The organism is Pseudonocardia aurantiaca (assembly GCF_039526725.1).
GTDB classification, from domain to species: domain Bacteria; phylum Actinomycetota; class Actinomycetes; order Mycobacteriales; family Pseudonocardiaceae; genus Pseudonocardia; species Pseudonocardia aurantiaca.
Genome location: NZ_BAAAJG010000023.1, coordinates 1 through 57671, shown reverse-complemented (window position 1 = coordinate 57671; position 57671 = coordinate 1). Strand labels below are relative to the sequence as shown.

The following is a 57671-nucleotide window of genomic DNA, read 5'->3' as shown; positions in this document are numbered from 1 at the left end:
ATGGATCTCGCGCTCGCGCACCTCGCGTCCAGTGAGCACGTCGCGGCTCGCAACCAACATGCAGCCGCGCGGGTGATCGCTGAGTCAGTCGGCTCGGCACGGCACCGGCGACGGCTGCGTAGCATCCAGAAAGGTGAAGCCGCTTGATCGACTTCATGGAGCCATTCGTGGAGCCAAACAGCGTCACGCGATGTCCACGGAGTGCCCCATCGAGCACCCCGAGCGACGCGAATACGCTGGTGAGGAGCCTGTAATAGCGCTGCAAGCCCCTTCTAATCTCTGGTTCGCAGTGTCGACAGGAGGGCAACAGGTACGCCCGTAGGAGTAGGTCGATGTGCAACCAGCACGGAGCTAGGTGCGTTTGGCACCGGTCACATCCGGCACCCCACGCGGCAAGGCGACATCCGGTCGCACCGGTCTCCATTGAATTGCTCAGCAAGGGCGACCTGCTCAGCCAGTAACCTCGGGCCTCCATCTCGGGCTGCTATTCCTGGTCGTGACCACCAGGCGCGGCGATGACGGGCTCGGCCCGCCCCGGTCCAGCGGGCACGTCACGCTGTTCGTCGACTCGCGACGAACGTCACCATCGGCTCAGTCTCGTCCGCGCGATGCACGTCCATCTCGTACTCGTTCAGGGCGCCGATGTCACCCCCGCGCCGCAGGACCGCGTCCGTGAGGACCTGCTGCAGCTCGCCTGCATTGCGTGGGTCGACGACAGAGGAGAACCGCGCAACCACGCCCCCGCAGTGCCGGATCGTGAGGTCAAGCAGGATGTCGCCTTCGGAATCGGACAACCGGGCGGTGACCGAACCGGCCGCTGGCGCCTCCGCGTCCTGCTGTACGTCGGCCAGATCGGCGACGCGCAGCCGGTACCGCCCGTCACGCTCCAGCAGCCCCCAGTCGCGCACGAGCGCGAGCGACCGGTTCGCGGTGGCCAGTGACACATCGTGCTTGTCGGCGAGATCTGCGGCTGACGGAACGTCCGAGCCGACTGGGAGTGCCCCTTCGGCGATCTGGCGGGCGAGTGCGGAGGCGACGATCTCGTAGGGGTATCGAGGCTTCGAACGGATCCGCTCTGCCGGGTCCATCTCGGCCGGCCGCCGCGGCATACCCGCGCCGAGACCCTTCGCAGCGCGCTGGTCCGCCTCCGCCACCCATGCTGTGTACGTCTTGAGGGTCGTCGTCCCGCCGCCGCCGTGGCCGAGTCGCCCTGCGACCGTCCGCGGGTCGACCCCGCCGGCGATCAGCTCGGTTGCCGAGTAGTGCCGGAGCTTGTGAAGGGTGGTACCGATGCCCAGGCGGGTCACCATCCGGTCGTACCGCTGGGTGACGCTGTCGGGTGTGAGGAAGGAGCCGGGCGAGCCGGAGAACAGGAAGGCGTCGGGGGGAAGCGTCAACCCGAGCGCGGCGGCGCGCGCCTGGACACGCTGGAGCTCTACCGCGGCCACGTAACGCAACCACATCTCGCCGTGCCTCGGTCACCTGAAAGTCGGCCAGCTCGACGCCGAGATTCTGGACTCGTTCTACGGCGAGCTGCGCCGGTGTCGGAGCCGCTGCCCGGGTCGCCGGAGCATCGATCATCGAGTCCAGGGCCCACACGACTGCGATGGCCGCTGCGGTCTGCACCAGTGCCGGCCGCTGGCCGCGACGACGATCCGGCACATTCACTTCATTGTGTCCGGTGCCTACAAACGGGCCATCCGCTGGCGGTGGGTGAGTACGAACCCGGCCACGCAGGCCGAGCCCCCGGCCGCGCCGAAACCGAACCCGCAGCCGCCGACGGCCGAGCAGGCGGCCCGGATCGTGAACGAGTCGTGGCGCGATCCCGACTGGGGCACGCTCGTCTGGACGGCTATGACGACCGGTGTCCGACGCGGCGAGCTGTGCGCGATCCGCCTCTCCCTGGTTGATTTGGCCGAGGGCCGCGAGACGCTGTGGTTGCGACGCGCGATAAGTCGGATACCAGGTGGCTGGGCCGAGGGCGATCTGAAGACCCACCAGCAACGGCGGATAGCGCTCGACCCCGCGAGCGTCGCCGTGCTGCGCGAGCACATCGAACGGTGCCAGGACGACCCGCCATACGGCGACGATAGCGCGGTTCGTGCCACATGTAGTGCCACACGAACGCCTAAAGCGATCTTGTCGACTACGTTTGTGCTGGTAGAGCGTGGAGCGGGCGACGGGAATCGAACCCGCGTAGCCAGTTTGGAAGACTGGGGCTCTACCATTGAGCTACGCCCGCGTGGTCCCGCCTACCGCCGGGACCGAGTGCCAGCGTAGCGGACAACCCCCGCCCCCATGTCGAGCCGGTGCCCGTGCCGCCTGCCGCGCACCTGCCGCGTCCGGGCGCACGTCTGGGGCTCGACGTCCGGCTCGCCCGGATCAGCACCTACAATCCCCTCCGTACGGGGTGTGGCGCAGCTTGGTAGCGCACTCGCTTTGGGAGCGAGGGGCCGTGGGTTCAAATCCCGCCACCCCGACCAGGTAGAGCTGGTCCGGTCGATCTTCCGGGCCGCTCGGACCGGCGACATGTAGCAGCCGCGTCGCAACGGGCGCTCACTCCTGTGGCGCGGCGAGGTGCGCGTCGGACGGTCTGACACAGAGACTCGATGCGCCGGAGCCGACCGCCGCCCGAAGCAGCTGAGAACGTACAAGACCGGCACCTGCCGGCAGGGTGACGATCGGGGGATGACCGCCGATCCCGTCAACCTGACACGAGCCCTCGCCTCCTTCGACGACGTCTACAGCCCGCGCATCGTCGCGCGCATGAACAACTACGACGTCCGCATCGCCCACACCGACGGCGAGCACGTGTGGCACGTCCACGAGGACACCGACGAGTTCTTCCTCGTCCTCGAAGGGCGGTTCGACATCGCCCTGCGCGAGGTCGACGGCGAGCGGACCGTGGTGCTGCGGCAGGGTGACACCTTCGTCGTGCCGAAGGGCACGAAGCACAAGCCGTCGTCGCCGGGCGGATCCATCCTCATGTTCGAGCCGAGCGGCACGTCGACCACGGGCGACCGGCACGAGGGCGAACTCCCCGCCCACGTCCACAGCACCACCGGCCACGCACTCTGAGCCCGGAAAGGCAGGAACCCGCCTCCCCGGAAGGGGAAGCGGGCTCCTGGTGGTACTGGGGTGGCTCAGACGACGCGGACGCCGGTGGCCTGGGGACCCTTGGCGCCCTGGCCGATCTCGAACTCGACGCGCTGCCCCTCGTCGAGGCTGCGGAAGCCCCCGGCGTCGATCTCGGAGTAGTGCACGAAGACGTCAGCGCCGCCCCCGTCGACCGAGATGAAGCCGAAGCCCTTCTCGCCGTTGAACCACTTCACAGTTCCCTGTGCCATGCGATGTGCTCCTAGCAGACGGTGGGACGCACACCGTGCGCGTCCCGGCCGGCCCTGGCGAGAGAGAGACTGCGCCTGTGTGACGCCGCATCTCACCCACCAACCTGTTCCCGCGGGCGTGCATCACACGTACACCGAAACTGAACGACCGAGCACATCTAACCACGCCGGCCGACCGGGAGGCGCGTCAGGACTCCGACAAGAAGAGCCGGTCCAGGTAGTCGTCCGCGGTGGCGTCGGCGGCGCTGCGCTCGCCCAGCACGACGAGCCGGCCCCCGGCCTGTGTCAACCCGCCAGTGGTCTCGTCGACGGGTGCTGTCTCAGGGCTGCTGGCCCAGAATGCAGAACTCGTTGCCGGAGGGATCGGCGAACACGAGCCAGGGATGGTCGGATGGGTCGGTGAGCGGGGTGGCTCCCCACTCCAGGACGCGCTCGACGATGTGGTTGTCCCCGGCGTCGCGGCGCACGTCGAGGTGCAGTCGGTTCTTTCCGCGCTTGGGCTCGGGCTCATGGCAGAGCTCGAGTAGTGGGCCGACGCCGGACGGGTGGCGCAGCGTCGTTGCCCCGGGTATCTCCGCCCACGGCACCCAGCCGGTGATCTCCGTCCAGAACGCGGCGTCCCTGTCCGGATCGGCGCTGTCGAGTGGCAACGCGGCGATGGGTCCGGTGTCGCGGTAGACCTCGCGGTCCTCCATCACGCAGAAGGCGTTGCCTTCGGGGTCAGTGAGGACCACCCAGGGCACCGCGCCTTGACCGATGTCGGCGTGCTCGGCGCCGAGGTCGAGCAGGCGCTGCACGACCTCCTGCTGCCGCGCACCGCCAAAGAGGTCGGGATGCAGGCGGGCCGGTGAGGCAGAGGGCGAGGCCACACGCTGGAAGCAGAGATCGAGGAAGACGTCGTCGGTGAGGCGTAACCGAGCCTCAACGGCGTCCGGCTCGTTCGTGATCGGCTCCGCGCCGAGGGCGGCCGCCCAGAACTGGCCGAGCCGGTGGGGGTCACGGGCGTCCCACACGATGTTCTCGAGTCGCACCAGTGCCACTGTGGAGCGGGCGGGGTGCCGGTGCAACCGCCGCGGTCCAGACACGCGCGGTGTGTCGTGATGGTCGGGCGCGGCTCCCGCATCGCTCACTGAATCGGCGCTCACCTGGCGCTCAGCCCTTGTCGACGGTCCGCGCGACCCAGGTGACCACCAGACCCCGCGTTTCTCAGGGCGGACGTCGCGGTGGGCAGGACTTCGAGCAGCGACGTGCGCACGATCTCGCCGACGGTCGGCGGAAGGCGGCCCTCCTCATACGATGCGAACGCATTGCCAACGGTATTCGGGGGGACGGACATGGCGACGACGCTCGCGCATGGCGGGGAGCTGCGGCTCCGCCCGCCGCGCAACCAGGTGGATCCGCGGGCCGTCGGCTGGTGGAGGAGCAGCCTCGCGCTGCTGTTCGCGCCGCCGGTGGCGGTGCTGGCGGTGCTGGGTCTGCTCATCCCGCCCGCCCGGTTCTGGCTGCTGCTGCCCGCTGCGGTGATCGCGCTGGTCGGCGTCCCGATGACACTGGCGCTGCCGCGGCTGTGGTTCCGCCACCACCGCTGGGAGGTCACCGGCGACGCCGTCTACACGCGCACCGGCTGGTTCTTCCAGGAGTGGCGGGTGGCCCCGATGTCGCGCATCCAGACCGTGGACTCGCAGCGCGGGCCGCTGGAGCAGCGGTTCGGGCTCGCGACGGTCACAGTGACGACGGCGTCGGCGAAGGGTGCGGTGAAGATCGCGGGCCTCGACCACGAACTCGCCGAGGACCTCGCCGAACGCCTGACCGCCACGACCCAGGCCACCCCCGGGGACGCCACGTGAGTGGCGAGTGGGAGCGGCTCGACCGCCGGACGGTCGCCGTCACCGCGTTGCTGATGGCCGGCGTCGCGGTCACCGCTGGCCTGCCCACGGGGTACGGCATCGCCGGCGCAACCTCCGTGGCGACTGCCCTGATATGGGTGCTGCCGGGAGCGGCGCTGCTCATCGCGGCCGGCGCCGCGGCCGACTTCCTGCGCTGGCGCATCACCCGCTACCGCATCGGCGACGATCGCGTCGAGGTGCGCAGCGGGGTGCTCGTCCGCAAGCGCCGCTCGCTGCAGCGCAACCGGATCCGCACCGTCGACGTCACGGCCGATCCGCTGCTCCGCGTGTTCGGGCTGGTCACCGTCCGGATCGGCACCGGCGATCAGAGCAGCTCCGGCGAGGGCGCGGTCGCGCTGCGGCCCGTCCGCCGGGATGTCGCCGACGGCCTGCGGCGCGCGCTCCTGCGCCACGCCGCCACGGCGGAGGCCGGCAGCGAGGGACTGCTCGCCAAGCTTGACCGGGCGTGGATCCGCTACGCCCCGCTGTCGTTCATGGCGCCGCTGCTGGGCGGGAGCGCGTTCGGCCTCGTACTGAACGTGTCCGACTGGTTCGGCCCGCAGAACAGCGTCATCGGGTACGTCACCGGGCTGTTCCGCGACGTCCCGCTCGTCACGGCGATCGCGATCCTGACGGTGGTCGCGCTCGTGATCGGCGTGGTCGCGGCGCTTGGGCTGTGGGTCGAGATGTGGTGGAGCTACCGGCTGGAGCGCGAGCCGGGCGGCACCCTGCGCGTGCGCCGTGGGCTCTCCACCACCCGGTCGATCTCGATCGAGGAGTCGCGGCTGCGCGGCGTGGACGTCGTCGAGCCGCTGGGGGCCCGGCTGGCCGGGGCCGCGCGGGTGGACGCCGTGGCCACCGGCATGGTCGCGAAGGCCGAGGACGACAAGACCGACCACCGCACGCTGCTCCCGGCCGCGCCGAAGGCCGTCGCCGACCGGGTGGCGGCGGCCGTGCTGCGGGAGCCAGTGGCGCCGATAGCATCGGTGCAGCTCACCGCCCACCCGGCGGCGGCCAGGGGGCGCAGGCTGCGCTGGGCGCTCGCCACCGTCGTCGTGTTCGAGGCGCCGCTCGTGGTGCTGGGTGTCCTGCTCACCGACGTGCTGCTGCACATCGCCTGGATCAGCGCCGTTGTGCTGGCGCCGGTCGCCGTGGTGCTCGCGCTCGACGCCTACCGCAGCCTCGGGCACGGGATCACCGGCGGCTACCTCGTCACCCGCAGCGGAACGGTGCGGCGGTCGACGGTCGCCTTGCAGCGGCGGGGGATCATCGGCTGGTCGGTGCGGCAGTCGCGCTTCCAGCGCCACGCCGGTCTCGTCACGGTTTGGGCGACGACCGCGGCCGGCGCAGGCGCCTACGCGATCCACGACGCCGGCACGAGCACTGGCCTCGCCGTCGCCGAGACGGCGGTGCCCGAGTTGCTCTCACCGTTCCTCGAGCGCGTCCCGGCCACCGATCAGACAACGTCACTCGTCTGACATCTCGGGTAACCCAATCGTGATCTTGCGCCAGGACGATCCGGCCATGACGCTCCCCGACCCCGCAACAGCACGTGACCTCATCGTTCGCGGCATCGGCAGGCGCGGCTTCCTCCGCGCCGCCACGGCGGTCACCGCGACGACCGCGGGCGCCGGGCTGCTCTCCGCCGCCGGCCGCCCGCTGCCCACCGCGAAGGGCACCCCGGTGCCCGACTCCCCGCTGCAGCCCGGCTCCGGCCCGATCGACGGCGACCACTACCTGGAGTCGAAGCCGGAGGCCGTCCGCTGGGGTTACGTGCCGGCGATCGGCGCGGCCCCTTCGCTCACGATCGCCTCCGGCGAGACGGTCACGATCGACACCGTCTCCCACGAGGGCATCCTCGAGGACCAGGGCCGCGACCCGGTCGCGTATTTCGGCGGCCACGGGGTCGGCAAGAACGGGGTGCTCGACGACGCCGTCGCGATTGCGAGCGGCTACACCCGGACACCGCGCAACTTCGACGTCGACGGGCCGCACGTGATCACCGGGCCGGTGTTCGTGGAGGGCGCGCACCCCGGTGACGTGTTGAAGGTGGAGACGCTCTCGGCGCTGCCGCGCGTGCCGTACGGGGTGGTCTCGAGCCGGCACGGCAAGGGCGCGCTGGCGCGCACCGCGGACGGGGGCGCCCCGGCCGGGATCAACCCGGCCGAGGTCATGCCCCCGATCGCCACCGACGGGCGGGCGACGAAGAACCCCATGGCCTACGGCAACGTCTCGGTCTTCACCGAGATCCGCGACGGCAAGCGCGGCGCGGTCGGGGTGATGCCGTTCGGGGACCGCGAGGTCGCCTTCCCGCTGCGCCCGTTCATGGGGACGATGGGGGTGGCGCACACCGCGGCGCCGAGTGAGACGGCACCGGAGCTCAACTCGATTCCGCCGACGCTCGGCGGCGGCAACATCGACATCCGGCTGCTCGGGCCGGGCTCCGCGTTCTACCTGCCGGTGCACGGCGAGGGCGCGCTGTTCTACGTCGGCGACCCGCACCTGTCGATGGGTGACGGCGAGGTCGCGCTCACAGCGCTGGAGGGGTCGCTGCGGGCGACCTTCCGCCTCACGGTGTGCAAGCCTGGCTCCGGCGACGCGCCGTCGGTGGCCTACCGCTACCCCTTCGCGGAGACCCCGGACGCGTGGGTGCCGATCGGCCTCTCCGACCCGGACGGCGCGGCGAACGGGCAGATCAACGATCTGGACGTGGCGATGCGGCGGGCCGTGGTGAACGCTCTCGACTTCCTGGAGCACGACCAGGGCATGGACCGCCCGACCGCGTACGCGTACCTGTCGGCGGCCGCGGACTTCACGATCTCGCAGGTCGTGGACCGCACGGTCGGCGTCCACGGGGTGATCACGAAGTCCCACTTCCCGGGATGAGCGCAGCCACCTGACGCCGAACGCCCGCCGTGGTGCGTTCGGCGTCACCGGTGGCGAGCAGGTCGAGCATGCCGCCACGCAGTACGGCGAGCAGGGCCGTCGGCTCGGCGGGGTCGTGGCCCGGCCCGAGGACGTCGGCGAGCACGGCGAGCCAGTCCTCCACACTGCGGGCCGCGAACCCCGCCCACGGCCCGTCAGGCTCGACGAGGGAGCGCGCGTAGCCCTCCGCCCAGAGGCGGAGCAGGTCGGCGCGCCGGGGTTCGGCGAGCCACTCCCACAGCCGCCCGACGGCATCGGCCGCGCCGCCGCCTTGGGCGCGCACCTCGGCCAGCAGCGCGAGCTCCTCGGTGCGCGACCGGGCGAGCAGGGCCTGCACGAGCCCGTCCTTCGAGCCGAAGAGGTAGAGCAGCACCCGCGGGCTCGACCCGATCGCCTCCGCGAGCGGCCGCAGCGAGATCCCGGCCAGCCCGTGCCGCAGCGCGTAGTGGTAGGCGAGCTCCAGGAGCTCCTCCTGACGGGCTGAAGGGACTTGCGCTTCGGCGGTCACCGGGCCAGTCTGACTGAAACAGTCGTTTCAGTGAAGGGGTAGTCGTGGGTGGCATACAGATTCGCCCGCTCGGACGGCCGGGTGACCTCGGCTGGGTGGTGACCGCGCACGGCGAGCTGTACGCGCGCGAGTTCGGCTGGGACACCTCGTTCGAGGCGTTGGTGGCCCGGATCGTTGCCGACTTCGCGGCCAAACAGGACCCGGCGCGCGAGCAGGCCTGGATCGCCGAGCTCGACGGCAAACGCGTCGGCTGCGTGTTCTGCGTGCAAGGCGACGAGCTCGACGCGGCCAGTCTCCGCATCCTGCTGGTGCACCCCGACGCGCGGGGACACGGGCTCGGCACGCGGCTCGTCGACACCTGCACCGCGTTCGCCCGGGAGGCGGGCTACGAACGTTTGCGGCTCTGGACGAACGACGTGCTCGCCGCGGCCCGCCGCATCTACCTCGCCGCGGGCTTCCGCCTGGTGGCGGAAGCCCCGCACCACAGCTTCGGGGTGGATCTCGTAGGGCAGGACTACGCGCTCGACCTGCGCGCCGGCTGATCCGGGAGCCGGTCAGGCGGCCGCGGCCTCCCACTGCCATTGCTCGCCCATCGGGGAGCCGCAGTCGGGACAGGGGACCTCGCAGCCAGAGGTGGCGACCACGGGCAACTCGGCCTCGACGCCGCACCCGGTGCAACCCCACCAGCCGGTCGTGTTCGTCGTGTCCACGCCTGCGATGCTAAAACACATCACTGTCATTTTCAGGGATCGCACGGTCGTGCGGGTGAACCCGGTGGTAACACACGTCCAGCGCGCCCCGAGTGGACGGGCGGGGACGCTACAGGCGTCCTGGCCGGTGAACCCCTCCTCAACCGGCCCCGGGTCCGCGCCGGTGTGCCCACCGGCGTGGACTCGGCAGCAGGTCCCGGCCTAGAGGAGCGCCCTGAACGACTCTCCTAGATCTCGTCGATCAGGTCAGCGATCGAGGACACCACGCGGTTGGGCCGGTAGGGGAACCGCTCGACCTCCTCGGCCCGCATGATCCCGGTCAGCACGAGCACCGTGCGCATGCCGGCTTCCAAGCCCGCCACGATGTCGGTGTCCATGCGGTCGCCGACCATCGCAGTCGTCTCGGAGTGGGCCTGCAGCCGATTGAGCGCGGCCCGCATCATCAGCGGGTTGGGCTTCCCGATGAAGTACGGGTCCACGCCGGTTGCCCGGCTGATGAGCGCGGCGACTGACCCGGTGGCCGGCAACACCCCCTCACTGGACGGCCCGGTCGGGTCGGGGTTGGTGGCGACGAACCGCGCGCCCCGCTTGATCAGCCGGATCGCCGTCGTCACGGCCTCGAAGCTGTACGTGCGGGTCTCGCCGAGCACCACGTAGTCGGGCATGTTGTCGGTGAGGACGTAGCCGATCTCGTGGAGCGCGGTGGTGAGCCCGGCCTCGCCGACGACGTACGCGCTGCCCTGCGGCCGCTGGTCGTCGAGGAACGTGGCGGTGGCGAGCGCCGAGGTCCAGATCGAATCGACCGGGAGGTCGATGCCGCTGGTGCGCAGCCGGAACTGGAGGTCGCGCGGCGTGTAGATCGAGTTGTTGGTGAGCACAAGGAACGGCTTGTCGGTCTCGCGCAGGCGTCTGATGAAGGCGTCGGCGCCCGGGATCAGCCTGCCCTCGTGCACGAGGACACCGTCCATGTCGGTCATCCAGCATTCGATGGGCTTCTGCTCGGCCACGGCCGGAGCGTAGTGCGGGCCGCCTAAGCTAGGGGAACGCAGCGGGTCTTTTGTCCGTTGACGAGTGCGTCGGGTTTCTCACGGGAAAAAGGGTGGTTCGGGTGACGGGCACGATCCTGACGGTCGTGGTCCTCCTTCTGGTCGTCGCCGGTGCGATGTGGCTGTTCCGCCAGCGGGCGGCAGCACAGGCGCGGGAACTGGAGGACGCGAAGTCCGAGGCGCGCCGGTGGGTCGAGCGGCTGGGCGGGCAGGTGCTGAACCTCGTGGGCACCGACGAGCCGTCCAAGCAGGCTCTCGCCGACGCCGCCGAGCGCTACAACGCGGCGGGCTCGCAGATGGAGCAGGCGCGCAGTGCCGCCCAGGCGCGCCAGGTCACCGAGACCGCCTACGAGGGGCTGTACTACGTGCGCGCCGCGCGCTCGGCCATGGGGCTCGACCCCGGCCCCGACCTGCCGCCGCTCCCCGGCCAGCAGCGCGCCGGCGCGGTGAGCGAAATGCGGGACGTAGATGTGGAGGGCCACTCGTACAGCGCCGCCCCGTCCCCGTCCGACCGTAACCCGCACTACTACCCCGGCGGCGTGGTCGCCGGCCGGCCGGTGCCGCAGGGCTGGTACTCGGAGCCGTGGTGGAAGCCGGCGCTCGTCGCGGGCGCGTGGGGCCTCGGCTCGGCCCTGTTGTTCAGCGCGATGTTCTCCGGGATGGCCGGGGTCGCGTACGCCGACGGCTTCCAGGACGGCGCCGCGATGGACGGCGGCGACATGGGCGGAGACATGGGCGGCGGAGACATGGGCGGCGACATGGGCGGTGGAGACATGGGCGGCGGCGACATGGGCGGCGGCTTCGGCGATTTCGGCGGCGACTTCTGACCGTCCGCCGCTACTGTCGGTGAGGTGCCGGTAGAGAGCGTTCCCTCCCCGTTCACGGAGACCACCGGCCCGGCGAGGCATCTCGCGTTCCGCGAGCTGGCCGCGTCCGGGCCCGTGCGCCACGTCATGCTGTTCACCGGCGTCCCGGCCTGGGTGGTCACCGGCTACGCGGAGGCCCGCGAGCTGCTCGCCCACCCGGCCGTCGTCAAGACGGCCGGCGGGCCCCACATGGACTCCACCCCACCCGACGTCCAGGCCGCTATGCAGACGCACCTGCTCGGCGCCAACCCGCCCGACCACACAAGGTTGCGCAAGCTCGTGTCGGCGGCCTTCACCCAGCGCCGGATCGAGGCGCTGACGCCGCGGATCCAGGAGATCACCGACGGCCTGCTCGACGACCTGGCCGCGGCGGGCGCCGGTGGTGAGCCGGTCGACCTGGTGGCCCGGTTCGGCTACCCGCTGCCGATCACCGTGATCACCGAGCTGCTCGGGGTGCCTACGGCGCACCAGGGCGACTTCCGGCACTGGTCGTCGATCACCGTGAACGGGGCCGTGCACCCGGCCGACACCTACATCGCCGCGGCGACCGAGATGGTCGCCTACGTCCGCACGCTCATCGCGGAGAAGCGCGCCGAACCCGGCGACGACCTGCTCTCGGGGCTCGTCACGGCCCGCGACGGCAGCGACCGGCTGTCGGAAGACGAGCTGACCTCCATGGTGTTCCTGCTCCTCGTCGCCGGGCACGAGACCACCGTCAACCTCCTGTGCAACGGCACCTACGCCCTGCTCACGCATTCCGACCAGCTCGCACTGCTGCGCGCCGAGCCCGAGCGGCTGCCCGCCGCGGTGGAGGAGCTGCTGCGCTTCGACGGGCCGCTACAGGTGCCGATCCCGTCCGTCACGGCCGCGCCGGTGGAGGTCGCGGGCGTCACGATCCCGGCGGGCGAGGTGGTGCTCCCCGCGCTGCTCGCCGCCAACCGCGACCCCCACCGGTACGACGACGCCGACCGCCTCGACATCACCCGAACCTCCACCCAGCACCTCGCATTCGGCCACGGGCTGCACCACTGCCTCGGCGCACCGCTCGCGCGGCTCGAAGGCCGGATCGGGATCGGCTCCCTCCTGGCGCGGTTCCCCGGGTTGCGGCTCGCCGACCCGGGAGCCGAGCCCGCCCGCAGTCCGGCCTTGCTCATGAACGCGCTGGTGGAGCTGCCCGTCCTCGTGAGCTGACGGCAACCGACGGGCTCGCTCGGGCAGCGCGCCGCCCGAGCACCGGGACGCCGGTCGTTACCGCAGGTCCGAGAAGAACGCGCGCACGTCGTCCACCAGGATCTCCGGCACCTCCATCGCCGGGAAGTGGCCGCCGGACTCGTATTCGGTCCAGCGCGTGACGTTGCCCTGGTCGATCATCGACCGGATCGAGAGGTCGGCCCCGAAGACCGCCACCGCCGTCGGCACGACCGGAGCGTCCCACACCTGCGGGGCGCCCTCGGCGAGCGACCAGGCGTGCTCGCCGTTCATGCTCTCGTAGACGAACTGGGCGGACGACGCGCCCGCGCCCGAGAACCAGGTGGCCGTCACCGATGTGAGCAGCTGGTCGCGGTCCACGGCGTCCTCGGGCAGCTTCCTCGCCGGGTCCGTCCAGGCCTGGAACTTCTCGACGATCCACGCGAGCTGCGCGACCGGCGAGTCGTTCAGGGCGACCCCGATCGTCGAGGGCTGGTTCGACTGCAGAGTCAGGTAGCCCGAGCCGTGCACCTCGGACTCCGCACTGCGGCGCAGGCGGTCCTTCTCCACCTCGGTGAGCGTCGACTCGTCCGGCGCAGGCCCGAAGTTCGTCGGCCCGTTCATGTGGATGCCGACCACCGCACCCGGCGACGCGCCCGCGAGCATCCCCGCCACGCCCGCTCCGATGTCACCGCCCTGGGTGCCGTAGCGCTCGTATCCCAGGCGGCGCATCAGCTCGGCGTAGGCGGCGACCGTGCGCGGCAGGCCCCACCCGACCTCCGTGACCGGCGGGGAGAACCCGAAGCCGGGCAGGGTGGGCACGACCAGGTGGAAGGCGTCGCGGGGATCGCCCCCGTAGGCCCGCGGGTCGGTGAGCGGGTCGATGATCTTCTCGAACTCCACCACTGTGCTCGGCCAGCCGTGGCTCACCAGCAGCGGGAGCGCGTCCGGCTCGGGCGAGCGGACATGCAGGAAGTGGATCTCCTGGCCGTGGATCTCGGTGGTGAACTGCGGGAAGCGGTTGAGCCGCGCCTCCTGCGCGCGCCAGTCGAACCCGTCGCGCCAGTACCCGGCCAACTCACGCAGGTAGCCCACCGGCGTGCCCCGCTCCCACCCGACGCCGGGCAGCTCGCGCGGCCAGCGGGTACGGGCCAGCCGGTCGCGCAGGTCATCGAGTTCGGGCTGCGGGACGTCGATGCGGAAGGGCCTGATCTGCGAGTTCGTGTCCATGACGAGGACGCTACGGAGCAATGCGGCAAGTTTTGTTCCGCATCTTCGTGCGAACATCGACGGATGTTGCCGACGTCCGCACGGCTGCTCCGGTTGCTGTCGCTGCTGCAGGCCCGCGGCGACTGGACCGGGCCGGAGCTGGCCCGCCGCCTCGAGGTCAGCGCCCGCACGGTCCGCAACGATGTGGAGCGGCTACGCGAGCTGGGCTACCCGGTCAGCGCCACCCCTGGCCCCTCCGGGGGCCTACCGGCTGGGCGCGGGCGCCACGCTCCCGCCGCTCCTGCTCGACGACGAGGAGGCCGTAGCGGTGGCGGTGGGGTTGCGCTCGGCCGCGGGCGGCTCCGTCGGCGGCATCGAGGAGACGTCGGTGCGCGCCCTGGCCAAGCTGGAGCACGTATTGCCCACGCGGCTGCGCCACCGCGTCACCACACTCGCCCAGGCCGTGGTGCAGGTGCCGGGGACGGGCCCCACCGTCGCGGCCGAGGTGCTCACGGCCGTGGCCACCGCGGCGCGCGACCATCTGCGGCTGCGCTTCGACTACGCCGATCGCCACGGCACGACCAGCAGGCGTGACACCGAGCCGCACCGGCTCGTCCACACCGGACGCCGCTGGTACCTCGTAGCGTGGGACGTCGACCGGGGCGACTGGCGCACCTTCCGCGCGGACCGGATCACCCCGCGCATCCCGACGGGTCCGCGCTTCGCCCCGCGCGAGCCGCCGGACCCCGACCTGGCGGGGTACGTCACCCGGGGCGCGGGGTGGGCGGTGTGGCCGCACCAGGCCCGCATCCGCCTGCACACGTCCGCGGCGGCGATCGCACACCGCATCACACCCACGATGGGCACGGTCGAGCCGATCGACGACGACCACTGCGAGTTCCGCACGGGCAGCGACAGCCTCCGGGTGCTCGCCCTCTACCTCGGCCTGCTCGACGTGGACTTCGACGTGCTCGACCCACCCGAGCTGGTGGAGGAGGCGCGGGCCGTCGGCGAGCGCTACCTCCGGGCGGCCTCGGGGTCGAGGGCCTGAGCATGCGGCTGCGCGGTGCCCGGCTCGGCTTCGCCGCCACCGCGGTCTACTGGCACGTCAAACACCGAAGAGCCTCGTCCGGAGCGGTAGCCGTCAGGAACGCCGCATCCGTACCGGAGACCGGACGCCGTCCGCAGGCTGGCACGTCGGGCACCAGAAGAGGTTGCGCGCCGCGTGCTCGACGTGCGCGATCGGCGTGCCGCAGACCAGGCAGGGCAACCCGGCGCGGCGGTAGGCGTACACCTCGCCGCCGTGGCGGTCCTGGCGCGGCGCGCGGCCGGTGCGCTCGGGGTCGTGCTCGGCGGCGACGGTGTCGATCCGCCCGCTGCGCACCCCCTCGTGCATCAGCCCGACGAGATCGGCCCACACGGCGTCCCACCGGTCCCGCCCGAGCGCGCGACCGGGCAGCTGCGGGTCGAGCCCGTGCCGGAAGAGCACCTCGGCGCGGTAGACGTTGCCGACGCCCGCGATCACCGACTGGTCCATCAGGAGGGTGGCCAGCGGGGCGCGGGAGCGGGAGATGCGCGACCAGGCGCGGTCGGGGTCGGCGTCGGCGCGCAGCGGGTCCTCGCCGAGCCGGCCGCGGATCGCGGTTGCCTCGGCGTCGGTGAGCAGCTCGCACGCCGTGGCCCCGCGCAGGTCCGCGTAGTGGGTGCGACCCACCATGCGCATCCGCACCTGCCCGCGCGGCTCCGCGACGGGCAGCGGCTCGTCGTTGAATACGCCGTACAGGCCGAGGTGGACGTGCACCACCAGGTCGGGCCCGTAGTGGTGGAAGAGGTGTTTGCCGTGCGCCTCCGTGCGCTCCAGCACCCGCCTGTCGACGATCGCCGCGCTTGCCGCGAACCGGCCCTGCGGGCTCGACACGGCGACCGGGGCACCGGCGAACCGGGTGGCGTGCAGGTCGGCGAGGCGGTGGAGGGTGTGACCTTCCGGCATCGCCTACCGGGCCGCCGGGATCTGATCGGGCGGGAGCGCGGGCGGCACGCCGGTGCGCTCGAACTCGCTGACCATGTCGATCCGGCGCTGGTGGCGCGGCTCCCTCGAGAACGGGGTCGCCACGAACGTCGCGACGATCTCCGCGGCCTCGTCGAGCGAGTGCATCCGCGCGCCGACGGCGACGACCTGGGCGTCGTTGTGCTGGCGGCCGAGGGCGGCGGTCTCGATGCTCCACGCGAGCGCGCAGCGGATGCCGCGCACCTTGTTGGCGGAGACCTGCTCGCCGTTGCCCGAACCGCCGAGCACCACCCCGAGGCTGCCGGGGTCGGCGAGGGTGCGGCGGGCCGCCTCGATGCAGAACGGCGGGTAGTCGTCCGCCGGGTCGTACACAGCGGGGCCGACGTCGATCGCCTCGTGGCCCAGGCCGGTCAGGTGCGCGACCAGGTGGGCCTTGAGCTCGAAGCCGGCATGGTCGGAACCGAGGTAGACGCGCACGGGGCACAATCCTGCCCTACGGGACGGGGCGGCCGTCAGCTGCTACTCCGCGTGCGGTCTGCGACGCGCGTTGCCGCTCGCCGGCTCGCTCGCCACGCGGTCGGTGCCGGCACCGTCACCGACGTCATCGCCGGCACCGACGTCATCGACGGCACCGACGGCACCGACGGCACCGACGTCATCGACGTCATCGCCGTCGGCTACGTCCCGCGTGTGACCCGCCGGCTCGCTCGTCGATGGTCCGAGCGCCGTCTCCGGGTCCAGGATCGCGTCGGGGTCCGGCTCGGTGACGTCCGGACTCGGCGCTCCTGGGTTCGCGACGACGGTCTGCACCGTCTCCAGCGGCGGGTCCACGCTCGGCGGCGGAGCCTCCCCCGTCACCCGCGCGTCGACGCGCTCACTCAGGTAACGCAGCACCACCGCACCCGCCGCGGCGACCGGCACCGCCAGAAACGCCCCGGCGATGCCGTAGAGGGTGGAGCCGGCGGTCACGGCGAGCAGGACCACGGCGGCGTGCAGCCCGAGGCTGCGGCCCTGCAGGATCGGCTGGAGGACGTTCCCCTCGAGCTGCTGCACCGCGACGATGATCCCCAGCACGATCAGCGCGGTCGTGAACCCGTTGCTGACCAGGGCCACCAGCACCGACAGCGCCCCGGCCACGACCGCGCCGACGATCGGGATGAAACCGCCGATGAACGTCAGCACTGCCAGCGGGATCGCCAGCGGCACACCGAGGATCACCAGCCCGAGCCCGATCAGCACCCCGTCGACCAGGGCCACGAGGGCCTGAACGCGGATGAAGTCGGTGATGGTCTTCCAGACGCGGCGCAGCACCTCGGCGAGGTGGGAGCCCGCGCCGTCGCCCAGCACCGCGCCGAGCCACGGAAGGAACCGCGACCCGTCCTTCGCGAACAGAAACGCGAGCACCAGCGTGAGCAGTGTCGTGACGACTCCGGACGCCACGCTGCCGACGGTGGCGAGCACGCTCGTGGTGATCGAGGAGATGCTGGCCTGCAGTTGGGCTGTGGCGGTCTGCAGCGCCGCGTCGAGCTGGCCCTGTGCGAGGTTGAGCGGTGGTCCGGAGAGCCATTGCTGGATCGACTGGATGCCCGTGGACGCGTTGGTCGCGATCTGTGGGATCGCGCTCGCCACCGACGTGCCGATGAGCGCGACCACCCCGGCGAGCACGACCATGCCGAGCAGCAGCACGGTCGCGGCGGCGAGCGCGGGCGGGAACCCGTGTTTGCGCAGCCACGCCGTGGGAGGCCAGAGCACCGTCGTGATGATCACAGCCATGATCACGGGCAGCACGACCGACGACCACAGCAGCCCGATCAGCCAGCCGATCAGCGTGATGCCCAGCGCCACCAGCACCAGCCGGAGGCTCCAGCGCGCCAGCCAGGTGATGCCCTCCCCGATCGCAGTCCCCCGACCCCGGCGGGGCCGCTCCGTCGTCGTCACGCCCACTCCTCTGCTCGCCCGTGCCAGCTGTGTGGGCCCAGGCTCCCAGAGTTACCCGAACGGCGCGGAACCGGCGCGTCAGAACGTGATCAGCGGGTCGCCGAACAAGTCGGCGACGAAGTTCACGAAGAAGAACCCGAAGAACAGGAAGTTGAGGATCAGGATCACGTAGTGCCACGGGCGCGGCCGGGCCGCGCGCGGCAGCTTGCTGTTGAGGTAGATCAGCATGAACGGGTAGATCAGCGCGCCCAGGTTGGACATGTTCGCCGAGAACTGCACGAGCGTGATCGGCAGGGCGAGGTGCAGGATGATCGAGATCGTGATGAGCAGCGCGATCATGAACGGGTAGTAGAAGCGCCGCGGGTCGCGCTCGACCAGCTCGCGCATCCGGGGACCCATGGCCGGCAGCGCGTCGGTGACCACGCGCACCATCGCCTCGAAGATGCCCAGCTGCGTCGAGAAGAGGATCAGCACGCCGATCAGCAGCATCACGTAGAACATCCCGTTGCCGTACACGGGCTGCAGGGCGCTCGCGACGAACGTGGGGACGTTCGCTTGCGTCGGCTGCTGGCCCGACAGCACCACGGCCTGCGACATCAGCACGGTCGGAAGCAGCATCCCGAGCATCGCGCCGACGAAGAACACGCCCCACATGTCCACCATCAGCAGCCGGTACCAGCGCCGCCACATGGTCGCGTTGCGCTCGTCGTCGGGGAACGTGACGCCCACCGACGACAGCTCGCGCCGGCCGCCCCGCATCCCGGAGATGTAACCGGTGCGGTGACCCATGCCGTAGCCCTTGTCGCGGTAGTGCGCCATCACGTACCAGTTCAGCCCGGAGGCGAGCGCCGTGAAGCCGGCCAGCGCCCCGAGCTGCGTGGCGGTGATGCCCGCAGGCGGGGCGGCCGGGGTGACGAACCCGCGGATGCCCTCCCACCACACGTTCCACGGCACGACGATCAGGTCGACGACGATCAGCGTCGCCAGGATCAGGCCGACCATCACCCAGTTGGACAGCTCCAGCGCGCGGCTGATCCGGCGGGCGAGCGCCGTGATGAGGAAGACCAGGACGAGCAGCCCCATTGCGTACCAGCGGGTCTGCTGCACCTCGGAGGGGTCGGCGACCCGGCCGTTGACGAGGGCGAACAGGCCCTGCCCCGCCGAGGCGGCCCAGCCGCCCGCGATGAACGCGAAGATGATGATGAACGCCGACAGCGGGATCCACAGCATCTTGCCCGGTGGCACCCGTCCCCAGCCGACGACGGGGACCTCGCCCGTGGCGACGATGTAGCGGGCGCACTCGACGTTGTAGAACGTCTGGAGCAGGGCGGACACCGTGATCACCCAGCCGACGCCGACGAACCCGTACTGCCCGACGGCCTGCGGCCCGAGCAGCCACTCGCCGCTGCCGATCGAGATGCCCAGCGCGATGAGGCTCGGCCCCACCACGAACATGACGAGCTGGCGCGGCCCGATCCGGGAGACCCGGAACACCTCCTCCGGCGTGGGGAGGTCGGCCACCTCGAGATCGGGGCGACTGACGCCGAGTGGGTAGGTCCGGCTGCTGCGCTGCACCTCGGTCACGACGGCCTCCGCGCCCACGTCGACTGTGACAGGGATCATGATGATCGTGATGGAATCGCCCATTCCGGTCAACAGGGGCCACCCATGTGGCCGTACTGACCTGTCCACCGACCGGAACGGCCGGTCGCGGAACCGTCTTGGCTACCGTCCACCTTGACCTCTAGCTGACTTCAACTCCTAGCTTTGGCGGCGGGACGGACCGAAAATGCCGGAAAACTGTCGGACCCCCTCGCCACACTGATCCGCGCGAGGCAGGCCGATGAGTTCCGGCGGCGCGGCACGTCATACAAGGGAAAGCGCACGGGGCGCAGGCCGGGAGGGGACCAGACGATGAGCATGGAGATGGTGGCGTGGCAGCAGATGTACCACGCTGCGCACGGCACCGACGAGAAACGCCCGTTCTCGATGGCCACATTGCGGCGCATCGCGTCGTTCGCGCGGCCGCACCGAAGACGCCTGGCCGCGTTCCTGCTGGTGAGCGTGGTGGGCGCGGTGCTGGCCGTGGCCACTCCCGTGCTCGCCGGACGGGTCGTCGACGCGATCGTGAGTGGCGGTCCAACCGGTGTCGTCGTCGGGCTGGCACTGCTCATCGCGGTCATCGCGGTGGCGGTTGCCGCCATCGGGATCGCGCAGCGCTGGCTTTCGGCTTCGCTGGGTGAGGGGCTGATCCTCGACCTGCGCGCAGCCGTGTTCGACCATGTCCAGCGCCAGCCGGTGGCGTTTTTCACCCGCACCCGCACGGGCGCACTGGTGAGCAGGCTGAACAACGACGTCATCGGCGCCCAGCGAGCGTTCAGCGACACCCTGTCCGGGGTGGTCGGCAACGTCGTTACGCTGGTCCTGACGCTCGTCGTGATGCTCAGCCTGTCCTGGCAGGTCACGCTGCTCGCACTCGTCCTACTGCCCGTCTTCGTCCTCCCGGCGCGGCGCATGGGCCGCAGGCTCGCCTTTCTCGAACGGGAGGCGGCAGAGCACAACGCGGCCATGGGCACGCAGATGACCGAGCGGTTCTCCGCGCCCGGCGCCACGCTCATCAAGCTGTTCGGCAGGCCAACCGAAGAGACGCGCGAGTTCGTCGCCCGCGCCGCGCGCGTCCGCGACATCGGCGTGCGCACCGCGATGGTGCAATGGGTATTCGTCACGTCGCTCACGCTCGTCTCCGCACTCGCTCTCGCGCTCGTGTACGGCCTCGGTGGCTTCCTCTCGATCACCGGCTCGATGGCGGCAGGCGACGTCGTCGCGCTCGCCTTCCTCCTCACTGGCCTCTACGCCCCGCTGACGGCGCTCGCCAGCGCCCGCGTCGAGGTCATGAGCGCGCTCGTGAGCTTCGAGCGGGTCTTCGAGGTGCTCGACCTGCCGCCCCTGGTCGCGGAGCCTGCCAACCCCGTGCCGCTGCCCGACGGGCCGCTGTCGGTGGAGTTCCAGTCCGTCCGCTTCGGCTACCCGGCTGCCGACAAGGTGTCGCTGGCGTCGCTGGAGGAGGTCGCCCGGCTCGACGGGCGCGGCGGCGAGGAGGTGCTGCACGACGTCTCGTTCCGGGCCGAGCCGGGGCAGATGATCGCGCTGGTCGGCTCGTCGGGGGCAGGCAAGTCCACGATCGCCCAGCTGCTCCCGCGGCTCTACGACGTCGACGCGGGGTCGGTGCGCATCGGCGGCGTCGACGTGCGCGGCCTCTCCTTCGACTCGATCCGCGGGGCGCTCGGCCTGGTCACCCAGGACGGCCACCTGTTCCACGAGTCGATCCGGTCCAACCTGCTACTCGCCGGCCCGGACGCCACTGAGGCCGAGCTGTGGGACGTGCTCGAACGGGCTCGGCTGGCCGAGCTGGTGGCGTCTCTGCCCGACGGGCTCGAGACGGTTGTCGGTGAGCGGGGCTACCGGCTCTCCGGCGGCGAGCGGCAGCGGCTCACGATCGCCCGGCTGCTGCTGGCCAAGCCGCGGGTCGTGGTTCTCGACGAGGCCACCGCGCACCTCGACTCCACGTCGGAGGCCGCCGTGCAGGAGGCGCTCGGCGAGGCGCTCGCCGGCCGCACCGCCCTGGTCATCGCCCACCGCCTGTCCACCATCCGCGCAGCCGACCAGATCCTCGTGCTGGAGGCCGGCCGAGTCGTCGAACGCGGCACGCACGCCGAGCTGCTCGTGCTGGAGGGCCGGTACTCCGAGCTCTACCGCACCCAGTTCGACGAGCCTGCGAGCAGCCCCACGGTCGCGCTCGCCGCGGGATAGGCGGGCGTGCGCGGCCGGGCGAGGGGTCGGCCGCGCACGCCCTTTTGGTCACTCCACGTCGGGAACGCTAAGAACGGCACCAGCACGCGCCGGCACCGTCGGTGGGAGGGTCGGTGGCGTCCGCATAGCGCAGGTAGAGCGCCATGTAGTCGTTCCAGAACCGCAGCAGCTCGTCGGCCGTGAGCTGGAGGGAACCGCGGGCGAAGAGAAGAGCGTCACCCCACGCTGGGTCGCGCCACTGGCCGCGGCGCGGTCCCCGGAGACCGCCTTCCTCATGGTCGTCGGTGCGAACGGGGTCGCACCGCTGCGCCAGCAGACGTGGGCCGACGCGACCAAGATGGACCACGCCGGCGTTCAGGGTTCCCTGGTAGACGCGAGCTCCCGCACGTTCTACCGGCTGATCTCCGCCATGGGCATGTTCCCCGAGCCGTACTACGACCCCGGTCCCCCGCCGCGCGCCCTCACTTGCCGCTACCGGCGCTGGTGTTCCTCCTGAGGGCCAAACACGAAGTTGGGCGAGCTGCCCAGCGTCCATGGCGCCACCGCGTCCAACAGCCTGCGGTGCGCGGGCAGTTGCCGACCTGTGCCGTCGAGCACCGAGACCACGCGCAACAGGTAGCCCGCCTGCCGGTGCGGCCCGGCGTCCGGCACCGCGGACGGGCGACGGAGCGCCCCGCCGAGGTGGTTGAGCTGCACGATGCACGGCAGCGGCGCCTGCGGGCCGGTCAGCTCGACCACGGCCCGCAGCACGGCCGGGTCGAGCTCCCGTAGCAGGGCGTTGGTGCCGGTGTAGGCGTGCGGCTGCCGCGGGTCGTTGTGGATCGAGGCGGAGTCGGTGTAGGCCAGCTCGCCGAGGGTGTCGCGCAGCAGCGGCACGGCGGCCCGCAGCGGGGCCACAAGCCGCTCGCCCTCGGCGGTCGGGCCGTCGAACGCGATGCGGACGTGTGCGGCGTACCGGCCGCGCAGCGGCTCCGGCACCACGTCGACATCCGGGTACGGGATCAGCCCGACCGAGGTCGTCAGCTCGACGGGTAGGTCCGCCGTCCATTCCCGGTAGGCGTCGAGCAGCGCCGGCACGTGCGCGGTGTCGGCGTAGAGGCCGCCGCCGTACAGGCGCGTGACGGGGACGAGCCCGATCTCCATCGCGGTCACCACACCGGCCGCGCCGCGCAGGTCCTGGAACAGCGCCGGCGCCGGGTTCGCAGTGACCAGCCGCCCGTCCGGCGCGACCATCTCGACGCTGCGGACGCGGTCGATCGCCCAGCCGTACGTGCGGGCGAGCAGCCCGAGGCCGCCGCCGAGCGTGTAGCCGACAGCGCCGACGCTGGGCGACGACCCGCTGAGCGGCCCCAGCCCGTGCCGCGCGGCCGCGTCGACCACCTGCTGCCAGCGCACGCCTGCCGCTACGCGCGCGGTCCGCGCCGCGGGGTCGATCGTCACGCCGGTCATGCGGCGGGTGCTGATCAGCACCCCGCCGTCGATCGGGACGCCGAGGCCGTGCCCCGTGGCCTGCACCGCCACCGGCATGCCGTGTTCGGCGGCGTACGTGACGGCGGCGCGCACATCCTGCGGCCCGGTCGCTGCGACCACCAGATCCGGTCGGTGGCGGTGCGCGGTCTGGAACCCGCTGCGCTCCTCGTCGAAGTCGTTCTCCCCCGGCCGGAACACCGGCCCCTGCACACGTTCGAGGACTGCTCCCATGCCGGCGACGCTACGAAGCGTTCCGGACAGGATCGGTCCGGAAGCGATGGCATCCTGGCCGATGTGACCGCAACGACCCCGGCCCGGCTGCTGCGCCTGCTCGCGTTGCTGCAGAGCCGCCGCGAGTGGTCGGGAGCGGAGCTGGCCGAGCGGCTCGGCGTCACCGACCGCACGGTGCGGCGCGACATGGGGCGGCTGCGCGATCTCGGCTATCTGGTCGAGGCGACCACCGGCACGGCGGGGGGCTACCGGTTCGGGTCCGCGCGAGACCTGCCGCCGCTGCTGCTCGACGACGACGAGGCCGTCGCCGTGGCCGTCGGGCTCCTCATGGCGGCCGGCACCAGGGGCGTCGAGGACACGGCGCTGCGCGCGCTCGCCAAGCTCACGCAGGTACTCCCGGCCCGCCTGCGCCGGCGGGTCGCGTCGGTGGGTGAGGCGACCGTGCCGCTCCCCGACCGGCGCGGCGCGCCCGCGGACCCCACCGTGCTCGGCGTGCTGGCCGCCGCCGTGCGCGACCACGAGATCGTCACGTTCGACTACCGGAGCCGCGACGGGTCGGCGACGCGGCGGCGCGTGGAGCCCTACCGGCTGCTCGCCGGGTACGGGCTCTGGTACCTGCTCGCCTTCGACCCCACCCGCGGCGACTGGCGCACGTTCCGCGTGGACCGGATCAGCGACCCGGCGTCCGTCCGGCTCCGCTTCACCGAGCGGCCGCTGCCCAGCGACGACGTCGCGGCCTACCTGCGGCGGGCGATCACCACCGCGCCGTACCGCTACACAGCGATGGTCACGGTGCGGGCACCCGCAGAGGTGGTCGCCGCGCGCCTGCCGTCAGCCATACCGGGCCGCGTGACCGCGGTGGACGCCACAACCTCCACGGTGCGGCTCGGCGCCGACTCGCTCGACCGGTTGACGCAGGACGTCGTCGCGCTGGGGACGGACGCCACGGTGCACACCTCCGCCGAGGGGGTGGCGCACCTGCACGCGGTGGCGGCGCACCTCGCGGCGACCCGGGCCGGGTAGCGCTGCAACTGTCAGTACGGGGCGGGTCCGGCCTGGTCGCCGGGGCTGTGGCCCAGCGGGATCGGGTTGGGCAGCGCAATGGGAGCCCGCTCGGTCCGGCTGCCGCTCTCGAACAGGATGCAGTCCTCCAGCGGCACCGGCGCGCGGTTGCCGACCTGGATCGACTCCACCTTCAGCACCGCAGTCACGCTCTGCTGCCCGTCGACACCGGTCACCCAGCCGTCCTGCACCACCGCCCGCACGCCCAAAAGGCCGAACTCCACCTCGAGCACCGCGGTGACGGTGGCCCGATGCAGTCGGTCGACGTAGACGTCCAGCTCGGCGGTGACGGAGGCCGGGATCGAGCGGAGCTGGGCGAGGTCCACGTACAGGGCGGTGCCGGGGTCGAGGCGTGACTGCCGCCCTGCCTCGCCGAGCGCGGTGTGCCGCTCCAGGACCCGCACGAGCATCCCGCCGAGGTCCTCGTCGAGCATCTCGATGGCCCTGGCGGCGATGAGCGCCCCTGTCGCAGCCGCCCGAGCGCGGCCGGCCCGCTGCGCGCCGCTCAGCGCGGTCGACCCGGCCTCGGGAAGGCCGCGCCTGTTCAGCCGCAAGACGTCCCGCGCCCGCACGGGCCGGCGTGGTGAGTTCGCTGGCCGTGTTGGGTTCGCTGTCATCGCCGCACGCTCCCCTGCCGGAGGATCACCTGCACGTGCCGTGCCGCCCAGTCCCGGCCCGACCGCGCCAGGTACGCCCGCAGCACCAGGATCGCGATCAGGAGGGCGAGGAGGCCGGAACCGAGGCTCGGCAGCACGGTCGCGACGCGGAGGACGGACGGCGACTCGGTCTGGGGCTGGGGAGCCGGCAGCGCGACGGGAGTCGGGTCGGGGACGGTCTGGCCGCCGCCCGCGCTCGATACGTCCGGGCCGGACCCGCCGCCCGAGACCGAGCCGCCGCCTCCCGTTGGTCGCACCGGGCTCGGAGTCGGCCTGGTCGTCGGGTCGGTCGTCGGATCCGTCGTCGGGGTCGTGGTCGGGCGGGTCTCCGCAACCTCGAACGGGGCGGTCGCGATGACGACGCCGGAGCACGCCAGCGCCAGTTCCGTCGGCCCGACCGCCGCGCCGGCCGGGACGGTCACCCTGAACTCGCCCGCGTACCGCTCGGGCGCCGACGCGAACGTCTGCATCGGCGTCAGCGAGCGGACCGCCGCGGGCTGGGAGATCCCGGCGATGACGGCCGTCCACGTGTCGCCCGAGCAACCCGGCAGCCAGTCGCCGGCCAGCACAACCGCCTCGCCCACCCTGGCCCGGCCGGGCCGCGGCAGGACCGACGGGTCCGGGACCGGCTGCTCGACGGTGAACACGGCGGTGTCGACCAGCGCGCCCAGGTCTGCGTCCGAGGAGAGCGGGAGGCAGTACGCGCCGATGGTGTAGCTCCCGCCCGGCGCGTCCGCGGGTATCTCGAAGCCGACCGTCCCGCTGCTGGCGCCCGGCTGGACGAGGTCGAACCCGAGGATCGAGACGGGCGTGCCGCCCCCGATGTCGATGCGCCAGCCGGAGTCGTCGCCGGCCCCGCAGTCGACCTCGGCCGTTACCGAGGCGGGCACAACCCCGCCGGTCGGGTTGATCGACAGGCTTGCCTTCGGGGGAGGTGGGGCGGCCGCCGCGGCCGGTGCCGCCAGCACCAGCGCTGAGCCCGCCAGGACCGCGGCCAGCCCTCGTCCGATTGCCGAGCCGTGGCGCATGTGACCTCCCCCCGACGCTCCCTGGCAGAAGGAGCCGTCGCGCTGCGTGCTGATACCGCCACGGAGGAGAAGATTCCCAGCTCAGCTCGGCGAGTCGGGCCGCGTCGAGCCGGTAGGGTTCTGCCGTGATCGGCACGGTCCGTCGGGAGCACCGTCAGCGCGCGCACCCGGTCCGGCTGGAGTGGGGGCGGGACATACACACAACAGCCCGTGAGATGCGCACCAGAGCGATCCAGCGAAGATCGAACAGCCCTGATGTGCATGTCACGGCCGACCGGCCTCCGGTGGACGCGTATGTGTGTGCAGAGCCTGTAGTTGTGTGTGCCGAGCGTGTAACTGCGCCAGCGCCTCGTGCGGCCGCGTGCGTCGGTAGGGTTTGACCCGTGGCGTTGTCCCAGGAGCTGCGTGAGCTGACCGGACCGATCTGGGACGCCGCGGTCGGGCACCGCTTCGTTCAGGAGATCTGGCGGGGCGAGGTGGACCCGGGGGTGCTGGCCACCTACTTCGCGCAGGACCACCAGTTCTTCGACGCGTTCGTCGCGCTGATGGGTGCTGCGGTCGCGAGCGCCGATTCGGTGCGGCCACGGGTCGTCCACGCCCGCCAGCTCGCGGTGGTCGCCGGCCCCGAGAACGACTTCTTCACCCGCGCCCTCGACGCCCTGGACGTCCCGCTGGGCGACCGCACCAATCCCCTGCTGCTGGCGCCCACCCAGGGGTTCATCGCGCTGATGGACGAGGCGCGTCGCAGCGCCGACTACCCCTCGTGCCTTGCGGTGCTGCTCGTCGCGGAGTGGCTCTACCTCGACTGGGCCACCCGGCCCGACGCCACCGCACCGGACGAGCCGATCCAGCGGGAGTGGATCGAGCTGCATCGCGGGGCGGCCTTCGAGGCGTGGGTGGCGTTTCTGCGCGCCGAGTTCGACAGCGTCACGGCGGGCCTCGACGACGCGCACGCCGAGCGGGTGCGGGAGATGTTCACCCGCGCGGTCGATCTGGAGTTGGCGTTCTTCGAGGCGGCGTACGGCTGATCCGCCAGACGGTCCAACCTCGGACATCGGCTGGTGTGGCGCGCTCGCCGACGGGGCACAGTGGAGCCGTGCGCACCGAAAGCGGAGTCACATCCGGGCATTACGGGCGTAACAAACGCCTCATAGCGTCTCAGCCATGAGTGACCTCCCCCTGCTCGGCGTCGAGGAGGAGTTCCACGTCGTCGACCTGGAATCGCGGCGAGCGGCGCCGGAGGTCGACGCTCTGCTCGCCAAGCTCGACGGCGCCGAGTTCGCGCCGGAGCTGCAGCGCTCGCTCGTGGAGACGAACACCCCGGCCTGCGGCACCCTCGACGAACTGCGCGCCCACCTGCAGCGGTTGCGCGGCAGGCTCCAGGCAGTGGCCGAGCCGCTGGGGCTGGGTGTGGTGGCGGCGGGCACCGTGCCGCTGGCCGAGCCGGACGGCGACGCCATCTCGGCGGGCGCCCGTTACGAGAGGATGCAGCACGAGTACCAGATGCTCGTGCGCGAGCAGCACATCTGCGGCGCCCAGGTGCACGTGGACGTCCCGGACCGCGACAGCGCTGTGCAGGTGGTGCGGCGGGTGGCGCCGTACATGCCGATCCTGCTCGCCATCTCGGCGAGCTCCCCCTACTGGAACGGGCGCGACACCGGGTACGCGAGCTTCCGGTCGATGGTGTGGTCGCGCTGGCCGACGGCGGGGCCGCCAGGGCACGTGGAGACGGCCGAGGACTACGACACGATGGTCTCCGAGCTGATCTCCTCGGGCACGATCAGCGACCCCGGGATGGTCTATTTCGACATCCGCCCGAGCGCCCACCTCCCCACGGTTGAGCTGCGCGTGTGCGACGCCTGCCCGGAGGTGGATGACGTCGTGCTCGTCGCCGGGCTCTTCCGTGCCCTGGTGGGCAAGGCGCGCGAGGACCTCGCGGCCGGGTTGCCGCTCCCCGAGTCGCCGCGCTACGAGCTGCTGCGCGCGGCGAGCTGGCGGGCCGCCCGCTCCGGCCTGGAGGGCGACCTCGTCGACCTCGAGGGGCCGTCGCTGGTCTCCCCGCCGCTGCTCGTCGGGCAGCTGGTCGACCAGCTCCGGCCGCACCTGGAGGAGCTGGGCGACTGGGAGCAGGTGCTCGAGCTCTCCCAGGCCACCCTGGCGAGGGGCAGCGGGGCCGCCCGCCAGCGCCGGGTGTTCGGCCGCCGCGGGGAACTCACCGACGTCGTCGACGTGCTGATCGCGCACACCCAGAGCCGCATCCCGGACATCGAGCACGCCCAGACCGTCCCGGCGACGCCGACGCTGCTCGTCGGCTACCGCCCGGAGGACGGCGAGCGGCCGGCGTTCGACGAGGCCGTCAGCGAGAGCGGCACTGTGCTGCCGCATTACGGCTGGATGTTCCGGGCGCTCGACCGGCTCGGACCGCGCGGCATGGTGGCGGCCGAGTCCGCGCTGCACGCCGAACAGCGCGCCCGCGGCGTCACGTTCAGGGTGGGCGACGGCGACACCGACCGGCTCTTCCCGCTCGACCTCGTGCCCCGCATCGTCACCGCGGAGGACTGGACGGGGCTCACCGCGGGGCTCGCGCAGCGGGTGCGCGCGCTGGAGGCGTTCCTGCGCGACGTCTACGGCAATCGCGAGATCGTCAACGACGGTGTCGTGCCCGCGCAGGTCGTGGACGACGCGCCCGGCTGGAGCCGGCTCGGCAAGCTCGTGCCCGAGGGCGCGGTGCGCATCGCGGTGGCGGGCGTGGACCTCGTGCGTGATCGCGCCGACCGCTGGCTCGTGCTCGAGGACAACCTGCGAGTCCCGTCCGGCATCGGGTACTCGATCATGAGCAGGCGCCTGATCCGCAGCGTGATGCCCGACCTCGAACCGCCGAAAGGTGTCGTCGGGCTCGAGCCGGTGCCCGGGATGCTGCGCTCCACGCTGCTCTCGGCCACTGAGCTCGACGCGCCCGGCCACGACGAGGTCGCCCTGCTCTCGGCCGGACCGTCCGACTCGGCGTTCTTCGAGCACCGGCTGCTCGCCGAGCACATGGGCGTGCCTCTCGTGATGCCGCGGGACCTGCAGGTCACCGAGGACGGCGTCTACCTCGTGGGGTCCGGCGCCCGGCGCCGGCTCTCCGCCCTCTACCGCCGCCTCGACCAGGGCGACCTGCTCCGCGCCGAGGGGGCGGACCTGCGCCCCATCGGGCGCGCGCTGGCCGGCGCGGTGGCCAAGGGCCACGTCGCGCTGCTCAACGCGATGGGCAACGGCGTGGCCGACGACAAGCTCGTCTACGCCTACGTTCCGCGGATGATCGAGTACTACCTGGCCGAGGACGTGCTGCTGGACAACGTGACGACATACCCGTGCGTCGACCCCGATCGCCGCGCCGAGGTGCTCGACCGGCTCCACGAGCTGGTGCTGAAGCCGGTGGACGGCTACGGCGGCAAGGGGATCGTGATCGGGCCGCACGCCGACCGCAGGGAGCTGGCCGAGCTCGCCGACAAGGTGCGCGCCGAGCCCGCGGGCTGGGTGGCGCAGGACCTGGTGAAGCTCTCGACACACCCGACGTTCTGCGCGGGGCGGCTGGAGCCGCGTGCGGTGGACCTGCGTGCGTTCGTATTGCAGTCGAGGCTCGGTGAGCGCACCTCGGTGGAGGTGGCCCCCGCCGCGCTCACCCGCGTGGCCCCGGCCGGCAGCATGATCGTCAACTCCTCGCGCGGCGGCGGGGCGAAGGACACCTGGGTGCTGCGGTAACGCGTGCTCACCGAAGCCGCCCGGCAGCTTCGCAAGCTCGATCCGCAGGCCCGGCGCCGCGTCCAGGCAGCTCTCGAGCTACTGGCCGACGAGCCCCGACCGCCCGCCGCCACCCAACTGGTCGGCGGTGCCGGCGAGTGGCGCGTGCGGACGGGCGACTACCGCATCGTCTACGAGATCCGCGACGGCGAACTCCTCGTGCTGGTGCTCGCCGTGGGGCAATAGGCCTACCGGGGGCGCTGAGCGACCGCCTCGATCAGCGGCTCAGGGTCCGGGTGCTCGCCCGTCGCCTGGAGCACCACCGTGTCGGCGCCTGCCTCGCTCAAGGCGCCCACGGTCTCCTCGACCCGCCCCTGCAGGTCACCCGCCTTGGTGTCCAGCTCCGCGTAGACGACGGTGCGGAACGGCTCGCCGGTGCGGCCTGCCGCCACCCGGCCCTCGGCCACCTGCTCGCACGCGGCCCGGACCTGCGGTGGCGTGAACCCCGAGTCGAGCAGCACGCCGTCGCCCACCTCCCCGGCGAGCCGCACGGTTTTCGGGCCGCGCCCCCCGACGAAGACGGGCGGCACATCGGCAGGCGGCCAGTCCAGCGCCACCCGCTCCAGGTGCACGAACCGCCCGTCGACGTCGACCGTGCGCCCGTGGAGCAGGTCGCGGACGGCCGTGGTGTGTTCACGTAGAAGCGTCATCGGAGACGGGACGCGGGCCCCGACCTGCGCCATCCAGTCGAGCACGCCGTGGCCGAGGCCCGGGAGGAACCGTCCGGGGAACAGCCGCGCGACCGTGGCGATCTCCATCGCCGCTACCGCCGGGTTGCGCAGCGGCACCGGTAGCAACCCGAGGCCGACGTGCAGGCGCTCGCTCCACGCGAGAGCCGCGGTGGCCGCCGTCAGCCCGCCCTCGAGGAAGCAGTCCTCCCACAGCCAGAGCTCCGCCAGACCTGCCGCCTCAGCGGAATGAATCACCTCGCGCAGCCGTTCTGGCGGGGACTGGGGCCGGAACACCACACCGAGCGTCGTCGTCACGGGCGTCAGTCCACCACTCCGCCGTGAGGCCGCGGCTACAGGCCGTGCCGACACACAGTCGAAACCCGACCTGACTTGCGCGGACGGGGTGGCGCGTCGTCCACTCGAACCCACGGCCGTGTCCGGGTCCGTCCGATGATCGAGAGGTAGCGCGTATGTGCGGTATCGCCGGTGAGATCCGGTTCGACGGCTCCGACCCCGACGTCGCGGCCGTCGCACGGATCACCGCCGAGATGCACCGCCGCGGCCCGGACGGCTCCGGCGTGCACGCCGCCGGCGCGGTGGCGCTCGGGCACCGCCGCCTCAAGATCATCGATCTTTCGGAGCGCGGAGCGCAGCCGATGGTCGACGCAGAGCTCGGCCTCACGGCCGTGTTCAACGGCCTGATCTACAACTACCGCGAGCTGCGGGCCGACCTGGAGGCCGCCGGCTACCGGTTTTTCTCCACCACCGACACGGAAGTGCTCATCAAGGCGTTCAAGCACTGGGGACCGGCGTGTGTGGAGCGCTTCCTCGGGATGTTCGCCTTCGGGATCGTCGACCGCGACACCGGCGTACTGACGCTGGGCCGCGACCGGCTGGGGATCAAGCCGCTCTACGTCACCGAGGCGCCCGGCAGGCTCCGGTTCGCGTCGTCGCTGCCCGCGCTGCTCGCGGGCGGGGGCGTGGACACCTCGATCGACCCGATCGCCCTGCACCACTACATGACGTTCCACTCGGTCGTCCCGGCGCCGCGCACGATCCTCTCGGGGGTGCGCAAGGTGCCGCCCGCCACCGTCCGCACGATCCAGCCCGACGGCACGAGCAGCGACCACGTGTACTGGCGGCCCGAGCACGTCCGCCGTCCGGAGTTCGCCGGGATGAGCGCCCACGACTGGCGCGATGCCGTGCTGGAGGCGCTGCGGCTCGCCGTGCGCAGGCGGATGGTCGCGGACGTCCCGGTCGGCGTGCTGCTGTCGGGCGGGCTCGACTCGTCGCTGGTGGTCGCGCTGCTCGCGGATATGGGCCAGTCGGGCCTGAAGACATTCAGCGTCGGCTTCCACGCCGCTGCGGGCGAGGCCGGCGACGAGTTCGAGTTCTCCGACCTCGTCGCGAAGACCTTCGACACCGACCACCAGCAGATCCTGGTGGACCCCGCCCGCATGCTCCCGGCCGTCGACAACGCGATCGAGGCGATGGCCGAACCGATGGTGAGCCACGACTGCGTGGCGTTCCACCTCCTCGCCGAGGAGGTGTCGAAGTCGGTCACCGTGGTGCAGTCCGGGCAGGGCGCCGACGAGGTGTTCGCCGGCTACAGCTGGTACCCGCCGCTGGCCGGGGTGCCCCGCAACCGCGCCGTGGGGGCGTACTCCGACGTCTTCACCGACCGTCCGCATTCCGAACTGGCCGGCATCCTCGAACCCGAGTGGCTGTTCGACCACGACCCCAGCCGGGCGTTCGTCGCGGAGCACTTCGCGATGCCGGGCGCTGACAACACCCTCGACGCCGCGCTGCGGCTCGACTCCACCATCATGCTCGTCGACGACCCGGTGAAGCGGGTCGACAACATGACGATGGCCTGGGGTCTCGAGGCGCGGGTCCCGTTCCTCGACCACGAGCTGGTGGAGCTGGCCGCGGCCTGCCCGCCGGAGCTGAAGCTCGCCCACGGCGGGAAGGGCGTGCTCAAGGAGGCCGGACGCGGCATCGTCCCTGACGGGATCATCGACCGGCCGAAGGGGTACTTTCCGGTTCCGGCGATCCGGCACCTCGAAGGGCCGTTCCTCGACCGGGTACGCGACGCCGTCACGGACCCGGTGGCGAAGGCGAGAGGGCTGGTACGGCGGGACTGGCTGGACGCCATGCTGACCGACCCGAACGCGAAGCGGACGAACCTGGGCTCGAACGCGTTGTGGCAAGTGGCGCTGTTGGAGATGTGGCTGCAGGAGAGGGGGCTGTAGGGATATGGAGCAGGTGGGGGTGTCGGAGTTCACCGAGCGGCGGCTCGCCCAGCTCGGCGGTGGCGCCGACGCGCCGCTGTGCCTCTTCCCGCCCAGCTACACCCATCCGGTGCCCTCCCCCGACGGCACCCGGCTGGCCTGGATCTCCGATCGCGACGGGCGCCCGCGCGCCTGGATCGCCCCGCTCCCGACCGACGGCAGCCCCGTCGACGAACCGGAGCTGCCGCTGCCCTTCGATGGCGACGTCGTGGCCCTGAGCTGGTCGCCGGACGGGCTGTGGCTCGCCGCCCAGACCGCCCCGTACGGCGGGGAGCGCACCCGCGTGCAAGTGATCTCCCCCGACGGCGGCGAGGTGCACGAGCCGGCCCCCGGCGCGGCGGCCGCCACCCTCGGCACGTGGTCGCTCGGTGGCCGCCAGCTCGGCATCACGATCTTCGGTGCGGACGCGGGTGACGGGCAGGCCTGCCTCGTGGACCTGCGCGACGGCACGTCCACCGTGCTTGCGGCCGGCCCGGCGGCCCGGGTCTGCGCGGTCAGCGGTGACGGCAGGCGCGCTGTCGTCCGGCTGGGCCGCCGCGGCGAGCGCCGCCTGGAGCTCGTGGACCTGCGCAGCGGCCGCCGCACCGAGCTGCTGCCCGGCGGCGCCAACGTCGCCGACGCCCGGTTCGGGATCACCGGCCGCCAGCTCTACGTCCACACCGACGCGGGCCGGGAGCGCCCCGCGCTGCTCGCCGTGACGCTGCGCGGCAGCAGCGGCGTGTCCACCGTCTATCCCATCGCCGAACGCCCCGACGACGACCTCGACCTCGTGGCCCTCGACCCCAGCGGCGTGCGCGCTGCACTCGTCTGGAACGTCGACGGCCGCAGCGAGGTCGAACTGCTGGATCTGCGCTCGGCGCTGCTGGAGCCGCTCGTGCAGACCGCGGGCGACGTGGTCACCGGCGCCGCGTTCAGCCGCGACGGGCGGGCCCTGCTCGTGGCGAGCGAGGGTTCCACGGCGCCGCCCCAGCTCTCCCGCGTGCCGCTCGACGTGCACGGCGACGCCACCCCGCTCGTGCCCGCCGAGCCCGAGCAGGGTGCCGCGCTGGTGACCCCTACGCTCCATGAGTTCCCCGCCGAGGACGGGCTGCGCCTGTCCGGGTGGCTCTTCCGCCCGCGCGGCGCGCTGGGCCCGCTGCCCACCCTGCTGTGGCTGCACGGCGGGCCGGAGGCGCAGGAGCGCCCGGTGTTCCAGCCGCTGTTCCAGGCTCTGCTCGCCGAGGGTGTGGCCGTGTTCGCGCCGAACGTGCGCGGCTCGGCAGGCTACGGGCGCACCTTCGCCGCGGCGGACGACGGCGAGCGCCGCTTCGCCGCGATCCGGGACGTGCGCGCCGCCACCGACTTCCTGGTGTCCTCGGGGCTCGCGGACCCCGCGCACGTCGGGGTGTCTGGCCGCTCCTACGGCGGCTACCTCACGCTTGTGTCGCTGGCCTGGTTCCCCGACCTCTTCGCAGTCGGTGTGGACGTCTGCGGGATCTCCGACTTCGCCACCTTCTACGACCGCACCGAACCCTGGATCGCGTCGGCGGCCACCACGAAGTACGGCGACCCCGAGACCGACGCTGCCCTGCTGCGGGAGCTCTCTCCGCTCCACCACGTGGACCTGATCACCGCCCCGCTCCTGGTGGTGCACGGCGCCCACGACACGAACGTCCCGCTCGTCGAAGCGGAGCAGATCGTGGCCGCACTGCGCGAGCGTGGGGCCGCGCCCGGCTTCCTGCTATTCGACGACGAGGGGCACGAGGTGCACGGCACGGAGAACCGGACCGTGTTCGTGCAGGAGGTCGTGCGGTGGGTGACAGCCCACCTGCTCGACGTCGGCGAGCGCACTGCCTGACCGGCGCGTATGTGTGTGCAGAGCAGCTCTGCACACACATACGCGCCGGGTCAGGGGCGACTCACTAGCGGCTGAACGACTCCATGATCGTCTGCCCGTCCGAACCGGTGCCCGTCACGAAGGTGTAGGACTCGCTGGACGACGTGCCGTCGTCGCGCACGAAGACGACTGTCGCCTGCACGGTGTTGTTGCCGGTGGACCGCACGTTCTGGAGGCTCACCGACCGCAGACCCCCGTAGAAGTTGTCGAACGCGGTCTGCCCGCCCGACGCCTGCTGGGCCTGGGGGCTCAGCAACTGCCACGCCGCGTCGGTGTTGCCGGGCAACAGGGAGTAGTAGTGCTGCACGAACGCCGTCGACTCGGTGGGCCCGGGCGCCGCCGACCCGGACGTGCTCGGCGGAGTGGTGGTCGGAGCGGGGGTGGTCGTCGGACGCGGCGTTGGTGACGGTGTGGACGACGGGGCCGGTGTGGTGGTCGGCGCACCCGCCGGAGGCACCGCCGGGGCGCTGGCGGAAGCCGGCCCGGCGGGCGGGGTGGGCTGGTTGCCGGCGTTACCAGCGGCGCCGTTGAGCAGCGCGGCGAGCGCGCCGATGCCCGCGAGGAGCACAATCGCGAGCCCGATGAGCAGCGGCCGCAGGTTGCGCTTGCGCGGCGGGGGCGGAGGCGGCGCCGACACCGGCCGGAGCTCGGCGGTCGGGGTCGCCGGGGCCGGGCGTGGTGCGGCCGCGGCCCCGAGCGCGGCAGTGGCGGTGGCAGTGGCGGTGGTGGGAGCCGAAGCGCCGGTCAGGCCGTGGTCCCGGCCGACGGCGGCCGCCGCCAGGGCGTCCCGAGCCTGGGTAGCCGACGGGCGGCCCTCCGGCTCGCGGCTCAGCAGCCGCATGATCACGTCCATGACCGGCCCGTCCTGCTCGGGCGGCCGGACCTCGCCCATCGCCACCTTGTGCAGCAGCGCGTACGCGTTGTCGTTGAGCCCGAACGGCGGGGTGCCCTCGACCGCCGCGTAGAGCGTGGCGCCGAGTGCGAAGACGTCCGACGCGGCCGTCGGGTCCTGGCCGCGGGCCACCTCGGGCGAGAGGAACGCCGGCGTGCCCGCGATGAGCCCGGTTCGGGTGAGCTGCACGTCGTCGACGGCACGCGAGACGCCGAAGTCGGTGAGCTTGACCAGCCCGTCCTCGGCGATCAGGACGTTGCCCGGCTTCACGTCGCGGTGCACCACCCCGGCGAGGTGTGCCGCAATGAGCCCGTCGGCCACCTGGCGGCCGATGTCGGCCACCTGGCGCAGCGGGAGCGGTCCCTTCTCCCCGAGCACCTGCGCGAGCGACTGGGAGGGCAGGTACTCCATCACCAGCCACGGCCGGTCCTCGTACACGACCACGTCGAACATGCTGATGACGTGCGCGTGCTGGAGCCGGGCCCCGATCCGGCCCTCGCGCAGGATGCGCTGACGCGACTCCTCCAGCGCGTCACCGCCCGCCGCAGTGGGCGGCGCGGCCGCGGCCAGCAGCTCCTTCACTGCCACCGTGCGGTTGAGGAGTTCGTCGGTGGCCCGCCACACCGCGCCCATGGCGCCGGCACCGATCCGTTCGTCGAGCCGGTAGCGGCCGCCAACGCGGATAGGGGACTCGGGTGGCGGACTCATCGCCCGTAAGGGTATCGACGGACGCTGAGGTCCCGCTGAACCAGGGCGGCCGAGGGTGCTGAACAGCTCCGCCCGTCGCGAGCGGCGTCCAGGCGGCAGTGTGGCTGAGCCGTCCAGGGCGCTCCTACCTGCTGGTCACCAGCTCCACCAGCTCCACCAGCTCCACCGGCTCCATCGCGGCAGGCCGAGGCGGCTCGCGCACGCGGGCCACGAGCCGTAGCCGCCCCGGTCGTCACGCACCCGGGCCGCCACGGCGATCTGCTCCTCCCGCAGCAGGCCGCGGAGCGGCAGGCCCGCCGTCGGCGGAACCGGGGGCGACCTCCGCTGCCGGGTCGTCGAGGTCCTGACCGGACGCGCCGGTCTCGGGAGCGGTCCCAGGCCCACGCTCGGGCCCACTCCCGCGGCTCGTGCCCGGCGCGCCCAGGCCGGCCCCGGCGTCGTCCACGACGAGCACCCAGTCGGCCTCGTCGCCGTCGGTGGCGGGCGGGGTGAAGGCGACCGTGCCCCCACCCTCGACGGCGTCGAGCCGGTTGGCCTCGCCGGTGCGGGGGTCGAACCACCACGGCTGCGCGGAGCCGCCCGCCAGCGCGCCGAGGTCGACCGCCACGTCGTGGCCCGCGGGCGTGTAGGCCATGAGTGTGGACCCGTCCGCCGCGACGGCCGCCTAAATCCGCTCCGCTCCGCTGCCGGCGTCCGCGACGACGTCGGCGGGCTCGACGCGCGGCCGCGACTCGATCAGCGCGCGGAGATTCTGCATCTGCGCAGCGGCGGGGAACGCGAGCGCGTCCGTCCAGTCACCGCGCGCCCCCAGTTGCGCCCTGCGCCCGTCGGCGAGGAACTGCCATACCGCGTGGTGGCCGTACGTGTGCCCGGCCGCCCCGCCCAGCACGGACCAGTAGGCGTCGCGGCGCACGTCGATCGCCGCGGAGAAGCCGTCCTCGGGGCGCCAGCAGTACGGGTGGTCCTCGTAGATCGGCTCTCCGTCGACGAACGGCAGGCCTGCCGCATAGGTCGTCGCCACCAGCTCCGCGCGCACGTCGTAGCGCAGGCAGTGCCCGCCCTGGAACATGTGGAACCCCATCCGGTCGGCGCCCTCGAACCATGTGACGGATGTCTGGTCGCCGCGGGGGTGGTAGGTCATGAGCTGGTTGCCGCCGCCCGCCCGGATGCCGTCGGCGAGCGCGCTCCAGACGCCTTCGGCGCCGCCGGCGGGGGCGTCCCCGCCCAGCACCCAGACGACGTTGGGCGCGCTGCCGTAGCGCTGCCCGAGGAACTCCCCGTACCCGGCCGCGTTGTCGTGGGTGACCAGGCTGCCGACCTGCGTGTCGGCCCACACGGGCAGGATCGCCATCACGAGCCCGCGCTCGGCGGCCTGGTCCACTGCGAAGTCGACGTGGTCCCAGTAGTCGTACTGCTCCTCGTGGTCGGTGGTGGCGCCCTCGGTCACGGACAGGTCGCCGAGGCCGGAGCCGTAAGGCGAGTCGCCGTACTGGTTGGGGCCCGGCCCGCCGGCCTGGGGGAAGATCGCGACGGCCTGGATCACCGTGAAGCCCTGGACAGCCCTGGCCTCCAGGTACTCCTCGGTCTCCGCGCGTGTGAGGTTGACGAACAGGCTCCACGCCGTGTCACCGAGCCAGAAGAACGGCTCGCCCGCCCGCGTGAACGAGCGGCCATCGACGCGGATCGCCGCCGTGACCGCGCCGCCCTGCTCCGGGCACGCGCCCCGTTCGGCCCCGATCAGACCGCCGGTCACCACCCCTGACGCATCGATCCGGACCCGGTTCGACGCGCCCGTGACGTAACCGTCGCAGCCCCGGACCTCGGCGCGCGCGGCCGGCTCGGCCGCGCCGACGGACGCGACCAGCAGACCGCCGAGAACGACGGCGACAGTGGTCGCGGCGAGCACCGGCTGGAGGCCGGTACCGGAGCGGAACGGTCGGGGCACGGACCACCTCGGACCCACCCGCGAGGGCGGATGTCGGCAGGCGCAACGACCACTCGCGGGGCCGCCGCTGGGGGCATCCGCACGTTAGGCAGAGGCGGGGTCAACACGGGCCGGAACGGACAAACCGACAGCGACAAAATGATCGCCCCAATGCTGCATCGGTCGGTTCCGTCGCAGGTCAGGACCGGATTGATCAGTGCAGGGAAGGCCCCGATCGGGGCCGTCGAACGTTCACGATCGTTACCGTCCGCAAGCCGTTCGGCGCACCAAACTCGACATACCTCACGAGTGGTGCGCCGTTCCGGTGATCACAGCGACTTGATGGGCGCGGACGGGCTCCAACAGGAGCACCATGGGGGCACCGCAGCCGAACAAAAGGGGGAGAGATGAAGATCGCCGCGATTCTCGACACCAAGGGACATACCGTGCATTCGGTGCTGCCGTGGCACACGGTCGCCGAGGTCGTCGAGAGGCTCGGCAAGGTCGGAGTCGGAGCGGTACTCGTCTGCGACGAGAACAAGGTGATCAAGGGCATCGCGTCCGAGCGCGACATCGTCCGCGCGCTGCGGCGCCACGGTGCCGCGCTGCTCCCGATGCCGGTCAGCGAGGTGATGACGAAGTACGTCGAGACCTGCGAGCCCGACGAGACCGTGGCCCACGCGATGGCCCGGATGACTGCCGGTCGCTACCGGCACCTCCCGGTGTTGTCGGAGGGCAGGCTCGTCGGGATGGTGAGCATCGGCGACCTGGTGAAGAACCGCGTGCGCGAGATGGAGATGGAGACCGGTGTCCTGCGCGACGCGGTGATCTCGCGCCAGTGACGGTCTGGTGCCCTGATTGCAGCAGAGCCACGCTGGTGCAAGCGGGTTGCACGAACGTGGCTCTGCTGCAGGGTACGGCGCTGCATGGTACGGCGCTGCAGGGTACGGCGTTGTGCCGGAGGGGAGCCGGTCAGTCGAACTCGGGGGACTCCGTGCGGGTGCGCTTGAGCTCGAAGAAGTGCGGGAAGCCGGCGAGGAGCCGGGCGCCGTCGAACACGCGGCCGGCCTCCTCACCACGAGGGATGCGGGAGAGCACCGGCCCGAAGAACGCCACCCCGTCGATGTGGATGGTGGGGGTGCCGACGTCGAGCCCCACCGGCTCCATGCCGCGCTTGTGGCTCTCGCGCAGCTCTGCGTCGAACTCCGTGCTCGTGGCCGCGTCGGCGAGGGAGGCGGGGAGGTCCAGCTCGGCGAGCGCCTCCTTGATCACCACTTCGAAGTCCTTGTTGCCCTGGTTGTGGATCCGGGTGCCGAGCGCCGTGTAGAGCGGTTCCAGCACCTCGGGGCCGTGGGCTCGGGCAGCGGCGATGGCGACGCGCACCGGGCCCCACGCGCGTTCCATCACCTCGCGGTAGTTCTCCGGCAGGTCCCGTCCCTCGTTGAGGACCGCGAGGCTCATCACGTGCCAGTTGATCTCGACGTCGCGCACTGCACGCACCTCGAGCATCCAGCGGGATGTGATCCACGCCCACGGGCACAGGGGGTCGAACCAGAAGTCGACGCGGGCGGTCTCGGGGCTCGTCACAGGTTCTCCCATCGATAACGCTTCGACACTCATCCATTTGGCCAACCCCGCCTGCCCGGCCGGCATTCCCCGGCGGTCGCGATCGCAGGGGCACCACCGCTCGTCACGTGGTTGGATCGGCATCCAGGACCCCGGGCGTCCACGCACTCGACGCCCACCCGACACGTAGGAGTCGCGAGCAAAGCATGGCCCCGCCCAACCTCACCCGCACCGACGCCGAACGGCGCGCCGCGCTGCTCGACGTCGTCGACTACGTGGTCGAGCTCGACCTGACCGACGGCGGTGGCAAGCCCGGCGAGAGCACCTTCGCCACCACCTCCACCGTCCGCTTCCGCTGCGCCGAGCCCGGGGCCGACAGCTGGATCGACTTCGTGGGTGCCGAGGTCGCCTCGGCCACGCTGAACGGCCGGCCGCTCGACGTCAGCGGCTACCGCGAGGAGGACGGCATCGCGCTCCCCGGCCTCGCCGCGGAGAACGAGCTGCGGGTCGTCGCGACGGGCCGGTACATGAACACCGGCGAGGGGCTGCACCGCTTCGTCGACCCCGTTGACGGGGCCGTGTACCTGTACTCGCAGTTCGAGACGGCCGACGCGAAGCGCATGTTCGCCTGCTTCGACCAGCCCGACCTCAAGGCCCGCTACACGCTGACGGTCACCGCGCCCACGGACTGGAAGGTCGTCTCCAACTCGGTCATCGCCGAGACCGGCGAGGGCGAAGGCGGCGCCGCCGTACACCGATTCGCGACGTCCGAGATCATGTCCACGTACGTTGTGGCGCTGATCGCGGGCCCCTACGGCGAGTGGCGCGACGAGCACCGCGACGCGGAGGGGTCGATCCCACTCGGCATCTACTGCCGCGCGTCCCTCGCCCCGCACATGGACGCCGAGCGGCTCTTCACCGAGACCAAGCAGGGCTTCGACTTCTACCACCGCAACTTCGGCGTGCGGTACCCGTTCGCGAAGTACGACCAGCTCTTCGTCCCCGAGTTCAACGCGGGCGCCATGGAGAACGCGGGCGCGGTGACGTTCCTGGAGGACTACGTCTTCCGCTCCCGCGTCACACGCTTCCTCTACGAGCGCCGCGCCGAGACCGTGCTGCACGAGATGGCGCACATGTGGTTCGGCGACCTCGTCACCATGCGCTGGTGGGACGACCTGTGGCTGAACGAGTCGTTCGCCACCTGGGCGTCAGTGCTGTGCCAGGCCGAGGCCACCGAGTACACGGAGGCCTGGACGACGTTCGCGAACGTCGAGAAGTCGTGGGCGTACCGGCAGGATCAGCTGCCCTCCACGCACCCGGTGGCGGCCGACATCCCGGACCTGCAGGCCGTCGAGGTCAACTTCGACGGCATCACCTACGCCAAGGGCGCGTCGGTGCTCAAGCAGCTCGTCGCGTACGTGGGCCTGGATCCGTTCCTCGCCGGGCTGCGCAGCTACTTCTCCGCGCACGCGTGGGGCAACGCCACGTTCGCCGACCTGCTCGGCGCGCTCGAGGCGGCCTCCGGTCGTGACCTTTCCGACTGGGGCGCGCAGTGGCTGCGCACCACCGGGCTCAACCTGCTGCGCCCGTCGTTCGAGGTGGACGCGGACGGCCGGTTCACCCACTTCGAGGTCGTGCAGGGTCCCGCGCGCCCCGGCGCGGGTGAGCTTCGTACCCACCGCATCGCCGTCGGCGTCTACAACGACGCCGAGGACGAGGACGGCGGCACCGGGGGCAAGCTCGTGCGCACCCACCGGGTCGAGGTGGACGTCAGCGGCGAGCGCACCGAGGTGCCCGAGCTGAAGGGCGTGCCCCGCGGCAAGCTGGTGCTGGTCAACGACGACGACCTGACCTACTGCGCGCTGCGGCTGGACCCCGACTCGCTCGCCACGCTCGTGGACCGCATCGGCGACATCGCCGAGCCGCTGCCGCGCACTCTCTGCTGGTCGGCGGCCTGGGAGATGACACGCGAGGCCGAGCTCAAGGCGCGTGACTTCACCACCCTCGTCGCGGGCGGGTTCGCAGCAGAGTCCGAGATCGGCGTCGTGCAGCGGCTGCTGCAGCAGGCGCAGACCGCCGTCGCGTCCTACGCCGACGAGGCGTGGGCGGCCGAGCGCGGCTGGCCGCTGCTCGTCGACGCGCTCCGGTTCTACGTCGACACCTCCCCCGCGGGCTCCGACGCGCAGCTCGCCGGCGTCAACGCGCTCGCCGCGAGCGTGCTGCCGCAGAAGGTCCTGGACCGGATGCGCGGCTGGCTACTCGACGTCGACGTGCCCGAGGGCCTCACCGTCGACACCGACCTGCGGTGGCGGCTGCTGCACGCTCTCGTCGCGCACGGCGCTGCCGGCGACGCCGAGATCGAGGAGGAGCTCCAGCGGGACCCCACCTCCACCGGCCAGCGGCAGGCCGAGCGGGCGCGGGCGCTGGTGCCCACGGCCGAGGCGAAGGAGCGAGCCTGGCAGCGGGCCGTGCACGACGACGAGATCCCCAACGCGGTGCAGGAAGCGGTCATCAGCGGGTTCGGTCACCCCGCCCAGCGCCACCTGCTCGGCGGCTACGTCGAGCGCTACTTCGCCGAGGTCGCCGAGGTGTGGTCGCGGCGCACGAGCGAGCGGGCGCAGTCGGTGGTCGTCGGGCTCTTCCCGTCGTGGGCGGTGGACAAGTCCACGGTCGACGCCGCCGACGCCTGGCTCGCCGACGAGAGCCACCCGCCCGCCCTGCGGCGGCTGGTGTCCGAGGGTCGCGCCGGGATCGTCCGGGCGCTGGGGGCGCGGGAGTTCGACAAGTCGTAGGCGGTGTTCCGGATCCGCGATGGACGAAAGGGCTGTTGCGAGATGGGAAGCGTGACCGGGTCGATCGACCGCGCGGGTTGCGAGTGGCTGCAGTACGACTACGACCCCGCGCTGGTGGCGGGCGACCGGCCGGGTTCGTTCACCATGTGGCGCTACCGGGACCTGCTACCGGTACCCGACGGCCCGGTGCGGTACCCACTGCCGATCGGCGGCACGCCGCTGCTGCCCGCGCCTGCCCTCAGACAGGCCGCGGGCATCCCGCAGCTGTGGATCAAGGACGAGACGCGCAACCCGAGCGCGTCCAACAAGGACCGGGCCACCGCGCTGGTGATCGAGGACGGGCTGCGGCGCGGGCTGGACACGATCACGACCGCCTCCACCGGCAACGCGGCTGTGGCCACCTCGTTCGGTGCCGCCGCAGCGGGGCTGCGGGCCGTCATCTTCGTGTCCACCGGCTGCCAGCCGGAGAAGCTCGCGCTCATGACGGAGGCCGGTGCGCGGGTCTTCCAGGTGCCCGCCGGCTACGCGGCTGCCGTCGACCTCTCCAGGGCCGCCGCGCGGGAGTTCGGCTGGCTCGACCGCAACACCGGCGCCAACCCACTCACCATCGAGGCGAAGAAGACGGTCGCGTTCGAGGTGTGGGAACAGCTCGGCCGCCGGATCCCCGACGCGATGATCGTCCCGGTCGGGGATGGCCCCACGCTGGTGGCACTCGACAAGGGCTTCGCCGAACTCGTCAGCTGCGGCCTGGCCGAGCGGCAGCCGCGCCTCATCGGGGTGCAGGCCGAGAGGTGCCAGCCGTTGGTAAAGGCGTGGCTCGGTGCGCCCGCGGGTCCGGCGGAGCTGGATCCTGCGGGCACGGTCGCCGACGGCATCGCGGTGTTGCGCCCGGCCATCGGCGACGCCGTGCTGGACGCGGTGGGCCGCAGTGGCGGGGCGATGGTGGCGGTGAGCGACAGTGCGCTGCTGAACGCTGTGGCAACACTCGCCGGCCGGGCGGGCGTGGGTGCGGAACCCGCAGGCGCTGCGGCACTGGCAGGGCTGGAGAGCGCCGTCGAAAGCGGCCTGACGGACCGGTCGGAGACGGTGGTGCTGCTGGTGACCGGCCGGGAGGTCAAGGCTGCGGGGCCGCCGGCCGACCCGAGCCGGGTGGCGGTCGTCGAGAAGCTCGACGAGGTGGAGCAAGCGCTGGCGGTGAGCTGAGGCAAGCACCAGGCTCTGCACACACATACGCACAGGGTGTCGCCGTGAGATGGACATGAGAGTGACTCAGACAAGATCGAACAGCTCTCCTGCACATCTCACGGCCCAGGGACGAGCAGGTGGACGCGTATGTGTGTGCAGAGCCTGCGTCAACCCGTCCGCGCGCCGGCCTCCAGTCCGTTGGGGCTGAGCACGTCCTCGCCGTAGAGGTCCTGCAGCCAGTTGGACTGGTAGACCGTGTCCAGGTAGCGCTCCCCCAGGTCCGGGGCGATGGCCACCGACGTGAGCGCGCGCGTGTCGTGCTGCGACGACAGCCAGTCCATCGCGCCGCTGACGACAGTGCCGGTCGAGCCGCCGAACAGGAATCCGCTCTTGGCGAGGCGATGGCACGACCGGACGGTGTCCGCCTCCTCGACGTGCACCACGTCGTCGATGAACGACTCGTCGAGCAGCGGCGGGCGAATGTTCATCCCCAGGCCCGGAATCATCCGGCGGCCCGGCGGATGACCGAATGTCACCGACCCGGCCGAGTCCACCGCGATGATCCGCACCGGCCGGGGCCACTCGCGAAAGTAGCGCGCGCAGCCCATCAGGGTTCCGGTGGTGCCGGCGCCGATGAACAGCACGTCGAGGTTCGGGAACTGCCGTGCGATCGCCGGCCCGGTCCTGCGGTAGTGCGCCTTCCAGTTGCTCGGATTGCTGTACTGGTTGAGCCACACGTACCGCTCGTCGGACGCGCACAGCGCGCGCAGGTAGTTGAGCCGGGCGCCGAGGAAACCGCCGACCGCATCGGGCTCGGTGATGATGTGCACCTGGCTGCCCAATGCCTCCATCAGCCGCCTCGTGGAGAGGTTGCAGCGGGAGTCGGTCACGCAGATGAATCGGTAGCCCTTGCTCGCCGCGAGCATGCTCAGCGCCACGCCCAGGTTGCCGGACGAGGATTCGACCAGGACGGACCCTGGCGTCAGGACTCCGTCGCGCTCGGCGGACTCCACCATCTCGGTTGCGGCCTTCAGTTTGATCGAGCCAGCGAAGTTGAAGCCCTCACACTTCAAGAACAACGACTGCCCGAAGATCATCCGAAGGTCGACGTACAGCTCGTCTTCGTTGAAGACATGAGGGACGGATATAATTGGCACGATGGCCTCCTCAATTGCAGCATAGCATTCTGCCGCTCATCCGTACCGGCGCATTTCGTGGAAGAAGTCGTCGACGATGTGCAGATCGCCCGAGCGGTTCACCTCGTCGTATACGAATTTGGCGACGGCGAGATCGAGCACGCCGAGGCCGAAAGGTGAGAACACCACCGGCCGGCCCGCCGGCACCGTCACCTGCCCGGCCATCACGTCGTCCAACGTGCCGTGCAGGAAGTCCCGGTTTCCGGTGAGCTGCTCGGCGAGGTGCGGTGATGTGTCGGCCTTGAGGCAGTGGTCGACGTCGTCGACGATGTTGGTCGAGGCGAGCAGGATCTCCGGCGCGAGGTCGCGCAGTGACACGTGCAGCACCAAAGGGTTGTGTGCGAACCATGTCAGATCGCTGACGTGCGGCTGCGCGGCGACGGTGGCGAAGACCACCAGGTCGCTGGAGCGGATCAGCTGCTCGGCGTCCCCGTGAACGGTGATCCGGCCGGGCGGGTCCGCCTCCTCCAGATAGCCGCGGAACCCGGCCGCGCTGTCCGCTGACAGGTCGTGCACCCCGATCTCGTCGAACGACCACCCGGTGCCCGCCAGGAAAGTGTGGATGTAGCGGGCGATCAGGCCCGTCCCGACGAACCCGACCCTGGTCGGACGCGTCCGGCCGCGGGTGAGCCTGTTGGCCGCCAGCGCCGCCGACGCGGCAGTCCTGGTGGCGCTGATGATCGAGCTCTCCAGGCAGGCGAACGGGTAGCCGGTGTCGTGGTCGTTGAGGATCAGCACGGCCGAGGCTCTCGGGATCCCGGCCGCCACGTTCTCCGGGAAGCTGGAGATCCATTTCAGACCGTCCACCCGCACCTGCCCGCCGATCGAGGCGGGCAGCGCGATGATCCGCGCGGACGGGCGGTCGGGAAAGCGCAGGAAGTACGACGGCGGGTTCACCGAATCGCCTGCTCCATGCAGCCGGTAGGTGGCCTCGACGACCTCGACGATCTGCTTCTCGCGTCCCTGCAGCACACGGCGGACCTGGGCACCGGAGATCACCGCGAACGTCGGCACAGTGGTCGACTCGGTGATCGACTCGGTGATCGGGATCGTGGTCATCGGGCGCTTACCTCCACCGTCGGCGAGCAGTCGGCCAGGCGCACCGCGTCGGCCATCGCGACGAGCACCTCGCGCTGTCCCGCGTAGGCCTCCCTGCTGTGCGCGGTGCGCACGTTGTCGACGAGCATCAGGTCGCCTGCCTGCCACGGCTCGCGCCCGGTGTTGGCGTCGTAGACAGCGTTGAGCAACTGCACGATGTCCTCGCCGATCGGGTCGCCGCCACCGAATCGGGTGTTGAACGGCAACCCGTCGGCCCCGTAGACGTCCACCAGGTACTCGCGCACCTCGGGAGCCATCGTCCACTCGTTGAGGAACGCGATCTGGTTGAACCAGCAGCGCCGGCCCGTGACCGGGTGGCGCACGACGGCGCTGCGGTGCTGCCGGGTGCGCAGCCCGCCGTCGGGTTGCCACTCGAACCCGATCGCATTGGCCCGGCAGTAGCTCTCGACGGCGCCCCGGTCCTCCGTGCCGAACGCCTCCGCGAACGACGCCCCGATCTCGTCGTTGTAGCTGCGGGTGAGCAGCCAACCCTCCCGCTCGAACCGGTCGACCAGGGCAGGAGGCAGCGCGTCGAGCACGGTCGCCGAGTCGGCCACGCCGGTCGCCCCGCCCTCTGTGGGGGCGCTCAGGCACGCGAACAGCATCAGGCCGGGGAACTCGAGTGTGTAGCTGAGCTCGTGGTGCATGCACATCGGCTGGTTCGGCGGCCACTTCGACGAGGAGTACACGCCGTCGGCGTACGTCCGCCGGGAAGCGAAAGCCTCCTTCTCGGCCATGAGCCCGTTGGCCAGCCGCTGGAACACGGCCCCGGCCTCGGCCGCGTCCCGCAACCCGAGACCGCGGACGAGCACCGAACCGTGCTCGGCGACCACGGCCCGCAGTCTCTCCCGGTGCTCCGCCGCCCAGCTCAGCGCACCGCCGGCGGCCTCGGCCCGCAGCATGGGAGGTGCGCCGGGTCGCAGGTCGACGCCGAACGGCGATGTCAGGAATGAGGACGACATCTCGTTGTTCCTCCAGTTCCTTACTCAGGACGAAGTCAGCAGTTCGGCGGCCTGCAGCACGGCGTGCGCCGCCCCGGCCGGCCTGCTGCGCAGGAAGTAGTGGCCGCCGTCGGCGAGCTCGTGCATGTCGACGTGATCGGCGAGGAGCTGCCACTCGCGGTAGCGGCGCGGGAACTCCGTTGTCAGGGGGTCGTCGGCGGCGACGACCACGGTGACCGGCGCGGACAGCTTCACCACCGGCGGAGCGTCCAGTGCGTCGGCGAAGTAGCGGTGTGCGCACACGGAGTCGTGCCGGAACGCGGCGCCTACGTGCGCGGCGCGCTGCGCGTCCAGCTCTCCGAGCTCCGTGAAGCCGCCGTCCACGCTCAGCCCCGCGGCGATCTCGGCGTCGCTCCGCCTGGCCAGCGCGGTGATGGCGTCCCGCCGGTCGGTAGCGTCACCGAGCAGCTGCGCGGCGAGGAACACCCGCTGGACGTCCACCCCACGCTCCTGCAGCTTCCTGGCCGCCTCCACGGCGAAGGCGGTGCCTAACGAGTGGCCCCACAGCAGGACCCTGGTCAGGCCCCGCCGGCCGATCTCGGCGGCGACCTGCTCCACCACGGCCGCCATCGGCACGAAGGGCTCGGGATCCGCGGCCAGGTCGTGGCCGGGCAGCTCGACGGCGTAGACCGCCAGCCCGCTGTCTCGCAGCGCGCCCGCCATCGGCTGGAAGTTGACCGCGTTGCCGCCCGCGTAGGGGAAGCACACCAGGGCCCCGACACCGGGCCCGGCGGGTTCGGACAGCGCCTGAAGCAGCCCGGAGCGCCGCTCCGACCTGCCGTCGACCATCTGGGCGAGATCGGCCAGAACCGGGTGGCGGGTGATGTCCGTGAGGGACACCGCGCGCTTCAGGGTGATCGCCAGCTTCACGGCCGCCAGCGAGGTGCCGCCCCGGTCGAAGAAGTGGTCCAGCCTGCCGATCTGGTCCTCCGGGACGCCGAGCACCGTCGCCCACGCGGCCGCCAGCCGCCGCTCGGTCGGCGTGGCCGGCGCCCGGTAGTCCTCCTCGACGGCGTCGAGGTCGGTGGCGCGCGCCGTGAGCGTCGTCCTGTCGATCTTGCCGTTGGCGGTCAGCGGCAGGCTCTCCTGCCAGTGGAACGCCGACGGGACCATGTACTCGGGCAGTCGCTCGGCCAGCCGGTCCCGCAGAACGCCGGCCTCGAGCGGGCGCGGGCCGGAGTAGAAGGCCACCAGACGCTTGACCTGGTCGGCTCCTTCCGCGACCACCGCGGCACCGTCGCGGACACCCGGCACCCGCAGCAGGGCGTTCTCGACCTCGCCGATCTCGATCCGGAAACCGCGGATCTTGACCTGGTTGTCCCGGCGGCCGAGGAAGTCCAGCTTGCCGTCCGGCTGCCAGCGGCCGTAGTCGCCGGTGCGGCAGATCCGCTCGCCCTCCCGGAGCGGGTCGGCCGCGAAGAGCTGGCGGGTGCGTTCGGGGTCGTTGACGTACCCGCGGCCGACGCAGACGCCGGAGAAGACGATCAGGCCGGGTGCGCCGAGCGGCACCGGTGAGAGGTGCTCGTCCACGACGTAGACGTGCGTGTTGATGATGGGACGGCCGAGCGGGACCCGGTCCGCGTCCGGGACGCGGTCCATGACCTCGTGCACGGCGTCGTCCGAGGTCTCGGTCAGCCCATAGGTGTTGACCAGCTTGATGTCCGGCTGCACGGCGAACCAGCGCTCGACGAGCTCCTTCTTCAGGAAGTCCCCTGTCGGCGACACGGTGTGCAGGTCCGGCAGCTCGCGGGGGTGCTGCTCCAGGTAGGAGACGACGACGTCGAGGTACGACGGCACGACCTGGAGCACGGAGGCCCGGTTCTCGACGATCGTGTCGACGAACCGCTCGACGTCGAGGATCACCTCCTGGTCCACCACCAGGGTCCGGCCGCCCACCAGGAGCGCACCGACCAGCTGCCACACCGAGATGTCGAAGCACTGGGGCCCGGTCTGGGGGATCACCTCGCCCTCACCGACCTCGAGGTCGATGAGCTTGGCGTAGATGTGGTTGAGCATCCCCGCGTGCTCGCACATCGCACCCTTGGGTTCGCCGGTGGAGCCCGAGGTGAAGAGCATGTACGCGAGCTGGTCGGGCCCGACGTCGACGCCGAGGTTCCGGTCGGTGTGGTCCTCGGCGTAGGCCGCGTCGACGACGAGCGTCCGCAGCTCCGGCAGGGATTCGAGGGCCTCGTCGAGGGTGGTGGTGCTGCCGCGCTCGGTCAGCACGAGATCGCAGCCGGAGCGGGAGAGTGCCTTCGCGATGCGACCGGCCGGGAAGTGCGGTTCGAGCGGCAGGTACACACCGCCCGCCTTGAAGATCGCGAGGACGGCGGCCATCCAGTCGAGGTTGCGCTCCATCACCACCGCCACGACACCCTCCCGCGGCAGTCCCCGCGCGCGGAGGGCACGGCTCAGCCGGTTGGCCCGGGCGTTGAGCTCGCGGTAGGTCCACTGCCGATCGCCGTGCACGGCCGCGACGGCGTCCGGATGTGCCTCCACCCGCTCCTCGAACAGCTCGTGCATCCGGCGGTGGGGCAGCTCCCGGCGAGGTCCTGCGAGCCCGTCGCGCTGGAACTGCAACTCCTCGGCGGAGAGCAGGCTCTGCCGCGTGTGCTCCGCGTCCGGGTCCGTGGCGATCAGCGCGAGCGCGGTGAGGTGGTAACCAGCGATCCTGGCGGCGCTGTCGGCGTCGAGCGCGTCGCTCCGGTACCGCAGCCGCAGCACGGGCCGGCCGTCGTGCGCCGGTGGGAACCCGACCGACAGCACCGTGTCCTCGGCGAGCTCGCCGCCGTCGCCCGTCGGATCGAACACGGTCTCGAACGCCGGTCCGGCCAGGCCCGGCTCGCGCCAGCGATCCGAGTCGGCCCGAAACGTGTCCTTCACCAGCGCCCGCCACGAGCCGGATTCGGTCGTCAGCCGGCAGGGCAACGCGCGGCCGCCCGCCGTCGTGACGTAGCCCGTCACGACCTCACGCTCGCCGGACAGCGCGGCGAGCACTCTGGCGTGCGCAGCCAGCAGCACCGTGCCGGACGGGACGGCCAACTCGTCCGCGACGCGGTCCACCGCGGCCAGGAGGTCAGCCGGGATCGCCGTGTCGTGCTCGGCAACGCCGGGGACCGGGTCGAGGGTCCACCGCGGGATCGCGGTGAAGCCCCCGGTCGCCGCTGCTGTCGTCATCTCCGTCGTTCCTCCTCGATCACGGGGCCGTCATCGGCCCTGCTGCAGCGCGGTCCACGTGGCCACGGCGACCGTCCCGTCGATCGGCAGCCCTCGCGAGGCCTGGAAGTCGCGCACCGCCCGCTGGGTCATCGACAGGAAGTCGCCGGTGGCCGGCAGGGGCCGGTTGAGAGCCACGGCCAGGGCGTGCTGCAGCCGGCTCACGTGCTCGCCGTGTGCGCCGACGCGAAGCACCGGCCGATCGCCGCCTGCGAGCAGCGCCACCGCCGTCGCCCGCCCGACGGTGCCGGCCGGGTCTCCGGTAACACCCGCGACCTCCTGGAAACGCCGCACGGCCGCATCGGTCGGGCCGTCCATCTCCCCGTTCGCGGGTCCGGCGTAGTAGCCGAGCCGCTGTAGGTGCTGCTGGGCGCTGACGACCTCATCGCCGCGACTGCCTGCGCGCAGGCCCGCGTCGAGGAGGGGCACGTCGGTGACCTCGAACCACCGCAGGGTCGCCGGGACCGGCGCCGCGACCGGAAGGGGCGCTGGGTTCGGCGCGGGCGGCGCCGGAAGCGCCAAGGGGGCAGCGGGGGCCGGACCGGACGCCTGCGGGGCCGGCGCCAGGGACGACAAGCCGCTCCAGTTGGCGACTCCAAAGCCGGCCACGGCGACCAGCGCGACGAGCACGCCGGTGGCCGGCACCGCGGCCCGGTGCCGCCGGGCCGGCCTGTCGACCACCGGCCGCTCGATGACCGGCCGCTGGACCACCGGCGCCGCGTCGCGCGGGGCTGTCCGCTTCGCATCCAGCAGGTCGGGCATCTCGCGCGCCGGATTCCCACCCCAGTGGGCGTGCGGCGGCATCTCCTCGCCCTTCATGAGGAAGGAATCGGCCGCGAGCACCGCCCCGTCGCCCATCGTTACGCCGTAATGGACCATCGCGCCGACCCCGACGGTGCAGCCGGAACCGACCGTGATGCCATCGCACTTGTAGGCGTAGTCCTCCTGCGAGTGGCACTGCAGGCCTGTGTTGGCGTTGAGGGTGACGTCGTCGCCGATCGACACGATGTTCTTCTCGGCCAACGTGGCCCCGTCATCGAAGAGCCGCTTCCCGACCCGGACGCCCACCAGCCGCCAGAGCACGGCCTTGAACGGCGTGCCGTTGAAGATCCGGTGCAGTCCGATCCGGGCACAGAACTTGAAGAAGCGTTCCGTCCGCCAGAAGTCGATCTCATAGATCGAGCAGTACATCGGTCGCGCGCCCCGGAATCCCGTTGAGGCACGCTCCAGCATTGCGAGGTAGACGACGCTGAAAACGAGGATGAGGACGTTGGCCAGCGCGATCGTCCACGCACCCAATGAGTCGTAAAGATCCGCCGCGATGAAGGTGATCAGCGTGAGCACGAAGTAGTAGAACCACCTCGCCAGCAGGACCCACCGGATCGTCGCACGGTTGTACCTGTCCTTGGCAGCGAGGCGGCGCGGGAAGTCGTCCCCGCGTGCTACCTCGGCGAACCGGCTGTCCCGCTCCACCGAGCGCGGGATCCGGAAGCTGGGCGACCCGAGGAGCCCGACACCCTCCCGGACCTCCCCGTCGATCGGGACCAGCACCTTCGTCGCCAGGAGGCAGTTGTCACCCGTCCTCCCCTGTGGGGGATAGACGATCTCGTTCCCGAGAAAGTTGTTCGGCCCGATCGACGCCCGGGACAGGCGGAAGGACGTACTCGAGTAGTCCGTATTGATGAACGTCAGCGCGGCGGCGATCTGGGTTCCGCTGCCGACAGAACTCAGGTAGGGGTTTTCGTGCTTCACCTCCATGCCGAAGTTCGACCCGGTCTGGACGACGGGAGACAGGCGGTACCCGAGGCCTCGCAGATAATGAACAATATAGGAGCTGTCGCCGAGGAGCTCGTGGAAGAACTTCCGGTTGGTCAGCCGCGAGATGGTCCGGTGGACCGAGTAGTGGAAGCCGTACAGCTGGTAGGTCCGGTCCGGCTTGAGCATGAGGTTGAGCGCGCGAGGGAGGGTGAACACGAGGAGAAGGGCGACGAGCTTGGAGCCGAAGAACAGCACCACGGAGAACGCCAGCGCGGAGACGAAGAACGACCAACTCGTGAAGGCTGCCGGTCCCTGCTGCAGGAGCGCTGCGAGCCACGGGATCTCGCCGAACAGCGTGGCCACGAGGCCGAACGTCACCGGCAGGACCACGAACAGCAGGTTCATGAGCTCCAGGGCGGAATAGGAGACCCTGCGCCTGGTGCTGATGTGGGACTGTTCAACGCCTCGGTAGTCCGCGACGGTCCGCTCGCCCGGAGACCCGTGCCAGCGTTCGCCCGCCGGCACGGTCTGCCCCGCGTGCAGCGACGAGGCATGGCCGAGTTGGGCTCCATCGCCAAGCGAGGTCTCGATGTCGAGCACCGCCTTCTCTCCCACGAAGACGTCATTGCCGAGGGTGACCGTGCCCGTCTGGATCAGGCCGCCACGGGCCCGGTAGCAGTTGAGATACGCGTCCTTGCGGACGACCGCCCCGGCGCCGATCGTGAACAGGTCGGTGCACACGGGCACATGCCGGGAGAAGATCACCGCGCCACGTCCGACCTTCGCGCCCAGTGCCCTCAGGTACAGCATGTAGATCGGCGAACCGGCGAACAGAACCAACGGGTTCGCCGCGGTCATCGTCTTGACCAACCAGAAGCGGACGTAGGCCAGGCTCCAGATAGGGATCTCCTGGTGCGTCCATCGACCGATGAGCACCCATTTCACCAGGATCGGAAGCACGGACGCCACGACGAAGACCGCCGCACCGGCCGACACCGCCCGAAGGTAGTCATCGATCAGACTCCCGCCGAGAGAGATCCAGATGAAGGCCCGTTCGAAGATGAGTGCGGCGAGGTAGGTGTATCCGAGGAAGATCAGGGCCTGCAGCGCTCCGCACAGGACGAACTGCCTCGTGCTGGCTCGTTTCGTCACGTCGGTAGTCGGCGGGTACGTCTCGGTCGGCGCCGGGACCGACGACTCGACGGGCGCCGACGTGACGTCCGTGTACGCCGTCGCCAGGCTTCTGATCGTCGGATGCTGGTACACGTCCTTCATCGACACCGACGGCAGATCCGCCCGCTTCCGCACCCGCGCACAGAACTGGGCCATCACCATCGAATCAGCACCCAGATCATCGAAGAAATGACTCTCCACCGACACCCGCTCGACACCCACGACACCCACCAGAACCTCGGCCAGGCTCTCCTCGACCGCGGCAGGCCCACCGACCGGAAGCGCCGGCGCAAGCGCACTGGCCAGACTCCTGACCGTCGGGTGCTGGTACACGTCCTTCATCGACACCGACGGCAGATCCGCCCGCTTCCGCGCCCGCGCACAGAACTGGGCCATCACCATCGAATCAGCACCCAGATCATCGAAGAAATGACTCTCCACCGACACCCGCTCGACACCCACGACACTCGCCAGAACCTCGGCGAGGCGCTCCTCGATCGGCGCCGGCGCAATGACCGGAACTGCGGGCGAAAGCGCGGTCGCCAGGCTTCTGATCGTCGGATGCTGGTACACGTCCTTCATCGACACCGACGGCAGATCCGCCCGCTTCCGCACCCGCGCACAGAACTGGGCCAGCACCATCGAATCAGCACCCAGATCATCGAAGAAATGATCGTCGATCGAGACCCGCTCGACATCCATGAGGCCTGCAAATACCTCCGCGAAAATCCTTTCGGTGTCGGTCGGCGCAGGCGCGGGCCTGCCGTTAATTGTCGAGGTTTCAGAAAGATCGGCGGTTACGACCTCGACAGCTTTTCCCAACACATGAACTCCTTGCCCGGAAATCGGCGACTTCCTGCAATGTCCGAGATTCGTGAAGGAACATCCGCCGGGTTCGTGCGGACAGCGAAACCCGTGATCCCCGGATGCCTCGTGCGGTGCCGGGCGCCCGACGGGGAGACAGGGTGGCCTCGCCGGTGGGCGTTGGCAAGCCGCCCGCCAGGGTCGCGGATGCGCTCCCCGACGTCTGGCCGATCGCTGCCGGGATGAGCTGGGGGGTTGCACCGCCAGCCCGCCAGTCCCGACCCGCGCCGAGCGCGGCCGTGCGGGACCTGGGCACCGTCCCGGCAACGCGCGGCCTGTCGGCGGCGCCGGGATGGTCCATCCGCGTCATTGATTCCTCCTGGCTGCGCGGCCGCCGCCGTGGCGGTCTCGGAACCCTGGTAATCGGAGGGCAATAGCTGTTTGTTTCCGAGTCGGGGCCCCTTCACCCGCTCGGTCGCGCCTCTCTGGCCGCGCCCGGCGATGCTCGCCGATCTCCACCCGAAGGAAGGCGGATTGCCTCTTTTGGGGTGAAAATGCCCCCGGCGACGTGGGCGTTCGAGCGCGGCACGTCGAAGTGGATAACGATCCGGGCGCTACAACCGCCGGATAACCGGCGAACGGTTCGCCGCATCGGCAGAGCGCGGGTCGACGGCCATATCACCCGTTCAGCGGGTCCGCCGGGCGCTCACGCAGGGGACTCGACCCGGGCAGGGAACCTGAGAACGACGGGCGCGGCCTCTCAGGTGGCGGAGTGACCGCTCAGCCGGACAGAGGGACGCGGCTCAGCATCCGGCGGGCACGGCCGCGCAGGCCGGAACGCGGCGCACGCGGTGGCCCCACACGCTCCACAGTCTGAGCCCTGCCGGTAGTGCTCGTGCGCTTCCTTGGCGTGCCCGCAGACGCAGGGGTCCACGATGGTGCGCGGCGCCTGCGGGGAGTCAGGCGGGGAGTCAAGCGAGGAGTTAGGCGGGGAGTCAGCGCGCTGGGCCGGGATGGCCGCGCGGGGATCGGGAACTGCGGGAGCGTCCTCTGGCGAACTGAGCGCGACTTCGGGCGCGTCCGCCCCGTGTAGTCGGCCGTGCCCGGCGCCACTCGGCCTCGATGCCGATTCGCCCATGCTCCCGCCCTTCATCAGTCCCTGGCACCGAGGGGCGTCGCGAAACAGCGACAACGGCGCAGACCGGGCCTATTACTCAACCAGCTCGCATGTGACGAGGAGATCGGTACAGGGTTCCTCCGGCGGACCTTGCGAAACACTCGGATTCTGTCGGCTGCCGATCAGCTCCGGCGAAGGAGCCGTCGCACGATCCCCTTGCGCTTCACCGACCGGAACTTCGCGCAGGCAGTGGCTCCGCAGACGCCGCAATCCGTGCCCGCCCGGTAGTGGTCGTGGGCGGCCTTCGGGTGGCCACAGGTGCAGGGGTCGACGACCGCGGGCCGCTTCGGCGGCGTGTTCGGGCTGACCGGGGCCGCGCGCTGGGCGGGAACAGCCCCGTCGGGGACGGCAGGGATGCCGACGGGCGGGGTGAGAACGGACGAACCGGTCCCTGGTCGACGGCCGCCGCGCTGTGCTGCGCGGTCCCTTGCCAAGTCATCCATGGTGGGCCCTGCCCTTCGTCGTCCGTGGCCGCGTAGCCCAGTATGCGTCGGCCTCGACGGAACGACCATCACTAACTCCGCTGAAGCACGGAGGTTACGGACGTTCGCCGAACGGGCGATCTGGGCGTTGACCGGTGCACGATACGTCGAAAGGGATCATCGGAACGTAACGCCCGACGACGAATCAGGGGCGTGCATCCCGACCTTTCGGTCAGGAGAGGGTGGGTCAGCGCGTGCGGCGCCGGCCGCCCGCCTGGTCAGCAAGCATCCGCAGGCCGCTGAGCAGCCCACCGAGCAGGTCACCCTCCTTGAAGGAGGCGACCATGCTCATGACGGCCAGCTTCGCGCCGCGGTCGGGGAGCCGCAGGCGGGCCTCGGGGCCTGTGACGACCTCCACATGCCGTTGCTCGGGGTCAACCGCGACGAGCACCGCCTCCACGGAACCGTCCAGCTGGTCCTGGAGCTCGACGGCCCGCTTCTGCGGGTCCTCGCCGAGGTCGCCGAGGTAGACGCTGAACAGCAGCCCGGTCTCCCGGCTGGCGAGCGTGAGCGCCTCGTCGAGCCGGGCGAGCTGCACGGGCGTGAACGGGTGCTCGCTGCGGGACGGCTCCTGGAACACCTCCGCAACCGAGATCCGGCCGGAGGAGGTGACGACGGCCCCGACGGGCAGCTCCTCGCTCTGCGGGTGCGCTACGGACGTGCCGGTGCCGCCGTGGTCGGTGGTGCTCCCGGGGTGACCTTCACCAGTTGCCACGGGCACCTCCACGCTCGCCGGTCACCACGAGGCCCTCGACGGACGGCAGCTGCGCGCCCTGCGGGTTGGCCGTCCACCACATCGGCTCGTGCGGCCACGGCTGGCCGACCCGGTACCGGGGCCTGCGAGCCATCCGCGGAGCGACGACCAGCAGCGCGATCAGTAGGTACAGCCCCACCGCCGGCACCACGTAGATGAGGATCGTCTGCAGCACGCTCACGCGTAGACGATATCCCGCGGGGGCGTGGGGCCTGCGGCCGGGCGGTCACCGGCGGAAGACCGTCTCCATCTTGTCGAGGCACTGCTCCAGCCCGGCCCGCGAGATGTCCCGCGCTTCCGCAGTGCCGTAACCGAACTCGCTCACGGTCAGCTCGGTGCGACCGCTGTCCGCCGGGCGGAGCGTGACCACGTGCCGCACCTCCCGCGGCACCCCCGGCGGGATCGAGGACTCGTCGAGCGGCTTGCCGTCGGCGTCGACGAAGTGGAGCACGAACTCGATCCGCTCGGGCGGGGTGATCTCGCGGTAGGTCCATGAGTTGTACATGTCCTGGCCCCCGTACTCCGCGGGCGCGCGCATGCAGACCAGCGACGTGCCGCCCACCCGGAAGTCCATCTCGGCGCTCGGTGAGGTGAAGCCGACCGGCCCCCACCAGCGTCTGACGTGGTCACCGTCGCTCCACGCCAGCCACGCCTGCTCCGGCGGGGCGTCGAGGAGCCGGGTGACGGAGAGGTCGTGCGTCACGGTTCCCGGGCCGGCGCCGCGGGCGCTGATCTGCTGCACGGCCCACTCGTTGCCGTCCGGGTCGCTGAACCGCACGAACCCGACGTTGTCCAGCGCGTCGCCGTCGGTGGCCGGCCGGGAGCCCTCGCGGCCGGCCACGGTGACGCCGCTGTTCTCCACACCCGCCTCGACCAGCATCCGGTGCGCCGCACGCACGTCGGCCACCACGAGCTGCAGCCCGCGCTGCGCTCCAGGCGCCATGTCGACCATCCCCGTGGACACCATGATCGAGCAGCCCGACCCCGGCGGCGTCAGCTGCGCGAACCGCGTGCGCTCGTCCAGGGTCGTGTCAAGGTCGAGCGCGAAGCCCAACTGCCCGGCGTAGAACGCGATCGCGCGGTCCACGTCGGTCACCGGGACGGGCACCACTTCCAGCGTCCAGTCCACGTCTGTTTCCTCCCTCTCGGCTGAGGGGAGCCTGCCCCCGACGGGCGCTATTGGGCATCCGTGGTGGCCACCGGTGCGCTACGGGGCCGCCACGTGGACTCCGAGCGCGGCCGGCTCGGCGCGGCCCTCCGCGGCGCGGGTGGGCAGGAACATGAGGGTGCGGGCGCGCTCGAGGCGCGCGCCGATGCGCTCCCAGCCGCCGACGGCCGCGGCCAGTGCGTCCTCGTCGCCGCGCAGCCGGCCGTCGGCCCTCGCCAGGCACGCCGCCGCCCACGAGTTGCCCGCGGCGGCGGCGGCGGCCGCGCCC

The 57671-nt window shown here is 71.5% G+C and carries 46 protein-coding genes, 2 tRNA genes and 1 pseudogene; 20 read left to right on the top strand and 29 right to left on the bottom strand.

From position 1 onward, the window contains the following. Positions 1 to 551: 551 nt before the first annotated feature. Both ABD143_RS28405 and ABD143_RS28400 read right to left on the bottom strand, forming a co-directional pair. Complete coding sequence (locus ABD143_RS28405; RefSeq protein ID WP_343984507.1) at positions 552 to 1448, bottom strand: tyrosine-type recombinase/integrase; 897 nt, start codon at positions 1446 to 1448, stop codon at positions 552 to 554. Between the two features lie 720 nt (positions 1449 to 2168). Continuing rightward, a tRNA-Gly gene (locus tag ABD143_RS28400) sits at positions 2169 to 2242 on the bottom strand. A gap of 164 nt (positions 2243 to 2406) precedes the next feature. Between ABD143_RS28400 and ABD143_RS28395 the strand changes: the two genes are divergently transcribed. Together ABD143_RS28395 and ABD143_RS28390 are read left to right on the top strand one after the other, a co-directional pair. Then, positions 2407 to 2483: transfer RNA gene (locus ABD143_RS28395), tRNA-Pro, on the top strand. Positions 2484 to 2688: 205 nt separating this feature from the next. Continuing rightward, a complete protein-coding gene (locus ABD143_RS28390; protein ID WP_343984506.1) occupies positions 2689 to 3078 on the top strand; it encodes a cupin domain-containing protein in 390 nt (129 codons plus the stop codon). Positions 3079 to 3143: 65 nt separating this feature from the next. Here the strand turns inward: ABD143_RS28390 and ABD143_RS28385 are convergent, their stop codons facing one another. Together ABD143_RS28385 and ABD143_RS28380 are read right to left on the bottom strand one after the other, a co-directional pair. Further along, on the bottom strand, positions 3144 to 3347 hold the full coding sequence (locus tag ABD143_RS28385; RefSeq protein ID WP_343984505.1) for a cold-shock protein: 204 nt from the start codon (positions 3345 to 3347) through the stop codon (positions 3144 to 3146). A gap of 320 nt (positions 3348 to 3667) precedes the next feature. After that, a complete protein-coding gene (locus tag ABD143_RS28380; protein ID WP_343984504.1) occupies positions 3668 to 4378 on the bottom strand; it encodes a VOC family protein in 711 nt (236 codons plus the stop codon). Between the two features lie 303 nt (positions 4379 to 4681). Here ABD143_RS28380 and ABD143_RS28375 point away from each other — a divergent pair, with 303 nt between their 5' ends. The 3 genes from ABD143_RS28375 to ABD143_RS28365 are packed head-to-tail and all read left to right on the top strand — an operon-like array spanning position 4682 to position 8119. After that, on the top strand, positions 4682 to 5194 hold the full coding sequence (locus ABD143_RS28375) for a PH domain-containing protein (RefSeq protein ID WP_343984503.1): 513 nt from the start codon (positions 4682 to 4684) through the stop codon (positions 5192 to 5194). 53 nt (positions 5195 to 5247) lie between these two features. Continuing rightward, positions 5248 to 6711 carry a PH domain-containing protein gene (locus tag ABD143_RS28370; RefSeq protein ID WP_343984532.1) on the top strand — a complete coding sequence of 488 codons (1464 nt, stop codon included), beginning with the start codon at positions 5248 to 5250 and terminating at the stop codon, positions 6709 to 6711. A 46-nt stretch (positions 6712 to 6757) separates the two neighbouring features. After that, complete coding sequence (locus tag ABD143_RS28365) at positions 6758 to 8119, top strand: acetamidase/formamidase family protein (protein ID WP_343984502.1); 1362 nt, start codon at positions 6758 to 6760, stop codon at positions 8117 to 8119. On the opposite strand, the gene ABD143_RS28360 is transcribed toward ABD143_RS28365, so the two are convergent. Continuing rightward, complete coding sequence (locus ABD143_RS28360; RefSeq protein ID WP_343984501.1) at positions 8094 to 8666, bottom strand: TetR/AcrR family transcriptional regulator; 573 nt, start codon at positions 8664 to 8666, stop codon at positions 8094 to 8096. The genes ABD143_RS28365 and ABD143_RS28360 overlap by 26 nt on opposite strands. A 44-nt stretch (positions 8667 to 8710) precedes the next feature. Here ABD143_RS28360 and ABD143_RS28355 point away from each other — a divergent pair, with 44 nt between their 5' ends. Beyond that, positions 8711 to 9208 carry a GNAT family N-acetyltransferase gene (locus tag ABD143_RS28355; protein ID WP_343984500.1) on the top strand — a complete coding sequence of 166 codons (498 nt, stop codon included), beginning with the start codon at positions 8711 to 8713 and terminating at the stop codon, positions 9206 to 9208. Positions 9209 to 9220: 12 nt separating this feature from the next. Here the strand turns inward: ABD143_RS28355 and ABD143_RS28350 are convergent, their stop codons facing one another. Then, a complete protein-coding gene (locus tag ABD143_RS28350) occupies positions 9221 to 9376 on the bottom strand; it encodes a hypothetical protein (RefSeq protein ID WP_343984499.1) in 156 nt (51 codons plus the stop codon). A 227-nt stretch (positions 9377 to 9603) separates the two neighbouring features. Next, on the bottom strand, positions 9604 to 10353 hold the full coding sequence (locus ABD143_RS28345; protein WP_343984531.1) for an HAD-IIA family hydrolase: 750 nt from the start codon (positions 10351 to 10353) through the stop codon (positions 9604 to 9606). Between the two features lie 185 nt (positions 10354 to 10538). Between ABD143_RS28345 and ABD143_RS28340 the strand changes: the two genes are divergently transcribed. Together ABD143_RS28340 and ABD143_RS28335 are read left to right on the top strand one after the other, a co-directional pair. Continuing rightward, positions 10539 to 11249, top strand: coding sequence for a hypothetical protein (locus ABD143_RS28340; protein ID WP_379660014.1), 711 nt, complete (start codon positions 10539 to 10541; stop codon positions 11247 to 11249). Between the two features lie 24 nt (positions 11250 to 11273). Next, positions 11274 to 12479, top strand: a complete 1206-nt coding sequence (locus ABD143_RS28335) for a cytochrome P450 family protein (RefSeq protein WP_343984497.1) — start codon at positions 11274 to 11276, stop codon at positions 12477 to 12479. A gap of 57 nt (positions 12480 to 12536) precedes the next feature. On the opposite strand, the gene ABD143_RS28330 is transcribed toward ABD143_RS28335, so the two are convergent. After that, positions 12537 to 13706 carry an epoxide hydrolase family protein gene (locus ABD143_RS28330; RefSeq protein ID WP_343984496.1) on the bottom strand — a complete coding sequence of 390 codons (1170 nt, stop codon included), beginning with the start codon at positions 13704 to 13706 and terminating at the stop codon, positions 12537 to 12539. Positions 13707 to 13769: 63 nt separating this feature from the next. Between ABD143_RS28330 and ABD143_RS28325 the strand changes: the two are divergent. Further along, positions 13770 to 14736 (top strand): annotated as a pseudogene (locus ABD143_RS28325) (helix-turn-helix transcriptional regulator). Between the two features lie 93 nt (positions 14737 to 14829). On the opposite strand, the gene ABD143_RS28320 reads toward ABD143_RS28325, so the two are convergent. The 4 genes from ABD143_RS28320 to ABD143_RS28305 all read right to left on the bottom strand — a co-directional run bounded on the left by ABD143_RS28320 (position 14830) and on the right by ABD143_RS28305 (position 19254). Then, positions 14830 to 15675, bottom strand: a complete 846-nt coding sequence (locus ABD143_RS28320) for an Fpg/Nei family DNA glycosylase (RefSeq protein WP_343984495.1) — start codon at positions 15673 to 15675, stop codon at positions 14830 to 14832. A 3-nt stretch (positions 15676 to 15678) separates the two neighbouring features. Beyond that, positions 15679 to 16170, bottom strand: coding sequence for a ribose-5-phosphate isomerase (locus ABD143_RS28315; RefSeq protein ID WP_343984494.1), 492 nt, complete (start codon positions 16168 to 16170; stop codon positions 15679 to 15681). Positions 16171 to 16212: 42 nt separating this feature from the next. Beyond that, positions 16213 to 17631 (bottom strand): AI-2E family transporter, encoded by a 1419-nt coding sequence (locus ABD143_RS28310; protein WP_343984493.1) that lies wholly within the window; start codon positions 17629 to 17631, stop codon positions 16213 to 16215. Between the two features lie 78 nt (positions 17632 to 17709). After that, positions 17710 to 19254 carry an Nramp family divalent metal transporter gene (locus ABD143_RS28305; RefSeq protein WP_343984492.1) on the bottom strand — a complete coding sequence of 515 codons (1545 nt, stop codon included), beginning with the start codon at positions 19252 to 19254 and terminating at the stop codon, positions 17710 to 17712. Positions 19255 to 19575: 321 nt separating this feature from the next. On the opposite strand from ABD143_RS28305, the gene ABD143_RS28300 reads away from it, so the two are divergent. Then, entirely contained in the window at positions 19576 to 21441 is a 1866-nt protein-coding gene (locus ABD143_RS28300) for an ABC transporter ATP-binding protein (RefSeq protein WP_343984530.1), read from the top strand. 274 nt (positions 21442 to 21715) lie between these two features. Then, positions 21716 to 21937: a hypothetical protein gene (locus ABD143_RS28295; RefSeq protein WP_343984491.1), complete on the top strand. Its 222-nt coding sequence runs from the start codon at positions 21716 to 21718 to the stop codon at positions 21935 to 21937. On the opposite strand, the gene ABD143_RS28290 is transcribed toward ABD143_RS28295, so the two are convergent. Continuing rightward, positions 21913 to 23142, bottom strand: coding sequence for an FAD-binding oxidoreductase (locus ABD143_RS28290; RefSeq protein WP_343984490.1), 1230 nt, complete (start codon positions 23140 to 23142; stop codon positions 21913 to 21915). The genes ABD143_RS28295 and ABD143_RS28290 overlap by 25 nt on opposite strands. A 63-nt stretch (positions 23143 to 23205) precedes the next feature. Between ABD143_RS28290 and ABD143_RS28285 the strand changes: the two genes are divergently transcribed. After that, the gene (locus tag ABD143_RS28285) at positions 23206 to 24165 is read left to right on the top strand and encodes a helix-turn-helix transcriptional regulator (RefSeq protein ID WP_343984489.1); all 960 of its coding nucleotides are present in this window, start codon (positions 23206 to 23208) and stop codon (positions 24163 to 24165) included. An 11-nt stretch (positions 24166 to 24176) separates the two neighbouring features. Here ABD143_RS28285 and ABD143_RS28280 read toward each other — a convergent pair whose 3' ends face one another. Both ABD143_RS28280 and ABD143_RS28275 read right to left on the bottom strand, forming a co-directional pair. Further along, entirely contained in the window at positions 24177 to 24776 is a 600-nt protein-coding gene (locus tag ABD143_RS28280; protein WP_343984488.1) for a hypothetical protein, read from the bottom strand. Between the two features lie 41 nt (positions 24777 to 24817). Beyond that, positions 24818 to 25888, bottom strand: a complete 1071-nt coding sequence (locus tag ABD143_RS28275) for a hypothetical protein (protein ID WP_343984487.1) — start codon at positions 25886 to 25888, stop codon at positions 24818 to 24820. Between the two features lie 383 nt (positions 25889 to 26271). On the opposite strand from ABD143_RS28275, the gene ABD143_RS28270 reads away from it, so the two are divergent. From ABD143_RS28270 to ABD143_RS28260, 3 genes are all read left to right on the top strand, one after another. Continuing rightward, entirely contained in the window at positions 26272 to 26916 is a 645-nt protein-coding gene (locus ABD143_RS28270; RefSeq protein ID WP_343984486.1) for a TenA family protein, read from the top strand. Between the two features lie 136 nt (positions 26917 to 27052). Next, a complete protein-coding gene (locus ABD143_RS28265) occupies positions 27053 to 29632 on the top strand; it encodes a glutamate--cysteine ligase (protein ID WP_343984485.1) in 2580 nt (859 codons plus the stop codon). Positions 29633 to 29635: 3 nt separating this feature from the next. Further along, positions 29636 to 29857, top strand: a complete 222-nt coding sequence (locus ABD143_RS28260) for a type II toxin-antitoxin system RelE family toxin (RefSeq protein ID WP_343984484.1) — start codon at positions 29636 to 29638, stop codon at positions 29855 to 29857. Between the two features lie 2 nt (positions 29858 to 29859). Here the strand turns inward: ABD143_RS28260 and ABD143_RS28255 are convergent, their stop codons facing one another. Further along, entirely contained in the window at positions 29860 to 30657 is a 798-nt protein-coding gene (locus ABD143_RS28255) for an LLM class flavin-dependent oxidoreductase (RefSeq protein WP_343984483.1), read from the bottom strand. 155 nt (positions 30658 to 30812) lie between these two features. Between ABD143_RS28255 and ABD143_RS28250 the strand changes: the two genes are divergently transcribed. Then, positions 30813 to 32594, top strand: a complete 1782-nt coding sequence (locus tag ABD143_RS28250; RefSeq protein WP_343984482.1) for an N-acetylglutaminylglutamine amidotransferase — start codon at positions 30813 to 30815, stop codon at positions 32592 to 32594. 19 nt (positions 32595 to 32613) lie between these two features. Next, positions 32614 to 34470 (top strand): prolyl oligopeptidase family serine peptidase, encoded by a 1857-nt coding sequence (locus ABD143_RS28245; RefSeq protein WP_343984481.1) that lies wholly within the window; start codon positions 32614 to 32616, stop codon positions 34468 to 34470. A gap of 64 nt (positions 34471 to 34534) precedes the next feature. Here the strand turns inward: ABD143_RS28245 and ABD143_RS28240 are convergent, their stop codons facing one another. From ABD143_RS28240 to ABD143_RS28230, 3 genes are all read right to left on the bottom strand, one after another. Then, positions 34535 to 36109, bottom strand: a complete 1575-nt coding sequence (locus ABD143_RS28240; protein WP_343984480.1) for a serine/threonine-protein kinase — start codon at positions 36107 to 36109, stop codon at positions 34535 to 34537. 232 nt (positions 36110 to 36341) lie between these two features. Beyond that, positions 36342 to 36743 (bottom strand): putative collagen-binding domain-containing protein, encoded by a 402-nt coding sequence (locus tag ABD143_RS28235; protein WP_343984479.1) that lies wholly within the window; start codon positions 36741 to 36743, stop codon positions 36342 to 36344. A gap of 30 nt (positions 36744 to 36773) precedes the next feature. Next, positions 36774 to 38054, bottom strand: coding sequence for a glycoside hydrolase family 140 protein (locus tag ABD143_RS28230; RefSeq protein ID WP_343984478.1), 1281 nt, complete (start codon positions 38052 to 38054; stop codon positions 36774 to 36776). A gap of 386 nt (positions 38055 to 38440) precedes the next feature. Here ABD143_RS28230 and ABD143_RS28225 point away from each other — a divergent pair, with 386 nt between their 5' ends. After that, positions 38441 to 38875 (top strand): CBS domain-containing protein, encoded by a 435-nt coding sequence (locus ABD143_RS28225; protein WP_343984477.1) that lies wholly within the window; start codon positions 38441 to 38443, stop codon positions 38873 to 38875. Positions 38876 to 39005: 130 nt separating this feature from the next. Here the strand turns inward: ABD143_RS28225 and ABD143_RS28220 are convergent, their stop codons facing one another. Further along, complete coding sequence (locus tag ABD143_RS28220; RefSeq protein WP_379660006.1) at positions 39006 to 39632, bottom strand: mycothiol-dependent nitroreductase Rv2466c family protein; 627 nt, start codon at positions 39630 to 39632, stop codon at positions 39006 to 39008. Positions 39633 to 39805: 173 nt separating this feature from the next. On the opposite strand from ABD143_RS28220, the gene pepN reads away from it, so the two are divergent. Next, positions 39806 to 42391, top strand: coding sequence for an aminopeptidase N (gene pepN / locus ABD143_RS28215; protein WP_343984475.1), 2586 nt, complete (start codon positions 39806 to 39808; stop codon positions 42389 to 42391). 51 nt (positions 42392 to 42442) lie between these two features. Continuing rightward, on the top strand, positions 42443 to 43594 hold the full coding sequence (locus tag ABD143_RS28210) for a threonine synthase (RefSeq protein WP_343984474.1): 1152 nt from the start codon (positions 42443 to 42445) through the stop codon (positions 43592 to 43594). 149 nt (positions 43595 to 43743) lie between these two features. Here the strand turns inward: ABD143_RS28210 and sbnA are convergent, their stop codons facing one another. From sbnA to ABD143_RS28165, 9 genes are all read right to left on the bottom strand, one after another. After that, the gene (sbnA, locus tag ABD143_RS28205; RefSeq protein WP_343984473.1) at positions 43744 to 44733 is read right to left on the bottom strand and encodes a 2,3-diaminopropionate biosynthesis protein SbnA; all 990 of its coding nucleotides are present in this window, start codon (positions 44731 to 44733) and stop codon (positions 43744 to 43746) included. A 36-nt stretch (positions 44734 to 44769) separates the two neighbouring features. Further along, the gene (gene sbnB / locus ABD143_RS28200; protein ID WP_343984472.1) at positions 44770 to 45831 is read right to left on the bottom strand and encodes a 2,3-diaminopropionate biosynthesis protein SbnB; all 1062 of its coding nucleotides are present in this window, start codon (positions 45829 to 45831) and stop codon (positions 44770 to 44772) included. Further along, a complete protein-coding gene (locus ABD143_RS28195; RefSeq protein ID WP_343984471.1) occupies positions 45828 to 46832 on the bottom strand; it encodes a TauD/TfdA family dioxygenase in 1005 nt (334 codons plus the stop codon). Before ABD143_RS28195 ends, sbnB begins: the two co-directional genes overlap by 4 nt. 24 nt (positions 46833 to 46856) lie before the next feature. Next, entirely contained in the window at positions 46857 to 50048 is a 3192-nt protein-coding gene (locus ABD143_RS28190; protein WP_343984470.1) for a non-ribosomal peptide synthetase, read from the bottom strand. A 30-nt stretch (positions 50049 to 50078) separates the two neighbouring features. After that, the gene (locus tag ABD143_RS28185; protein ID WP_343984469.1) at positions 50079 to 53720 is read right to left on the bottom strand and encodes a Pls/PosA family non-ribosomal peptide synthetase; all 3642 of its coding nucleotides are present in this window, start codon (positions 53718 to 53720) and stop codon (positions 50079 to 50081) included. A 1948-nt stretch (positions 53721 to 55668) separates the two neighbouring features. Continuing rightward, positions 55669 to 56196 (bottom strand): DUF5130 family protein, encoded by a 528-nt coding sequence (locus tag ABD143_RS28180; protein ID WP_379660005.1) that lies wholly within the window; start codon positions 56194 to 56196, stop codon positions 55669 to 55671. Continuing rightward, positions 56183 to 56416 (bottom strand): aa3-type cytochrome oxidase subunit CtaJ, encoded by a 234-nt coding sequence (gene ctaJ / locus ABD143_RS28175; protein ID WP_343984468.1) that lies wholly within the window; start codon positions 56414 to 56416, stop codon positions 56183 to 56185. Before ctaJ ends, ABD143_RS28180 begins: the two co-directional genes overlap by 14 nt. A 45-nt stretch (positions 56417 to 56461) precedes the next feature. After that, on the bottom strand, positions 56462 to 57364 hold the full coding sequence (locus ABD143_RS28170) for an SRPBCC domain-containing protein (protein WP_343984467.1): 903 nt from the start codon (positions 57362 to 57364) through the stop codon (positions 56462 to 56464). Between the two features lie 78 nt (positions 57365 to 57442). Continuing rightward, the coding region (locus ABD143_RS28165; protein WP_343984466.1) for a hypothetical protein at positions 57443 to 57671 on the bottom strand (229 nt) is incomplete at its 5' end.

Bases quoted from the DNA above. Each gene is read 5' to 3' on its own strand.
- ABD143_RS28390 (WP_343984506.1), top strand. From the start codon at position 2,689: ATGACCGCCGATCCCGTCAACCTGACACGAGCCCTCGCCTCCTTCGAC.
- ABD143_RS28385 (WP_343984505.1), bottom strand. From the start codon at position 3,347: ATGGCACAGGGAACTGTGAAGTGGTTCAACGGCGAGAAGGGCTTCGGC.
- ABD143_RS28375 (WP_343984503.1), top strand. From the start codon at position 4,682: ATGGCGACGACGCTCGCGCATGGCGGGGAGCTGCGGCTCCGCCCGCCG.
- ABD143_RS28370 (WP_343984532.1), top strand. From the start codon at position 5,248: ATGGCCGGCGTCGCGGTCACCGCTGGCCTGCCCACGGGGTACGGCATC.
- ABD143_RS28365 (WP_343984502.1), top strand. From the start codon at position 6,758: ATGACGCTCCCCGACCCCGCAACAGCACGTGACCTCATCGTTCGCGGC.
- ABD143_RS28345 (WP_343984531.1), bottom strand. From the start codon at position 10,353: ATGACCGACATGGACGGTGTCCTCGTGCACGAGGGCAGGCTGATCCCG.
- ABD143_RS28340 (WP_379660014.1), top strand. From the start codon at position 10,539: ATGTGGCTGTTCCGCCAGCGGGCGGCAGCACAGGCGCGGGAACTGGAG.
- ABD143_RS28330 (WP_343984496.1), bottom strand. From the start codon at position 13,706: ATGGACACGAACTCGCAGATCAGGCCCTTCCGCATCGACGTCCCGCAG.
- ABD143_RS28320 (WP_343984495.1), bottom strand. From the start codon at position 15,675: ATGCCGGAAGGTCACACCCTCCACCGCCTCGCCGACCTGCACGCCACC.
- ABD143_RS28305 (WP_343984492.1), bottom strand. From the start codon at position 19,254: ATGATCCCTGTCACAGTCGACGTGGGCGCGGAGGCCGTCGTGACCGAG.
- ABD143_RS28300 (WP_343984530.1), top strand. From the start codon at position 19,576: ATGTACCACGCTGCGCACGGCACCGACGAGAAACGCCCGTTCTCGATG.
- ABD143_RS28295 (WP_343984491.1), top strand. From the start codon at position 21,716: ATGGTCGTCGGTGCGAACGGGGTCGCACCGCTGCGCCAGCAGACGTGG.
- ABD143_RS28290 (WP_343984490.1), bottom strand. From the start codon at position 23,142: ATGGGAGCAGTCCTCGAACGTGTGCAGGGGCCGGTGTTCCGGCCGGGG.
- ABD143_RS28275 (WP_343984487.1), bottom strand. From the start codon at position 25,888: ATGCGCCACGGCTCGGCAATCGGACGAGGGCTGGCCGCGGTCCTGGCG.
- ABD143_RS28265 (WP_343984485.1), top strand. From the start codon at position 27,053: ATGAGTGACCTCCCCCTGCTCGGCGTCGAGGAGGAGTTCCACGTCGTC.
- ABD143_RS28250 (WP_343984482.1), top strand. From the start codon at position 30,813: ATGTGCGGTATCGCCGGTGAGATCCGGTTCGACGGCTCCGACCCCGAC.
- ABD143_RS28240 (WP_343984480.1), bottom strand. From the start codon at position 36,109: ATGAGTCCGCCACCCGAGTCCCCTATCCGCGTTGGCGGCCGCTACCGG.
- ABD143_RS28235 (WP_343984479.1), bottom strand. From the start codon at position 36,743: ATGGCCTACACGCCCGCGGGCCACGACGTGGCGGTCGACCTCGGCGCG.
- ABD143_RS28225 (WP_343984477.1), top strand. From the start codon at position 38,441: ATGAAGATCGCCGCGATTCTCGACACCAAGGGACATACCGTGCATTCG.
- ABD143_RS28220 (WP_379660006.1), bottom strand. From the start codon at position 39,632: ATGGGAGAACCTGTGACGAGCCCCGAGACCGCCCGCGTCGACTTCTGG.
- pepN (WP_343984475.1), top strand. From the start codon at position 39,806: ATGGCCCCGCCCAACCTCACCCGCACCGACGCCGAACGGCGCGCCGCG.
- sbnB (WP_343984472.1), bottom strand. From the start codon at position 45,831: ATGACCACGATCCCGATCACCGAGTCGATCACCGAGTCGACCACTGTG.
- ABD143_RS28195 (WP_343984471.1), bottom strand. From the start codon at position 46,832: ATGTCGTCCTCATTCCTGACATCGCCGTTCGGCGTCGACCTGCGACCC.
- ABD143_RS28190 (WP_343984470.1), bottom strand. From the start codon at position 50,048: ATGACGACAGCAGCGGCGACCGGGGGCTTCACCGCGATCCCGCGGTGG.
- ABD143_RS28185 (WP_343984469.1), bottom strand. From the start codon at position 53,720: ATGGATGTCGAGCGGGTCTCGATCGACGATCATTTCTTCGATGATCTG.